Annotated in this window: 50 protein-coding genes, 1 tRNA gene and 1 pseudogene (1 of these 52 running past the window's edge); 50 read left to right on the top strand and 2 right to left on the bottom strand. The window is 51.5% G+C overall.

Annotated elements, in window-relative coordinates:
* Window positions 1–79, top strand: partial view of a hypothetical protein gene (locus tag HPY52_09280; protein NPV80453.1) — the final stretch only. It extends 704 nt beyond the left edge of the window; the window shows 79 of its 783 coding nt (coding positions 705–783); its start codon lies beyond the left edge, outside the window; its stop codon occupies window positions 77–79.
* Window positions 80–104: 25 nt separating this feature from the next.
* Here HPY52_09280 and HPY52_09275 read toward each other — a convergent pair whose 3' ends face one another.
* Window positions 105–326 (bottom strand): hypothetical protein, encoded by a 222-nt coding sequence (locus tag HPY52_09275; GenBank protein NPV80452.1) that lies wholly within the window; start codon window positions 324–326, stop codon window positions 105–107.
* Between the two features lie 247 nt (window positions 327–573).
* Here HPY52_09275 and HPY52_09270 point away from each other — a divergent pair, with 247 nt between their 5' ends.
* The 27 genes and pseudogenes from HPY52_09270 to holA all read left to right on the top strand — a co-directional run bounded on the left by HPY52_09270 (window position 574) and on the right by holA (window position 32,637).
* Window positions 574–747 (top strand): hypothetical protein, encoded by a 174-nt coding sequence (locus HPY52_09270; protein NPV80451.1) that lies wholly within the window; start codon window positions 574–576, stop codon window positions 745–747.
* 235 nt (window positions 748–982) lie between these two features.
* Window positions 983–4,165 (top strand): annotated as a pseudogene (locus HPY52_09265) (isoleucine--tRNA ligase).
* Between the two features lie 534 nt (window positions 4,166–4,699).
* The gene (locus HPY52_09260; GenBank protein NPV80450.1) at window positions 4,700–5,689 is read left to right on the top strand and encodes an Ig-like domain-containing protein; all 990 of its coding nucleotides are present in this window, start codon (window positions 4,700–4,702) and stop codon (window positions 5,687–5,689) included.
* Between the two features lie 10 nt (window positions 5,690–5,699).
* A complete protein-coding gene (locus HPY52_09255) occupies window positions 5,700–7,067 on the top strand; it encodes an MFS transporter (GenBank protein NPV80449.1) in 1,368 nt (455 codons plus the stop codon).
* Complete coding sequence (locus HPY52_09250) at window positions 7,064–7,390, top strand: hypothetical protein (GenBank protein ID NPV80448.1); 327 nt, start codon at window positions 7,064–7,066, stop codon at window positions 7,388–7,390. The genes HPY52_09255 and HPY52_09250 overlap by 4 nt, the downstream gene beginning before the upstream one ends.
* Window positions 7,391–7,522: 132 nt before the next feature.
* Complete coding sequence (locus tag HPY52_09245) at window positions 7,523–9,166, top strand: spore germination protein (protein ID NPV80447.1); 1,644 nt, start codon at window positions 7,523–7,525, stop codon at window positions 9,164–9,166.
* The gene (locus HPY52_09240; GenBank protein ID NPV80446.1) at window positions 9,159–10,274 is read left to right on the top strand and encodes a GerAB/ArcD/ProY family transporter; all 1,116 of its coding nucleotides are present in this window, start codon (window positions 9,159–9,161) and stop codon (window positions 10,272–10,274) included. Before HPY52_09245 ends, HPY52_09240 begins: the two co-directional genes overlap by 8 nt.
* A complete protein-coding gene (locus HPY52_09235; protein NPV80445.1) occupies window positions 10,275–11,516 on the top strand; it encodes a Ger(x)C family spore germination protein in 1,242 nt (413 codons plus the stop codon).
* Window positions 11,517–11,577: 61 nt separating this feature from the next.
* A complete protein-coding gene (locus HPY52_09230) occupies window positions 11,578–12,558 on the top strand; it encodes a M23 family metallopeptidase (GenBank protein NPV80444.1) in 981 nt (326 codons plus the stop codon).
* 61 nt (window positions 12,559–12,619) lie between these two features.
* Window positions 12,620–13,489, top strand: coding sequence for a hypothetical protein (locus HPY52_09225; protein NPV80443.1), 870 nt, complete (start codon window positions 12,620–12,622; stop codon window positions 13,487–13,489).
* A 138-nt stretch (window positions 13,490–13,627) separates the two neighbouring features.
* Entirely contained in the window at window positions 13,628–15,499 is a 1,872-nt protein-coding gene (locus HPY52_09220) for a TIGR03960 family B12-binding radical SAM protein (GenBank protein ID NPV80442.1), read from the top strand.
* The gene (locus HPY52_09215) at window positions 15,500–16,204 is read left to right on the top strand and encodes a DUF2344 domain-containing protein (protein ID NPV80441.1); all 705 of its coding nucleotides are present in this window, start codon (window positions 15,500–15,502) and stop codon (window positions 16,202–16,204) included. It begins immediately after the preceding gene.
* An 87-nt stretch (window positions 16,205–16,291) separates the two neighbouring features.
* Window positions 16,292–18,028 carry an Rne/Rng family ribonuclease gene (locus HPY52_09210; protein NPV80440.1) on the top strand — a complete coding sequence of 579 codons (1,737 nt, stop codon included), beginning with the start codon at window positions 16,292–16,294 and terminating at the stop codon, window positions 18,026–18,028.
* Window positions 18,029–18,178: 150 nt separating this feature from the next.
* Window positions 18,179–18,547, top strand: coding sequence for a 50S ribosomal protein L21 (gene rplU, locus HPY52_09205; protein NPV80439.1), 369 nt, complete (start codon window positions 18,179–18,181; stop codon window positions 18,545–18,547).
* 41 nt (window positions 18,548–18,588) lie between these two features.
* The gene (rpmA, locus tag HPY52_09200) at window positions 18,589–18,861 is read left to right on the top strand and encodes a 50S ribosomal protein L27 (GenBank protein NPV80438.1); all 273 of its coding nucleotides are present in this window, start codon (window positions 18,589–18,591) and stop codon (window positions 18,859–18,861) included.
* Window positions 18,862–18,938: 77 nt separating this feature from the next.
* Window positions 18,939–19,949 carry a GTPase ObgE gene (gene obgE / locus HPY52_09195; protein NPV80437.1) on the top strand — a complete coding sequence of 337 codons (1,011 nt, stop codon included), beginning with the start codon at window positions 18,939–18,941 and terminating at the stop codon, window positions 19,947–19,949.
* Between the two features lie 16 nt (window positions 19,950–19,965).
* Window positions 19,966–20,616: a nicotinate-nucleotide adenylyltransferase gene (locus HPY52_09190; protein NPV80436.1), complete on the top strand. Its 651-nt coding sequence runs from the start codon at window positions 19,966–19,968 to the stop codon at window positions 20,614–20,616.
* A gap of 338 nt (window positions 20,617–20,954) precedes the next feature.
* Window positions 20,955–21,275: an RNA-binding protein gene (locus HPY52_09185; protein NPV80435.1), complete on the top strand. Its 321-nt coding sequence runs from the start codon at window positions 20,955–20,957 to the stop codon at window positions 21,273–21,275.
* Between the two features lie 110 nt (window positions 21,276–21,385).
* Complete coding sequence (locus HPY52_09180) at window positions 21,386–21,985, top strand: HD domain-containing protein (GenBank protein ID NPV80434.1); 600 nt, start codon at window positions 21,386–21,388, stop codon at window positions 21,983–21,985.
* On the top strand, window positions 21,985–22,341 hold the full coding sequence (rsfS, locus tag HPY52_09175) for a ribosome silencing factor (GenBank protein NPV80433.1): 357 nt from the start codon (window positions 21,985–21,987) through the stop codon (window positions 22,339–22,341). Before HPY52_09180 ends, rsfS begins: the two co-directional genes overlap by 1 nt.
* Before the next feature lie 166 nt (window positions 22,342–22,507).
* Window positions 22,508–23,203, top strand: coding sequence for a hypothetical protein (locus HPY52_09170; protein ID NPV80432.1), 696 nt, complete (start codon window positions 22,508–22,510; stop codon window positions 23,201–23,203).
* A gap of 334 nt (window positions 23,204–23,537) precedes the next feature.
* Window positions 23,538–24,920: a radical SAM protein gene (locus HPY52_09165; GenBank protein ID NPV80431.1), complete on the top strand. Its 1,383-nt coding sequence runs from the start codon at window positions 23,538–23,540 to the stop codon at window positions 24,918–24,920.
* 320 nt (window positions 24,921–25,240) lie between these two features.
* Window positions 25,241–25,316: transfer RNA gene (locus HPY52_09160), tRNA-Ala, on the top strand.
* On the top strand, window positions 25,272–27,953 hold the full coding sequence (locus tag HPY52_09155) for a leucine--tRNA ligase (GenBank protein ID NPV80430.1): 2,682 nt from the start codon (window positions 25,272–25,274) through the stop codon (window positions 27,951–27,953). The genes HPY52_09160 and HPY52_09155 overlap by 45 nt, the downstream gene beginning before the upstream one ends.
* 156 nt (window positions 27,954–28,109) lie before the next feature.
* The gene (locus tag HPY52_09150) at window positions 28,110–29,030 is read left to right on the top strand and encodes a hypothetical protein (protein NPV80429.1); all 921 of its coding nucleotides are present in this window, start codon (window positions 28,110–28,112) and stop codon (window positions 29,028–29,030) included.
* A 3-nt stretch (window positions 29,031–29,033) separates the two neighbouring features.
* Window positions 29,034–31,643 carry a DUF4131 domain-containing protein gene (locus tag HPY52_09145; protein NPV80428.1) on the top strand — a complete coding sequence of 870 codons (2,610 nt, stop codon included), beginning with the start codon at window positions 29,034–29,036 and terminating at the stop codon, window positions 31,641–31,643.
* A complete protein-coding gene (gene holA / locus HPY52_09140) occupies window positions 31,618–32,637 on the top strand; it encodes a DNA polymerase III subunit delta (protein ID NPV80427.1) in 1,020 nt (339 codons plus the stop codon). Before HPY52_09145 ends, holA begins: the two co-directional genes overlap by 26 nt.
* A 16-nt stretch (window positions 32,638–32,653) precedes the next feature.
* Here holA and HPY52_09135 read toward each other — a convergent pair whose 3' ends face one another.
* Window positions 32,654–32,953 (bottom strand): 30S ribosomal protein S20, encoded by a 300-nt coding sequence (locus HPY52_09135; GenBank protein ID NPV80426.1) that lies wholly within the window; start codon window positions 32,951–32,953, stop codon window positions 32,654–32,656.
* Between the two features lie 139 nt (window positions 32,954–33,092).
* Between HPY52_09135 and HPY52_09130 the strand changes: the two genes are divergently transcribed.
* The 22 genes from HPY52_09130 (at window position 33,093) to HPY52_09025 (ending at window position 57,426) form a co-directional block, all read left to right on the top strand.
* Window positions 33,093–34,142, top strand: coding sequence for a GPR endopeptidase (locus tag HPY52_09130; protein NPV80425.1), 1,050 nt, complete (start codon window positions 33,093–33,095; stop codon window positions 34,140–34,142).
* Window positions 34,143–34,439: 297 nt separating this feature from the next.
* Window positions 34,440–35,579 carry a stage II sporulation protein P gene (locus HPY52_09125; protein ID NPV80424.1) on the top strand — a complete coding sequence of 380 codons (1,140 nt, stop codon included), beginning with the start codon at window positions 34,440–34,442 and terminating at the stop codon, window positions 35,577–35,579.
* Between the two features lie 380 nt (window positions 35,580–35,959).
* Window positions 35,960–36,391, top strand: coding sequence for a hypothetical protein (locus HPY52_09120; GenBank protein NPV80423.1), 432 nt, complete (start codon window positions 35,960–35,962; stop codon window positions 36,389–36,391).
* 139 nt (window positions 36,392–36,530) lie between these two features.
* The gene (gene lepA, locus HPY52_09115) at window positions 36,531–38,336 is read left to right on the top strand and encodes an elongation factor 4 (GenBank protein NPV80422.1); all 1,806 of its coding nucleotides are present in this window, start codon (window positions 36,531–36,533) and stop codon (window positions 38,334–38,336) included.
* 107 nt (window positions 38,337–38,443) lie between these two features.
* Window positions 38,444–39,505 (top strand): radical SAM family heme chaperone HemW, encoded by a 1,062-nt coding sequence (gene hemW, locus HPY52_09110; protein NPV80421.1) that lies wholly within the window; start codon window positions 38,444–38,446, stop codon window positions 39,503–39,505.
* A gap of 122 nt (window positions 39,506–39,627) precedes the next feature.
* Window positions 39,628–40,656, top strand: coding sequence for a heat-inducible transcription repressor HrcA (gene hrcA, locus HPY52_09105; protein NPV80420.1), 1,029 nt, complete (start codon window positions 39,628–39,630; stop codon window positions 40,654–40,656).
* An 89-nt stretch (window positions 40,657–40,745) separates the two neighbouring features.
* Window positions 40,746–42,290, top strand: coding sequence for a chaperonin (locus HPY52_09100; protein ID NPV80419.1), 1,545 nt, complete (start codon window positions 40,746–40,748; stop codon window positions 42,288–42,290).
* Window positions 42,291–42,306: 16 nt separating this feature from the next.
* Window positions 42,307–42,984, top strand: a complete 678-nt coding sequence (locus HPY52_09095) for a nucleotide exchange factor GrpE (protein NPV80418.1) — start codon at window positions 42,307–42,309, stop codon at window positions 42,982–42,984.
* 65 nt (window positions 42,985–43,049) lie between these two features.
* A complete protein-coding gene (gene dnaK, locus HPY52_09090) occupies window positions 43,050–44,912 on the top strand; it encodes a molecular chaperone DnaK (GenBank protein ID NPV80417.1) in 1,863 nt (620 codons plus the stop codon).
* Window positions 44,913–44,984: 72 nt separating this feature from the next.
* Complete coding sequence (gene dnaJ / locus HPY52_09085) at window positions 44,985–46,142, top strand: molecular chaperone DnaJ (GenBank protein NPV80416.1); 1,158 nt, start codon at window positions 44,985–44,987, stop codon at window positions 46,140–46,142.
* Complete coding sequence (locus tag HPY52_09080) at window positions 46,139–46,924, top strand: 16S rRNA (uracil(1498)-N(3))-methyltransferase (GenBank protein ID NPV80415.1); 786 nt, start codon at window positions 46,139–46,141, stop codon at window positions 46,922–46,924. The genes dnaJ and HPY52_09080 overlap by 4 nt, the downstream gene beginning before the upstream one ends.
* 9 nt (window positions 46,925–46,933) lie before the next feature.
* Window positions 46,934–48,295 (top strand): tRNA (N(6)-L-threonylcarbamoyladenosine(37)-C(2))-methylthiotransferase MtaB, encoded by a 1,362-nt coding sequence (gene mtaB, locus HPY52_09075; GenBank protein NPV80414.1) that lies wholly within the window; start codon window positions 46,934–46,936, stop codon window positions 48,293–48,295.
* A gap of 74 nt (window positions 48,296–48,369) precedes the next feature.
* Complete coding sequence (locus HPY52_09070; GenBank protein ID NPV80413.1) at window positions 48,370–48,546, top strand: 30S ribosomal protein S21; 177 nt, start codon at window positions 48,370–48,372, stop codon at window positions 48,544–48,546.
* A gap of 104 nt (window positions 48,547–48,650) precedes the next feature.
* Window positions 48,651–50,021 (top strand): nodulation protein NfeD, encoded by a 1,371-nt coding sequence (locus HPY52_09065; protein ID NPV80412.1) that lies wholly within the window; start codon window positions 48,651–48,653, stop codon window positions 50,019–50,021.
* A complete protein-coding gene (floA, locus tag HPY52_09060) occupies window positions 49,972–51,063 on the top strand; it encodes a flotillin-like protein FloA (protein NPV80411.1) in 1,092 nt (363 codons plus the stop codon). Before HPY52_09065 ends, floA begins: the two co-directional genes overlap by 50 nt.
* Before the next feature lie 11 nt (window positions 51,064–51,074).
* Entirely contained in the window at window positions 51,075–51,647 is a 573-nt protein-coding gene (locus HPY52_09055) for a hypothetical protein (protein ID NPV80410.1), read from the top strand.
* Window positions 51,648–51,739: 92 nt separating this feature from the next.
* Window positions 51,740–52,072, top strand: a complete 333-nt coding sequence (yqfC, locus tag HPY52_09050) for a sporulation protein YqfC (GenBank protein ID NPV80409.1) — start codon at window positions 51,740–51,742, stop codon at window positions 52,070–52,072.
* Window positions 52,073–52,076: 4 nt separating this feature from the next.
* Window positions 52,077–53,372 carry a sporulation protein YqfD gene (gene yqfD / locus HPY52_09045; GenBank protein NPV80408.1) on the top strand — a complete coding sequence of 432 codons (1,296 nt, stop codon included), beginning with the start codon at window positions 52,077–52,079 and terminating at the stop codon, window positions 53,370–53,372.
* Window positions 53,356–54,381 carry a PhoH family protein gene (locus tag HPY52_09040; GenBank protein NPV80407.1) on the top strand — a complete coding sequence of 342 codons (1,026 nt, stop codon included), beginning with the start codon at window positions 53,356–53,358 and terminating at the stop codon, window positions 54,379–54,381. The genes yqfD and HPY52_09040 overlap by 17 nt, the downstream gene beginning before the upstream one ends.
* Window positions 54,381–56,579, top strand: coding sequence for an HDIG domain-containing protein (locus HPY52_09035; GenBank protein NPV80406.1), 2,199 nt, complete (start codon window positions 54,381–54,383; stop codon window positions 56,577–56,579). Before HPY52_09040 ends, HPY52_09035 begins: the two co-directional genes overlap by 1 nt.
* A 3-nt stretch (window positions 56,580–56,582) precedes the next feature.
* Window positions 56,583–57,074, top strand: a complete 492-nt coding sequence (gene ybeY, locus HPY52_09030) for an rRNA maturation RNase YbeY (protein ID NPV80405.1) — start codon at window positions 56,583–56,585, stop codon at window positions 57,072–57,074.
* Entirely contained in the window at window positions 57,049–57,426 is a 378-nt protein-coding gene (locus HPY52_09025) for a diacylglycerol kinase (protein ID NPV80404.1), read from the top strand. Before ybeY ends, HPY52_09025 begins: the two co-directional genes overlap by 26 nt.
* Window positions 57,427–57,671 lie beyond the last annotated feature (245 nt).

The raw sequence follows: 57,671 nt of genomic DNA, 5'->3' as shown, positions 1-57,671 counted from the left end.
GTTGACGGAGGCCGGCAATAATGGAGACGAAAATGTCAAAGTCATAACAATGATCCAAGTGGACCTTATAGGATCCTGAGTGTATACATCCACTATGTTGCAATCTATATTACAACCGCGACGGAAAAGCTTGCGGGCTCAGTCTCATTACGGGAGATGACAATATTTTTGATATATTGAGGGCTGATGACTTCATGGACCTTCGCAATGAGCGCCTCTTTAGGGATGCACGGTTCATTGCCGAGGCTGGCTTCACGTCCTGCCTCACCCTCAGGTGACGGGACCATAGTAAAGAGCAAAACGCCTTTTATGTCCTGCAATTCCACAGTACCGCCTCCTTTTCGATTTGGGTAGTATACATAGTTCTATGAATAATAGTGAAATCCTTCTATTGCGAGCTAAATCTGCAAATGACTCATATACTGCTTGTGAGGGAATATTTGGACGTGGATTGAGACCTTTTAGAATACGAAGGAATTTTGTAATGTTATGACGAATTGCTATAAATGGGGATTCCAGATATCTGTTCCCATTCTGGGCCCATTAAAATAAACGGTGCGAGGAGGTGCAACCATGGCTATCAAATGCCCGGATTGCGGTGCCTATAACTTGAGTTCGGCTGAGACGTGCAAGAAATGCGGCGCTTCACTCGGACCATCACTTGTGCAAAAGACAGAGGCCGCGCCGCAAAAGACTCCTTTTATCAAAAGGATCATTCCGCGATTTGGCTCAACCAAGAAGAGTTGACTCCAGAATTACCCTGTGTTAGACTTACTGTATAATCCAATATTATGGCTGGAATTGTCTGATAATTCTACGTGCAGGTCGCGAGGTACGAGATAGCTGCAGTCATTGTGTGAGGTCTCAGTAGGCGGACGTGTGGTGCGGGCTTTGCAGATTCTGCGGGGAACTGAATGGCGCCGCGATGAAAAACTCTCGTCCCGACGGACGAGAGTTTTCTTATAGACAGGAGGAAACAGGGTTGTTCAGGAAGATTCCTTCAGATGTGAGTTTTCCAGATATGGAGGAACGTATAGGGGCCTTTTGGAAAGAGAATGGAATATTTGAAAAGAGTATGAAGCTCAGGTGCGACCGGGGGCGTTTCGTGTTTTTTGAAGGCCCTCCCACCGCTAATGGCATGCCGCATCCCGGCCATGCTCTCACACGGGCCATCAAGGATGTCTTTCTCAGATATAAAGTCATGAAGGGCTTTTATGTGGAGAGAAAGGGCGGATGGGATACCCACGGATTGCCTGTGGAGCTGGAGGTAGAGAGGGAATTAGGGATAAGCGGCAAGCCAGACATAGAGAAGTATGGCGTTGGTCGTTTCGTTGAGAAATGCAAGGAGAGTGTATTCAAATACAAGCGCGAATGGGAAAAGATGACGGAGAGGCTCGGGTTTTGGATCGATCTGGACAACGCTTATGTTACTTATACTGATGACTATATTGAATCCGTATGGTGGGCATTGAGGCAGATCTGGGAAAAAGGGCTTCTCTACCAGGGCTATAAGGTGGTCCCATATTGTCCCAGATGTGGCACTGCTCTCTCAAGCCATGAAGTGGCGCAAGGATATGAGGATGTCACCGACCCTTCAGTATATGTGAAATTCCGGGTGGAAGGGAAGGAAGACACGTATTTTCTCGTATGGACCACCACTCCCTGGACATTGCCATCAAATGTAGCCCTTGCTGTATCCAGGCAATTTGACTATGCGGAGGTCAAGCTCAAGGGCACCGGAGAGAGGTTTATTCTGGCAAAAGCCCTCCTTGATTCAGCGTTGAAAGATGATTATGAGATCCTCGATGAGTTCCCGGGCCGGTCTTTGCAGGGCATGCGATATGAGCCGCTCTTCCCGTTCGCGAAGCCTGACAAGAAAGCCTACTATGTGGTCACCGGCGATTTTGTGACACTGGAGGAAGGCACCGGGATCGTGCATATTGCTCCTGCCTTTGGTGAAGATGACATGAAAATGGCTTTGGAATATGATCTCCCAGTGGTTCAGCTGGTGGATGTGGAGGGGAAATTCACAAGCGAGGTAACCCCGTGGAAAGGGATGTTCGTGAAAGAGGCAGACCCCCTCATCATCCAGCAGATGAAGAAAGACGGCACGCTTTACAGGGTTGAAGATTATCTCCATACCTATCCGTTCTGCTGGCGCTGCGATACGCCACTCCTTTATTATGCCAGGTCTTCCTGGTTCATAAAGACAACAGCTGTCAAGGATGAATTGATAAAGAACAATAGATCCATCAACTGGCAACCGGATTATATCAAGGATGGTCGTATGGGGAATTTTCTGGAAAATGTGGTGGACTGGGCTGTGAGCCGTGAGCGTTACTGGGGTACGCCCTTGAATATCTGGATTTGCAATAGCTGCGGCCATCAACATTGCGTGGGGAGCATAGATGAATTGAAGCGCATGGCAAAATCTCTTCCCGACCATCTTGAGCTCCACCGGCCATATATAGATCAGGTCGTATTAAGGTGTCCTGAATGTGGTGGAGATGCTCATCGTGTGAAAGAAGTCATCGACGCCTGGTTCGACTCCGGGTCGATGCCTTACGCCCAGTGGCATTATCCCTTTGAGAGACAAGAGACCTTCAAGGATAGGTTTCCCGCTGATTTCATAACAGAGGCCATTGATCAGACACGGGGTTGGTTTTATACATTACTTGTGAATTCTACGCTCCTTTTCGGGCAGGCTCCCTACAAAAATGTGGTGGTCCTGGGCCATATCCTGGATAAGGAAGGCCTGAAGATGAGTAAACATAAGGGAAATGTGGTAGATACCTGGAGCATCTTCAATCAATATGGGGCAGATGCGATGAGATGGTATCTTTATACTGTGAATGCCCCATGGACACCGACTCGTTTTTATCCAGAGGCCATCGGCGAGGCTTCGAGAAGATTCTTGGGGACCTTGTGGAATGTATATTCCTTCTTTGTTCTCTATGCCAATATCGACGGTTTCGATCCGAGAGCCCATAATATCCCTGCCGGGGAAAGGAGTATCATGGATAGGTGGATCCTCTCCAGGCTCAATAGGACCATCCTCGAGGTCCAAGAGGGAATGGACGAGTATGATGTATCTTTCGCAGCGAGAAAGATAGAGGCCTTCTTGGATGATCTCAGCAATTGGTATGTGAGGAGATCCAGGCAGCGGTATTGGGGGCCTGAGATGACCACTGACAAGGCTGCCGCATACCTTACGCTGTATGAGTCCTTGACAGCTTTATGCAAGCTTGCGGCACCTTTTGTCCCTTTCATCAGCGAGGAGATCTATCAAAACCTGGTTCTCTCCCACCCGCAGCCCGGAACTCCTGAGAGCGTCCACCTATGTGACTATCCGGAGGCAGATGGGGCATTGATCTCGGATGAGCTAGAGGAGGAGATGGAGCTCGCCCGCAAGGTGGTCTACCTTGGCCGTGCAGCGAGGAGTAAGGTGAATATCAAGAACCGGCAACCTCTTGCATGCCTCACCGTGGTCGCTAAAGGCGAAAATATTGCCAAGATCGAGAGGACCAGAGACATCATCCTCGGCGAGCTCAATGTCAAGGCACTGGAGTTTGCGGATGACATTTCGGCATTTGTATCATTTGAAGTCAAACCTAGATTTGATGTCCTCGGTCCACGGCTTGGAAAGCTGATGCCCCGCGTGCAGGCTGCCTTGAGGGAGATCCCCGGGGCATCCCTGGTGCAGGAACTCAAGACAAAAGGGATAGTGAATGTTGACCTCCAGGGTGGAGAAAGGGTGCAGCTTATGCAGGATGACCTTGTCATATCAACGAAGGAGAAAGAGGGCTATGTATCGGTAGAGGAAGGCGGCATCGCTGTCATCCTGGACACCAGGATTTCTCCGGAGCTTCTGAAGGAGGGCCTTGCCAGAGAAATGATCAATAAGATCCAGGCTATGCGCAAGGAAGCTGATTTCAATATCGAAGACCGGATCGCTGTGCAATATTGGTCAAGCGACCTGGTCCGGGAGTCGGTGGATGCATACAGGGATTATATAATGGGCGAGACTTTATCAGAGTTTCTGGAGTATGCAGGGATATATCCAGTTCATTCAAAGTCTTCTGACGGACAGGGGGTAAGCCCAGACGGAATCCTGACAAGGGAATGGAATCTGAATGGGGAACCGGTTCTGTTAGCAGTCCGCAGACTCGGCCCATCACCGCGGCGACATGAAATCAGCGCAGGGGGAGTAGTGCTTCGCGGCAATGAGGTCCTTATCTTGAAGAACCACAGAAATGAATGGGTCTTGCCAAAGGGGCATGTGGAAGAGGGCGAAAGCCTCGAAATGGCTGCGTTGCGAGAAGTGGAGGAAGAGGCTGGGGTCAAGTGCGAGATCATGGGGCCCGCTGGCATCACCAAATACTCCTTTATCTCGGAATCTGATGGTAGCTGGGTATCAAAGGAGGTTCATTGGTTCATTATGACCCCCCTTGACGATGAGGGTCCACGGTTCAATAGCAATGAAGGTTTTTCCGTCGCGAAATTCGTACCAATAGATGAGGCCGAAAGGGTCTTGACCTTTGATGGAGGTCTGGCGCGGGATGTATGGCAAAGATTCTATGCAGGAAAATGTAGATCTTAGGCGAAAGATCTATTAGGCGGGTTCTGTCTTCACTTTGCTGTGTGGGGTGTGGGGCGGGAAAACAGGCTCTATGCCTGCAGTAGCGCGGGGGGTTCGAAAATGAAAAATCGACAGAGATTATCTTTAATGGTCATCTTGACGGTAGTTATGGGAATCTTCGTAGCCAATTTGTCCCTTAATTCCCAGGTTGCATGCTCTGAAGGCGCTACACCTAAGGCCGGCCCTCCCCGGGTGGTGCAGGTCTATCCTTCACAGGACATGAAATATGTGCCTGTTGACAGCGGAATCCATATCATGTTCAGCGAACCTGTGGATCGTTCAACTGTCGTCCAGTCGGTAACGGTTGTTCCTTCTCTGAACCTCATCTACCCCGACAGCTGGCAGTTTCTGAACAATGATTCAGTGGTGGTGCTGATACCGGCAAAGCCCCTACAGTATGGTACCACTTACACTATCATGTTAAAGAGAGGTGTCCGGGATAAGGACGGGGAAGAGATGGTCTCGGATTATGCCTGGACTTTCACCACCCAGTCAAAGCCAGCGGCACGTGGGGATGTCCCGGTAAATGGGGATTTTGAAAATCGGAGTCTCCTTGGCTCGTGGAAGGCTGGTTCGACAAGTGATCCCGGCGCTCCTGAACCAAAGTTCAGTATTGTCCAAGGTGATAAGGGGCTCGCCTTGACGATCTCGCGCGTGCCTCATCCATCTCTCGCTGCTGCCTGGGTGGAACAGGCCCTTGACATGGATGTGCCTTCGTATGGCCTTGTCTTTCTGTCATTGGACGTGAAGCTCGGGGACTACACCAGGCATATTTACACAGACAAGGAAATCTATCCAGCCAGGGTGGTGCTGGGCTACCTCGATCGCCTCGGGAAGGAACACGTTTTCGCGAGGGCCTATTATTATCACCTCCCAACTCAGGGAGGGTTGAACTCCTATGCTGAATTTCAGGAGCTCAATACTTGGACGACTTGGAGGTACAATCTCAGCATTCTGAATCCGCGTCCTGCTCGTCTCAAGTTCATTCGCCTGGAGAGCGCCGGTTTTGGCTGGGATTCGTCATTTGACAATGTCAGGATAGTGTTTTGATGCCGGGTAAATGGACTTTGAGGCGAATATGGGCGGCCAACAATCACCAGCATGCGGTAATCGAGAGTCGTCAGGAAAGGGCGGACAGCACTCCCCTGGCGTTGTAAGGTGGAATTTACGCGCCACCACAGGCGAAGGCATGGCTACCAACTTTGCCTTTGGCCTTGTAAATCCTTTTATCTCAGTATTTGCCATCGCGCTGGGGGCCGGCAGCCTGCTGATCAGTATGCTGAGCGCCCTTCCAGCGCTTGCGAACGTTGTCACGTTTATTGTGGGTCCTCCATATGTTGAGCGGCACAGACGCAAATTGCCATTTGTGTTCCATTGGGCAACGATTCATAGATTTTTCTACCTGGCATTTGTCACCATCATCTTTTTGCCAGCATTCAAGGGAGAAGCATTTGTGCTATTGTTCAGCCTCTCAGCCATTCCTGCGGCGTTATGTGGGCTGGCCTGGACGGACATGATGGGATATCTATTCCCTGAGCGGCAGAGGAGCGAGCTTTTTGCCAAAAGGAATGTCTTTGTCGGATTTGCGGGGATCATTGCCACGTTCATAGCGGGTTACGAGCTTGATCTGATCTGTTTCCCATATAACTATGTACTACTGTTTTGTTTTGCCTTTGTCATAAGCCTCGTGGGCCTGAAATACCTGAAAGAGACAATTGATCTTGGAAATGTGGCAAATAAGGGATTTACTCGCACCTTCCGGGATAGGGTGCGGGCGCTGACCGGCGATCCGGAATTTGGAGCGAAGTTTAAGTATTTTGCTTTGAGCTGCACGGCGCTTTGGAGTGGCTTTGGGTTTACTGCCGCGATGTGGCCGATCTATCACGTAAATGTGCTTCATCTACCCAACAAGATAATCGGCATGCTTGGGGTTGTGAGTGGCTTTGTGATGGTTCTTTCGTATCCCTATTGGGGTAGACTATCCAATGTCAAAGGTGAAAGATGGGTCCTGCTCATTTGCATGGGAGGTCTTACGGCCTTCACATCTCTTTATGTGATTTATCCTAATTATCTCTATCTTATGCTGCTTCAGGCGGCTGCAGGCGCTTTCACAGGCGGGTTGAACCTTGCGGTATTTAACCTGCTCCTGGCATATGCGAAGGCTGAAGAAAGAGCTAATGCGACGGGGGTATTCAACGCCATGCTCAACGGGGCCGCGTTCATCGCTCCCTTTATCGGAAATATGTGGTATGAAAGGTTCGGGCTTTATGCTACGTTTCACACATGCACAGCCATCCGGTTCATGTCGATGGTCTTGCTGTGGAGAATCATGGAAACCAAGCTCCCGGGCAAAAAGACATTACACGAGTTTGGACGGCGCGTCCTGAGGGGACCTAAAATAAAGATACGGGAGGTGGTACGCAGGTGAAACTCATAATCGCCATTGTGAAGGATAACGATAGTATCGTCCTGTTGGATTCTCTGGCGGAACGGCGGATTGGCGCCACAAAACTCGCCTCCACGGGAGGCTTTCTGAGGGAAGGCAATACCACACTGTTTATTGGGACAGGGGATGGCAAGGTCGATGAGGTAATTGATTTGATCAGGGAGACCTGTCCCAGAAGAACTCGTGTCGCGCCACAGTTTACCCCTGAACAGGGTCAGTTCATCGCTCCTACCATGCCGATAAATGTAGAGACGGGCGGCGCAATAATCTTCGTTCTTTCCGTGGAGCGCTTCGAACACATCTAACGGGAAAAGACCGCTGAATAGGGATGGCGGAGGGTCGGCAAGTATATATACTGCCGGTCCTCTTTTTTATTGGGAGAAAGGGGGCCGCGCAGCAGGGAATCTAGCATTGCGCTAAAAAAGGATGGATTGGGATTGGGTTTTGATCAGACCCCGGCTGAATTCCCCGAGAGATTTTCAACCAAGCTCGGTGAAAACCTTGAATTAATCAAAAAGACCATCGGCCGCAGTAGTGATGTTTTGATCCGTGAATTCAACGTCGCTGGTAGGAAAGATCTCCGGGCTGCTGCCGTTCTGGTCGACGGCATGATAGATAAAGTGCAGGTCGACCGGGATATCCTGGAGTCTTTGATGTACAGAGCCAGAAACGATTTGGTGAAGGCGAGGCCTGAGGATGTCCCTGAGGTGGTCTTAGATTATATACTTCAGGTGACTGAGGTCATGACCCTGGATAAGGTGGCCGATGTCCTTTCTGATATTCTCTCCGGCAACACCGCAATGTTTTTTGAGGGCCATGATAAGGTCCTCATGATAAATACCAAGGGATGGCCCCAGAGATCTGTCCAGCAACCCATATCTGAGCCAGCTGTCCGAGGCCCTCGCGATAGTTTCACGGAGAATATCAGGACAAATACGGCCATATTGAGAAGGCGGATAAATGACCCGGACTTGATCATAAAGGCATTCAAGGTAGGTACCCGGAACCAGACCCATGTTTCAATAGCGTATCTCGCTGGTGTTGCTGACGCGGATGTGGTTGCAAATCTCGAGGGGCGCATCAAAGCGATAAAGGCCGATCGGATCCTGGGAAGCGGGGCATTGGAGGAACTATTGTCTCAGCCTGCACTATCGCCTTTTCCAAAGGGGCTTTCTACTGAAAGGCCTGATAGGGTAGCCGGTGGGATCCTGCAGGGGCAGATAGCGGTTCTAACTGACAATACACCGTTTGTGCTGCTTGTCCCGGCAGTGTTACCAACCCTCATGCAAGCATCAGACGACTATTATCATAGATGGATTTCCGCGACTTTCATTCGGCTCATAAGAACCGTCGGCTTGGCGCTCGGGCTATTCTTGCCATCGCTTTATGTCGCTCTGGCGGCAGTGAACCCAGATATAATCCCTCTTGGCATGGCTTTGGCCATAGCCGCATCAAGGGAGGGTATCCCGTATCCGGCCATCGTGGAGGTTTTTCTCATGGACCTGGCTATGGAGCTGTTGAGCGAGGCTTCCAGCAGGCTGCCGACATATATAGGGGCATCCGCCACGGTAGTAGGTGGGCTGATTATAGGGACCGCGGCAGCTCAGGCAAGAATCATAAGCAACATAATGATAATAGTCGTGGCAGCTACAGCCATCGGTATATTTACCATGCCAAACTACGAGCTTGCCCTTGCGTGGCGGATGTCCAAATTCATACTTTCCTTCCTGGCAGCGTTCTTCGGCCTTTACGGGGTCACCCTTGGATTCATAATCCTGCTGGCCTATCTTGTAATGCAGGATTCCTTTGGCATACCATATCTGAGCCCGGTGGCTCCGGTCAGGGGAGGGGACCTGGCGAAGGATATGTTGTGGAGAGCCCCGTGGTGGAGGCTTGATAGGCGCCCCCGGACCTTTCAGGATGAAAGCGAAAAGCGTGGGCCAGGGGATCAGCCTGGGGCCGGTCATTCCGATGATCAGCGCATGCCGCCGGGTTCCTCCACCGGCTCTCCCGGGAAAAGGCGCAGGACCCGGAAACCCCTAAGGCTCCCATCGCGCAGGAAGGGGCCGGGAAATGCATAAGGGCAAGGTCTCTGATTGGCAGGTTTTCCTCCTGGTGTTCATTACGACAATCTCTACTCCCGTCTTCACACAGCCTTCAAAGGCATACTGGATCTTGGAATATGGCGGGTGGCAGCTCATACTCGTGGGGCTCATTGTGGCCACTGCGGGGATATTGATCTCATCGCTGCTGGCCAGACGATTTCCCGGGGAAACATATGCTCGCTACTCGCGGAGTTCCATGGGCGGAGTTCTGGGATTTATCTTCACTCTTTTGCTTGCCATCTGGTACCTTGTGGCCGGAGCACATGACAGTTTCCTGATGGCCCGGGCCGTGAGACTCGCGCTCCTTTACGAAACCCCGGTGCTTGCCATCTTTTTGGGCGGCGCTTTGAGCGTGGCCTACCTGGCCTGGGGCGGGCTCGAGAGGCTTTCTAGATTCACGGAGGCTGTGACACTGGTTCTCATTCCTCTCCTTGTGTTCATGCTGACTGCCCCATTACAGCATGCTGAATTCCGCAATCTCCTGCCTGTGTTTAAATTTCCGGCGCGTCAGTATGTGACCTTGAAGTTTTGGTTCGCTGCCTATATGTTCAGGGGGTTTGCCCTTTTATATATGATCCAACCTTATATGGCGAACCCTCATAGGGGGGGCATCATAGCATTTTGGGCGACGGTGGCTGCCGCGGCTTTCTTTGCACCGACATTCGCCTATCCGGTCATGGTATTTGGAATGCCTGTGGCCAAACTGATCCTATGGCCTTTTTGGATCGTTATCAGAATCACCAGGTTCAGTGGTTTTCCCGTGGAGAAACTCCTCTATTTTGCAACAGTGGCATGGCACATAATGGCTACAGTGAGTACCACAGTATTTCTCTACCTCAGCAGCGTCGCTATGGCGGAGCTTGCTGGCCTGAAGCACCATCGTCACATGATGTTCGCCTTACTGCTGCCATGGACCTTTATGAGTATGTTTCCAAGGAGTTATATGGAATTTCATACGTTTGACGATATTTATGTGGCCCTCGGATGGATCACGACTATAGTCTTGCCCCTGATCACGCTATTGGCGGCGCATCTTCGCGGGGGCAGCGTCAAAGCCAAGAATAAAGGCAAGGTTGGAGGATAAATGAATCTTGCTTCAACTTCTTATCGCATGCGTCTAATTGTGATGTTCATCTTTCTGGCGGGTGTAGCTCTCTTTTCATCCGGATGTTGGGACATCGCGGAGGTGGATCATAGAGCGTTCATTTCGGCCCTTGCGGTCGATATGGACAAAGGCGGAAAGTTCAAGTTGAAAGCAGTAATCCCGATCCCGAGAGGGGTAGCTGGCGGAGGAGCCGGGGGTGGGGGCGGGCCTGCGGGTCCGGCGGTGCAGATCATAAGCGCCTCGGCGGAGACCTTCGCTGATACCCTGGGGCTGCTGGGGGAGAAGACTGACAGGATTATCGACCTGGGACACTTGAGGTCAGTGATAATTGGGGAATCACTAGCCAGGAAAGGAATTGATGATAAGCTGGATGGGCTCTTCCGGCACCCGGCTATGGATGGTACCGCTGCCGTTTTGGTATCAGAGGGAGATGCAGCTGATGCCATCGAGGCAAGCCCTCCTGCTGAGCTTTTTCAGGTCATTTACTTGGAACGCTATTTTTACAAAGATGGTCTGGATACGCCTAGGTCTCTCAGAGTGGAACTCTGGAGGACATATATGCTTCTCAATACCCCATCAAGGCAGCTCTTCCTCCCCCGGATCAGGGCCATCCGGGCAAAGCCGGAAAAGGGCGGCGAAGGAAAGGGCAAGGACACAGCCGGGGGCGGACAGAAAGGCGTCTCCAAGGAAGAACAAGATCGGCTCGAGATCTCGGGGTTCGGCGTCTTCAAGGATGGACGGCTGGTTGGATGGCTCGAGGGCAAGGACGCCACCGCCTTTGGATGGCTCATGGGCAACCGCCGGGGAGCAAATATTGTGATAAGTGTTCCCATAGAGCATGACAAAAAGGTGGTTGTCCAGATTCTCGATTTGAAATCATACCGGAGTGTCAGGCGGGGCAAAACGGGATATGTGATCGCCCTTCACCTGTCCGCGACAGGCAATGTTTTGGAGGCGCAGGACATACATTTGCTTCCTGGTAAGGATAAGACCCATGCCCAGATCGTGGAAAAATGTAGACAAACCATGTCAAGCACAGTAAATGGCCTTGTCAGAAAGCTTCAGAAGGACCTCCGTGTCGATGCACTGGGCCTGGGCGAGGACGTCAGAAGGCAATTCCCCGACGAATTTGATCCAGAACAATGGAAAATGGAGTTTCCAAATGTCGAAATAAAGACAGAAGTGAGATTAAGGGTGAACCAGCTGGGCATATTCCACTAAATCTCATAATATGCTCTATATGGAGGCAACCTGAATCATATTTCTCGGGTTGGGGAGAGAAGTGTCCAAGAAGACTTTGCTCAGAAACTCCCTTGTTTCACTTTGTATTTTCGTAGTAGTCGGGGCAATAAGCGAGATAAATGCGCCATGGGCCAAGATGGCGCTTGATCAAATCTCACATATATTAAGTTTTGAACCAGACTATAGGGAATCAATAAGAGGGATTCAGAGTTATCTAGCTGCTGAGCTGGATAGTCTTTGGCCGGACTTAGCGGATGCAGGGATAATGCCCGGGGGCAATTCGGCGGCAAATCCTCCTCAGAATGAAGCCCCCGGAGATTTGGCAGGCAAGGCAATAGAAAAAGCATCGCCGGTGCCAGAGAAGCCGCCGGGTGCTATCGATCGTTCGCATAGCCTTCCCGATCGTGGTGGGCTGGTCGCTGACCGGCCCACTGAGGCCATGAGCCAGGCCATGAGCCAGGCACAGTCTGCCGAGGTGCCACAGCTACAGGCTGCCGCTAGATCTCCAGAGTCGGAGCATGCAATTCAAGAGGAACATGAAGAGCCCAAGCAATCTCAGATTCGCGTAACTCCGCCGAAATCGCCGGAGGCGGGGGACAAGGCCCGCGAACGTGGGGCAGAATTCATCGCGCCTGTCCAGGGTGAGATAACTGACGGATATGGATGGAGGATTCATCCAGTATATAGGAAGCGTTTGTTTCATGAAGGTATCGATGTGGCCGTGAAACCCGGCACTCCGGTCGTCGCGGCCTCTGCAGGACGTGTAACAAGGGCCGGGCTTGCAGGGTCGTATGGACTCCTGGTAGAGATCCAGCACGATGACGGTATAGCGACACTATATGCCCATTGTTCCAGGCTCATGGTGAGGCGAGGGGCCCGAGTGTTTGCCGGACAGAAAATCGCCGAGGTTGGCAGCAGCGGCCTATCTACTGGGCCACACTTGCATTTTGAAGTCAGGCGCAATGGGAAGGCGGTGAATCCTCTCGAGTTCATTGAGAGAGCCTCGTTCGAGAGGAGGTAGTCATTCCAGCCGAAAGATGTTAGCGCTTTTTTGATCCGCACCAGGAAGGGTGATTTGGGCAATGACGCTCGCAAAGATTCAAGGCGTGCGCATAGCCTTTGACAACCTCTTCCTGGTCCTTTTCATCGTTTATGCATGGGCCGGGCTTCTGTGGGAGATCGCCCTGATCTTTGGAATCGTCCTGATACATGAGGCAACTCACGTTATCGTCGCCTCTTGTTATGGCATGAAGGTTGATGAGATAGAGATCTTGCCATTTGGAGGGGTTGCCCGCCTTCAGGATCCCCTAGAGATAGACCCTGCAGCTGAGATAATGGTCGCGCTCTCCGGCCCCGTTGCCAATCTCCTTCTGGTGCTTGGCGGAATATGGTGCGCGTCAAATTTTAAAGTATTTGAAGGTATCTGGGATTTCATGATAGAATCCAATCTAGCATTGGCTACGTTCAATGCCCTTCCTATTTTGCCATTGGACGGGGGACGGGTTCTCCGGGCGGCGCTGGTCCCTCATATGGGCTTACGCGATGCCACCTTTGTCATGATCCGGGTGGGGTCTATTCTATCAATTCTGCTCGCTATTCTATCAATTGTGGGCTTTGCTCTTGGATGGCTGAATGTCACCGCTCCAATAGTTTCGATCTTTCTTCTCGGTGCCGTGACAAAGGAGAGACGTCAAGCAGGATTCACTCAGGCAAAGCAGTTGGTAAGGAAAATTGGAGCCCTGAACAGGGAGCGCGTGTTGAGCGTGGAGGCCCTGGCAGTCCGGGGATCCACGCATCTCATGGCTATAATCCGGCGTTTCGTACCCCACAAATATCATGTTATATTCGTTTTGGATGAGGTGGGCGGCGTAAAGGGGATCCTGTCGGAAGACGCGATAATCTCTGGGGCGACACGGTATGGCGTAGATATCTCTGTCGATCGTTTATTATAGAGATATCACCGCGGCATTATGGCCATATCCTTTATGGTATAATACAATATAATCGTCGACATCAATATAAGAGGCAGATATCATTAAGAAGGAGCAGGCAATGCAGTGGCAGACGGGGCTTCTCTATCAGCCGAAGATATTAGTAGGGTTCTCAATGATGATTTGCTCCTGAAGGTGAGCAAGCCAGGGCGTTATATCGGAAACGAGTGGGGGGTCATAAAGAAGAAGCACGAAGATTGCGATGTGACTTTTCTCCTGGCCTTCCCGGATATCTATGATGTAGGCATGTCTCACCTGGGGCTTAAAATACTCTATTATATTTTGAATCAACGGAGTGATACATGCGCGGAAAGGGTGTATGCGCCATGGCGGGATATGGAAGATGCCATGAGGGAGCATGGAATCCCGCTTTTCTCGCTTGAATCGCGGGTTCCCGCCCGTTCCTTCGACCTTGTGGGGTTCACCCTTCAGTATGAGTTGAGCTACACCGCTATCCTCAATATGCTTGATCTAGCTGGCATACCTCTTACTTCCGAGGCGCGTGGCGAGGATGATCCATTGGTCCTGGCAGGTGGTCCGGGAGCCTATAATCCTGAGCCGCTTTGGCCTTTTATCGACCTTTTCGTGATAGGGGAAGGGGAGGAAATTGTCGGCGAAATTGTGGACTGCTATAAGGAGCTGAAAAGGGGTGGGGCGCCCCGCCGTGAGAAAATCCGCAGGATGAGTCAGATTGATGGGGTCTACGTGCCGTCTTATTATAGACCGGTATATGATGATGGAGGTGAGCTGAAAGGGGTCGAGCCTACGATTTCAGGTATCCCCCAGGTTGTAAAAAAGAGGATTGTGAAGGATCTTGATAAGGCCGTCTTTCCAGATGAATTCGTGGTGCCATTCATGGAGGTGGTCCACGATCGCGCCATGCTGGAAGCTTTTAGAGGGTGTACAAGGGGATGCAGATTTTGCCAAGCCGGAATGATATATCGACCTGTTCGCGAACGCTCTCCAGAGAGCATCGTTGATCTGGCAGGCAGGATCTACAGGAATACGGGATATGATGAGATTTCATTATCTGCGCTCAGCATCCTGGATTATTCATGTGCAGCCCAGGTGCTGCACGATCTTGTAGAGCGGTATACCCCTCATGGGGTAACCATTTCTCTCCCATCTATTCGTGTAGACTCTTTTTCCGTTGACCTGGCCCGTGAAGTAGAGAAAAGCAGGAAGACAGGCCTTACCTTTGCTCCTGAAGCAGGTTCTCAGAGATTACGAAATGTTATAAATAAGGGCGTTAAAGAAGAAGACCTGATGGAGGCCGCCAGAGCGGCTTTCGACGGGGGCTGGGACCTCATAAAACTCTACTTTATGATCGGGCTTCCTACGGAGACAGATGAAGACCTAGAAGGAATAGTTCGTCTGACAAAGGCCGTACATGAGCTTGGAATGAACTCTCGAAAAAAGGGATCCAGTGAAGCCAGGAGATCTCCCAGGGTCACGGCAAGCGTCGCGTCATTTGTTCCAAAGCCCCATACTCCATTTCAATGGTGCGGTCAGGTCCCGATCGAAGAACTCCGCAGGAAACAGGGATTTCTGAAGAGACGCCTGACTGGAAAGGGGATCAGTCTTAATTGGCATGACGCGGGAATGAGCCTTGTGGAGGCGGCCATTTCAAGGGGAGATAGAAATGTGTCCAAGGCCTTGATGCGGGCCTGGGAGCTTGGGAGCCGTCTCGATGCATGGGGTGAGGAATTCAGCCTCGACAGATGGCGGTCAGCCTTCAATGATGTGGGGCTCTCCATTGATTTTTATGCAACGAGAGCAATTGGGCTAGATGAAGTTCTTCCCTGGGATCATATAAGCGCTGGCGTAAGTAAAGATTATCTGAAGGAAGAGTATGGACGAGCTTTACGCGGTGAGATCACTCACGATTGCCGATATGATCGTTGTACTGGTTGCGATGTTTGCCCAACTCTCAGGACAAGTCCCAAGCTATATACTGGGGGCAAGGTATAGATGTCCATGAGGATACGTGCCAGAATGGCGAAACAGGGGGACGCAAGGTTCACTTCTCATCTTGATTTTATGCGCACTATCGGGCGTGCCGCCAGGAGGGCTGGTATAGCAGTGGCCCTCACCAGGGGATTTCACCCACATCAGAAGATCTCCCTTGGGCCGGCGCTCGGCCTCGGGATATCTAGTACCTCGGAATTTGCCGACTTTGAGCTTGACCAGTCGATCGCCGAAGAGGAATTTCGCAGGAGAATGAACGAATCTCTTCCATCCGGGATGCGCGTATTGGATGCGCGGATCATTCCATGGCATTGGAAACCCCTTTCTGCTGTGATCGACGTGGCCAAGTACACTGCGCAGATAGTAGCGCCCGAGGAAGCATATCCGGGGCTTGCCGGATTTGTGGAAAAGAGCATTTCCTCGATGATGAGCGAAAGGGAGTTTTTCGTCACTCGCGCCAAAGACACAATAGAGGAGAAAATAAACATAAGGCCCAGGATCATCGGCCTCAGTTTTTCATTGACGGATGAATGTCCATCTATCAAGATGCTTGTTACTACGGGTAATCGGGGGAGCGTGCGGCCTGACGAAGTCTTAGATGCCATATTTACTGGTCCTTTCAGGCCCCTCGGCTATTCGATCGAAAGGACCGGTCTTTTCATGGAAAGACAGGGACACCTGATCTCTCCGATGGAAGCGGGTGAATGAGATTCTTGAATGAGGTGCTCATGAAACAAGAATTAGCGCCCCAACCTTCAGGTTTCCCAAAGGGAAGTTTTTAGGGGGCACGAATGAATGCCAAAGGAGATATTGGTAAATGTTGAAGCCGCTGAGACTAGGGCGGCTGTAATTGAAGATGGAGTTTTAGTGGATTTCTTGGTTGAAAGGGCCGGACACCAGCGACATGTTGGCAACATCTATAAAGGCCGCGTGGAAAATGTGCTGCCGGGGATGGAAGCAGCTTTTATAGACATAGGTCTTGAAAAGAATGCATTTTTATATGCCGGAGATGTCATAGTGAGTCCCGATGAACGCGAATTTGACGATATGCCCCATGAAAAAGCGAGATCGATCAGAGATCTAGTTCGAGAGGGTCAGGAGATCATAGTGCAGGTCGCCAAAGAACCCATAGGGACAAAGGGTCCCAGGGTAGTCACGCATATAACTCTGCCAGGGAAATACGTGGTCTTGATGCCGACTGTTGATTATATAGGGGTATCGAGGCGCATACCTGACGAAGAAGAAAGAGCGCGTCTCAAGGCAATTGCGCATTCCATCAAACCCAAGAGAATGGGGCTGATCGTCCGAACGGCGGCCGAATCAAGGGACGAGAAGGATCTTATACAGGAACTCCATTTCCTCATCAAATTGTGGAGGAGGATCCAGAGCCGCAGCAGGCGGGCCAAGGCGCCATGCCTGCTGCATCAAGATTATGACCTGATATATAGGATCATAAGGGATCTCTTTTCTGAGAATGCCGACACCTTGATAATAGATAATGCAGCTGAATATGGGAAGGCCATTGAACTGCTCAGAATCCTATCCCCTCATCGCGCGGGCAGGGTAAAGCTCTATCATAATGATGGGATTTCGCTCTTCGAGGCTTATGGTATTGAAAATGAAGTTGATAAGGCCTTAAGACGCAAGGTATGGCTGGATTGCGGCGGGTACCTCATCTTTGACCAGACCGAGGCCCTCCTCAGCATAGATGTAAATACTGGTCGATATATCGGGAGCAGCAACCTGGCAGATACAGTCTTGAAGACGAATCTTGAGGCTGCCACGGAGATCGCCCACCAGCTAAGGCTCAGAAATGCAGGTGGCATTATCATCATAGATTTCATCGACATGGATTCTGAGGAGGATAGAAAAAAGGTCCTGCAAAGGCTTGAGGATGCGCTGAGGGCTGATAAGACCAAGACCAGCATCCTGGGTTTTACGCAGCTTGGACTCATTGAAATGACCAGGAAGAAGACACGCCCCAGCCTCCAGGATATACTCGAGAGAGCCTGTCCATATTGTGACGGAAGAGGGCGGGTACTCTCAGAGGAGACCATTGCCCTTAGGGCTGAGCGTGAAATAAAACGGGTGGCTCGCAGCACGAAGAAGCCTGCGATGCTGATAGAAGTGCATCCTACAGTGGCATCATTGCTCATAGGCACAGGTGGCGCTAACCTGGCCAGGGTGGAGCAGGAGACAGGCAAGTTCATCTATGTCAAGGGATCTATAGACATGCATGTGGAGGACATAGACATAGCATTTGTAGGCACCAAGGAAGAGGTTGAGGCCAGGGCTATCCCTGTCAAGGCGGGTGATGTCATAGATGTGGAAATCGAAGAGCCCCACGCTTCAAACCCGAGGGATGGGATCTGCAGGCTGGAGGGCTACATCGTGGATGTTGAGGGGGGAGGAGCGCTTGTCGGCTCGACGGCGCGTGTCGAGATAACAAGAGTTTTCAGGACCTATGCCCGGGCCAGGCTCATTGACAGCGCCATCGGATCCGGTTCAGACGCAAATGGCGTCTATGCTTGACATCATTTTGTACGCCGTGCTAAAATATGCTGGTGCCATGCTTTAATTGGCATGGTTGGTTTGCGTACCATGCCATAGCCGCATATGGAGGGCTGCAAAACGCGAGTCGCGTGCCCTACCGTAGCGAGATTTCATCAGGGGTTGAGATCAATGTATGCGATTCTTAAGACAGGCGGGAAACAGTACAGAGTGCAGGAAGGCGATGTTATAAAGGTCGAGAAACTCGGCGTGCAAAAGGGGGACACTGTTGAGCTAGGTGAGGTGCTCTTATTGAGAACCGATGATGGCGTCAATGTAGGGCACCCGGTAGTGCCGGGCGTAAGTGTCGTGGCTCGTGTCTTAGATCAGGGCAAATCCAAAAAGATCTTAGTGTTCAAGTATAAGCCAAAGAAGAACTACAGGCGCCGTTATGGGCATCGTCAGCCATTCTCGGTGCTCAAGATAGAGAAAATCAAAACCTCGGATTCAGAGGCCGATAAAGATGTAGTAGAGACGGTCCCGGAGGAAGCGCAAAGTTAGTGCTTTTTGCGATGGACGGAGACAAACGGGGGTGATTCCGTATGGCACACAAAAAAGGTGTAGGAAGTTCGAGGAACGGGCGTGACAGCGCAGCTCAACGACTAGGAGTTAAAAGACATGATGGCCAATTCGTTACAGCAGGAAGCATAATAGTCAGGCAAAGGGGTACCAGGATCAAGCCTGGGATCAATGTTGGCCTTGGCAAGGACGATACCATATTTGCCACGACTGATGGTTTCGTTGCTTTTGAAAGGGCAGGTAGGAATGGCAAGAGGGTCAGCGTTCGTCCGGCTCCTGTCGTAGCTGCCGAATAATCAGCGCTTGTTCTTTTTTGACCCCGGGGATGCTCCCACGGGGTCGTATAGTCTGAAGCGGGTAGGAGTGAGGTCTCCTGTTTATTGATACCGTCGAGATCTCTGTAAAAGCGGGAGATGGCGGAGACGGGTGTGTAAGCTTCCGACATGAGAAATATGTGCCGAGAGGCGGTCCTGATGGCGGTGACGGCGGCAGGGGCGGTAGCGTCATATTGGAGGTGGATCCGACTCTCTCTACCCTGATGGATTTCAGATACAAAAAGCACTACAAGGCCGAACGCGGAGAAAATGGCGCCGGGGCCCGAAAACATGGCAGGGACGGTGTCGATCTTGTCCTGAAGGTCCCCCCTGGCACACTCGTCAAAGACGCTGATACTGGCGAAATTCTCTACGACTTGGTCAACCCTCACGAGAGGGTGGTTATTGCGCGTGGGGGCCGAGGCGGAAGGGGAAATCCTCACTTTGCCACGCCCACTAACCGGGCGCCAAGGATAGCGGATGAAGGCGCTCCTGGTGAGGAGAAGAGGATAATACTTGAGCTAAAGTTGATAGCCGACGTAGGACTGGTGGGTATGCCAAACGCCGGGAAGTCCACTCTTATAGCCAGCATTTCCCGCGCTAGGCCGAAAATCGCCAATTACCCTTTCACCACTCTTGTTCCGAACCTCGGAGTTGTGACCAATGAAGATGGAACTAGCTTCGTTGTGGCAGACATCCCAGGCCTTCTAGAAGGGGCCCATAGAGGGGTCGGGCTAGGTCACGATTTCCTGAGGCATATAGAAAGGACCAGGATTCTCGTTCATGTCATAGATATGGCGCGCTCTGACATGAACGAGGTTTTGCGGGACTTCGATGTGGTCATGGATGAACTTTCTCAATATAGTGAATCTCTGGCAAAAAAGCCCATGATCATTGCCGCAAACAAGATCGATATGCCGCAGGGTCGCGCAAATCTGGACTCTGTGAGCCAAATGTTGGCTCATGATAGGGGATTTGAGCTTTATGCGATCTCCGCGCTTACAGGAGAAGGGGTCCCGGCATTAGTGGAGGCTATGCGCAAAAAGCTGCAAGTCGTGGACAATCGCTAAAGGGAGCTTTTGAGGGGTGGAGCCGGTGGGCCGTCTGGGTATCATGGGTGGGACTTTTGACCCCATTCATTATGGACATCTCGTTACTGCCGAGGCAGCTAGGGTCGAATTTGACCTGGATGTCGTGGTTTTTGTTCCATCCGGATGTCCGCCTCATAAAAAGGCCTATGAGGTTTCACCGGCTGAGGATCGATACCTTATGACGGTGCTAGCGACAGCCACGAATCCATACTTTCGTGTATCCCGTATGGAGATTGATCGCCCCGGGCCTTCTTACACAGTAGACACTGTGAGGGAATTTCAGAGAAGATGTGGTCCACACGTCAAACTCTTCTTCATAACCGGAGCCGATGCGACCCTTGAGATAGTCACTTGGAAAGATTCGGATGAACTTCTCCAACAGTGTAGCTTTATCGCCGCTACAAGGCCAGGATATCAGATCGAAAAGATTGAGGAGGAAGTCTCCAGGATAAGGCAGCGATGCCCGAATGGCATTCATGTCCTGGAGGTGCCAGCCTTGGCAATATCTTCAACTGATATACGAAGGAGAGTCAGGGAAGGTAAACCGATAAAATACCTGGTACCTGAGAGCGTCGAAAGCCATATCTTCAAGGCAGGCCTATATAGAGCTATTAACCCGGAACAGGCATGCATGAATCAGGTATGAGTATCCAGATCCTGCGGGTTTCGGTCAGATACTATAAATTTCAACTCCGTCTCCTTATTTACTGTCGTCCGAAGGTATGATATAGTAATCTTGAAAGGGGCCGGAAGGTAGGTACCTGAAAGTGGTCGCGTTTGATTTCATGGTCTGAGATCACGATGTGACCTATAACGAGGCCTGCAGATACGACAGCGACCGGTAAAGATTTTTCCTCTCCGTGGTTGGTCCAGGTCCAATATCCATCCCAAGGTACCTGATTTCGATTGTGTCGCATATGTTTCTTCTTTCCAAACCAGATAATAACATATCTATCCTGGGTAGACTACAGACGAGGCTAATTTTTGGGAAAAACCGAGGTTCCTTCGGAACCTTGGTCTTTTTATTTCAATAATGGTAAGGAGGAGACGGTATTGACGACATTGTACGTTGGGAATCTTCCCTGGTCAACCACAGATGAGGATCTGGAAAAGATCTTCTCGGCGCATGGGACGGTCAAGAGCACACGTGTAATTCTGGATAGGGAGACTGGTAGGTCTCGTGGGTTTGGTTTCGTTGAGGTTGAGGACGCAGATGCCAAGCATGTCATGGAAGCCCTCAACGGGGCTGATGTCAACGGCAGGCAGATAATCGTGAATGAGGCAAGGCCCCGTCAGGGCAGGTAGAGATAATCTTCATAAGTACCTAGTGTAATGTAATTCGGGATTTTTGCGGGGAGTTGGCATGCGGGGGGGGGGGTATGCTTTCGGCATTGCCCCCCATATAGTGAGGTGAGATGGGACTGACAGAGGCAGAATTGGCGGAGAGACTTGGGAAACTTGTAACGGCGCACCGATATCGTCATTCCATCGGGGTCATGAATATGGCCGTGCAGCTTGCCGAGAGATATGGGGTCGATATGGATAAGGCCAGGATTGCGGGGCTTCTTCATGACTGCGCTAGAGATCTCCCGCAGGATGTAGTTCTCAAGTTGGCGGAGCAATGGCATGTGGTATTCGATGAAATAGAAAGGGCCGAGCCTAAGTTGATTCATGGGCCGCTTGGCGCGGAATATGCCAGGCGCCAGTTTGAGATAGAAGACCCTGAGATATTGGATGCCATCAGATTTCATGTTACGGGCCGGGAGCATATGACTCCTCTTGAGAAGATAGTGTATGTCGCAGACTGTATTGAGCTCGGGCGGGCGTACAAGGGAGTCAGTGACATTCGACGGGCGGTGAAGTCTAATCTGGATGTCGCCCTTACCATGGCTCAGAATCAGAAATTGGGGTATCTTATAAAGAGAAGTGGGTTGATTCACCCGCGGGCAGTGGTTGCAAGGAATAGTGTTCTCCTCAGCCTCAGGGGCACAGAAAAAGGAAAGGATGTGGAGTGATGGAAGAGCTTTCAAGCATGAAAGCTCGCGAGATTTCAAATGCTGCTGCGGAGAAAAAGGCTATTGGCGTGACGATACTGGATTTGCGGGAGCTGTCAACGATAGCGGATTATTTTGTCATTGCAAGTGGCACTTCAAGGCCGCATCTTTCGGCTATCATTGAGGCTATTCGTGATACGCTCAAGAAACAGGGGTTCCTGCCTTATCATCAAGAGGGCGATGATGGAAGCGGGTGGGTATTATTGGATTATGGTGATGTCATAGTGCATGTTCTAGGCGAGTCGGAAAGACAATATTATGATCTTGAGCGGCTCTGGAGAGGGGCTAAAGTTATATCTATATCGCAATCCCAATGACCTTGTGCATTTTTTCGTTTGTATAATTTATTTTTGGTTTTTTTGGGTATAGTCCGGTCTGTAGATTTTAGCTGGCGAAAGGAAGACAGCCGCAGTCCTGCGCGCTATACTACCATATGTCCATCTATGAGTAATTGGGTATTTGCCCGCGCTGCGGCGAGAGATTATGAGGATCACAGAGAGAAGCAAGGATTTTTTGAGAGAGCTTCGTAGACTCTATAAAAGTAAACAGGAGCCGGTTCATTATGAGGAAATCGCAAGAAGCCTCGGCGTAAGCAAATGGACGGCCTATGATATGTTGAAGAAATTGGTGAGCAACGGGCTGGCTCGTTCTGAATATGTGGTTAATGGGGAGGCACGAGCCGTGGGGCGGTCATTGGTTGTCTTCGTTCCTCGGGATGAGAAGATCGTATCACAACAATCGTCCCTAGCTGCTGAAAGTGGGGAAGGTTGGACTGAATTCAAGACGAGGCTCTCGGCCCTTTTGAAGGAATTTGACTCTTCCGGCAACTGGAGTATGCTTAAACCCTTGGTGGATCAACTGAGTCGGATTGAAAAGCCCTTCACTTATTGTTCATATACAGTGGTGTTGCTGCTCGCATGCGCGAGGCTCATTGGAACAGAAGGATTGAGAGCTATTTCAGGTATTATATCTACTGTAGGGGAGCCGGGTATCGCGCTTACTCTACTGGCGGGAGGCGTGCTCGGCGTCCTGCTGGCACAGACCAAGAGATATGTAGATGCCTCGGCTCTGATAACCTCATGCATAGAAAAGTATCAACAATATGTGAACCGCATCAGCGATGAAGATCGGAGGCTGCTGTTCGATTTTGTAAAGGAGATGGTATCCCAGCATGTATGATCAGCACCTGTGTCCGGTTCTCGCTCTCGCGTCATGATGATCGGGATCCCTGTAGCGGAAATGGGGTTTTCAATAGCCGTCATATTCGGAATCGGGCTCCTGTTTTCAATTTATAGGTCGGGGCGGCTATAGCCATGGAACCTTTCCAGTTTATAGGCCAAGGGGATCAAAAGGGTAGATCTTTTTCATGTAGCATTTTTGGGTTTTTTGGGAGGTGATTTTGGTCGGAATCCTTACCTCTGGATTAATACTTATTGAATTATTGTCTCTGGCTCATGGAATCTGTTCCGGTCAAGTCTGATGGCGATATCTTGAAAAACAGGAGGAGAGCCTAATGAAGACCTATGATCTCATGAAGAAGTATCTGGCAAGTCAGGTGGTCGACCAGACCTTGGCGATCTTGGCCAAGAACCCCGAACGCAATCTTGCCACCCTGGCCCGGATCATTGAGCTCATAGCTCCGACCCAGAGACATAAAGAGCAGGTCAGGTTGGCGAGGCAGAACTTCGAGAATAAGGATCATGTCTGGACTAGATACGCTGTGCGTGGTTTTAGACAGATGCACCCGAATTTCCGTACTAAGGGCATGGTCGGTCTTTTCGTCAATGAGATATATCTTGGATTTCAAGAGCGGGAAAGGTACGCAAAGAAGAATGGAATGCATGTGCCATCACTTATTGTCATGAGCCCTACGATGAGGTGCAACCTTAGATGCACGGGGTGCTATGCCGGGAGATACACAAAACAATCAGAGTTGGAATTCGAGATTCTCGACCGCGTGGTGAGCGAGGCAAAGGAGATGGGGATTCACTTCATAGTCATCTCCGGGGGCGAGCCTTTCGTGCGGGAGGATCTCCTCGATCTCTATGCAAAACATGATGATGTTGTTTTCATGGTATACACCAATGGCACCATGATTGACAAGGAAATGGCGAAGAGGCTTACGGATCTAGGAAATATATCACCCGCCATTAGCCTGGAGGGATTTGAGAAGGAGACTGATGCGCGGCGTGGCCCGGGGACATTCAAGAGGGTAATGGAAGCCATGGATAACCTGCGGGAGGCCGGAGCCGTCTTTGGATTCTCTGCTACCTATACCCGCAACAATACTGATATAGTAGGCAGCGATAAATTCATTGATATGTTGATCGATAAGGGAGCCCTTTATGGGTGGTTTTTCACGTTTGTTCCCGTGGGGAAGGATGCGGATATGAGCCTTATGTGTACGCCGGAGCAAAGAGATTATATGCGCGAGCGGGTGCTCTATTTCCGGACGAATAAGCCCATCTTTGTGGCGGATTTCTGGAATGATGGGCCGCTGGTGTCAGGATGCATAGCCGGAGGACGCTCATATCTCCATATAAACGCTCATGGAGACATAGAGCCTTGCGTGTTTGTGCATTTTGCTGTAGACAATATCAGAAATACTACCTTGAAGGATGTCTTGAGGTCCCCGTTCTTTACGGAAATCAGGAAGCGCATGCCATTTAATGAAAATCACTTGCGGCCGTGCATGATCATTGATAATCCGCACATTTTACGCGAGGTCGTTTCCCTCTGCGGCGCGCACCCTACCCATGAAGGCGCTGACTGTGTGACCACGGATTTGGCCGGTGAACTCGATGAATATGCGCGGGAATATGGCAAGATCGCTGATCGCGCATGGGCACGGAATTACAGAAAAGTCGAGGATGCCCAAGGGGTGGCAGGGAGTTAGCCGAGGCGCCCCGTGATTCGGGGGGCGCCCCGTGGCTCGAGGGGCATCCCATGCCTCGAGGGGCGTCCCATGCCTCCCTTTCTCCCCTGAGCTCAATTACACCAGCGACTCAGCGACTCCAGCACCCCAGCGACTGCGTGGTATTGACATCAGGAATATTCTCGGCTATAATACGAATCGCTGGTCATTGAAATCTTTATATGCCTGCTGTGCGATGAAGAGGATACTCGCCTCAGAGCTTCGCGATGAATGGGGCATGGGATGCTTCGAGTAGTCGTTGGCGTGACGCGCGTTAAAGCGTAAGAGTGAGCATGATAGATGGGGACGTAGCTCAGTTGGGAGAGCGCTTGAATGGCATTCAAGAGGTCGTGGGTTCGACTCCCATCGTCTCCACCAATTCCTATCTTGCTAATCAGGGTGGTACCGCGAGAGTTTGACCTTTCGTCCCTGGCATATGCCGGGCGAAAGGTTTTGTTTTTTAAGATCGTCTATCAGGCATCGCGCATCCTATTCTTTGAAACGAAAGGAGAGAAGCCACGATTGGAGGAACACTATCCCTTTGCAGAAATCGAAAAGAAATGGCAAGAAAAATGGGCCAGGGATGGCATCTACAGGACAGAGAAGAATGATACCAGGCCCAAGTTCTATTGCCTTGAGATGTTCCCATACCCTTCAGGCCGCCTTCACATGGGGCATGTAAGGAATTATTCCCTGGGCGATGTGGTGGCTCGTTTCCATACGATGAACGGTTATAATGTGCTTCATCCAATGGGATGGGACGCTTTTGGATTGCCTGCGGAAAATGCCGCGCTCAAGCATGGTATTCACCCTGCGGACTGGACCTATGATAACATAGCCTTTATGCGAAACCAGCTAAAGCGTCTTGGGGTAAGCTATGACTGGGACCGCGAGGTGGCGACATGCAACGAAGATTATTACCGCTGGACCCAGTGGCTGTTCTTGCTCTTCTATGAGCGAGGTTTGGCATACAAAGCATCGAGCAAAGTGAATTGGTGCCCCGGCTGTCAGACAGTGCTTGCCAATGAACAGGTGGTTGACGGGGAATGCTGGCGCTGTCACAGTCAGGTCGAGGAAAAGGAACTTGAGCAATGGTTCCTCAAGATCACCCAATATTCAGATAGCCTGCTGAAAGATCTTGAGAATCTTCCGGGCTGGCCGGAACGGGTCAAGATTATGCAGCAGAACTGGATTGGAAAGAGTGAAGGCGCCAGGCTCTTTTTCCCAATTGAGGGTCTTGATGAAAATATAACAGTATTCACCACAAGGCCTGATACATTGTTCGGAGTGACATTCATGGTCCTCGCTCCTGAGCATCCACTGGTTGAGAAGTTGGTGCAGGGAAGGCCGGAGGCCAGAGAGTGCCAGGCTCTGGCAGAGGCGAGGATGCCCCGGACTGAACGTGAGCGCATGATAGCAGAGAAGACCGGAGCGCCTACTGGTAGATATGCCATAAACCCGGTGAATGGGGAGAGAATTCCCATATGGGTTGCCAACTATGTCCTAATGGAATATGGCACCGGAGCTGTTATGGGTGTGCCTGCCCACGATCAGAGGGATTTCGAATTTGCTCGAAAATACGGTCTTCCTATCAAAGTAGTCATACAACCCGGCAAAGGGGTCGACTTGCATCCGGATACGATGGATGTCGCTTACTCTGATCCTGGTGTGATGGTGGGCTCTGGGCCTTTTACCGGATTGCCCAGCGAAGAAGGCAAGGATAAGATCATAGAATGGCTGGAGGAGCGTGGAATTGGAAAGAGGGAAGTCCAATACAGATTGAGAGATTGGCTCATTTCCCGTCAGCGATACTGGGGGGCTCCGATCCCTCTTGTGTATTGCGATCGGTGCGGAATTGTGCCTGTGCCCGCGGACCAATTGCCGGTGCTTCTTCCAAGAGATGTGGATTTCAGGCCCGGAGGACCTTCTCCCCTGGCTAGACATGAAGGATTCTTGAATACATCATGTCCCAGGTGTGGGGGGGCTGCCAGGCGCGAGACGGATACCATGGATACCTTTGTGGATTCGTCGTGGTATTTCCTTCGCTATGCTTCGCCTCACGCAACCAGCGGGCCATTTGTCAAAGATGAGGTTGATTACTGGCTTCCCGTGGACCAATACATCGGAGGAATAGAGCATGCAGTGATGCACCTTCTGTATTCCAGGTTCTTTACAAAGGTGCTTCATGATGCCGGACTCGTAGAGTTTACAGAGCCCTTCAATGCGCTATTCACTCAGGGCATGGTTACGCTCGGCGGGTCGGCCATGTCAAAATCCAAAGGCAACATCGTGGATCCCGATGACATAATGAACAATTACGGGGCTGATACGGCTCGAGTCTTCATTCTTTTCGCAGCTCCTCCTGAGCGCGACCTGGAATGGAGCGAGCGCGGTGTCGAGGGGGCCTTTAGATTCCTGAACAGAGTATGGCGCCTTGTGAATGAGTTCATAGATAGCTCTTCAGGTTCTGACGGCATGAGCATAGATCCAGCTAAGCTCACAAAAAGAGAGCGGCTCCTGAGGCTTAAAGCGCACTCCACGATCAAAAAGGTGACCGAGGATATCAGGGATCGCTTCAGCCTCAATACGGCGATAAGCGCCATAATGGAATTAGTGAACGCGATCTATGATTTCCGCGCTGAAGCAGCCTCGAACGGGGTCTCTGACCTGAGTGACGCGGTCCTACGTGAGGCTATCGAGACAGTTGTATTACTTCTTGCTCCTTTTGCCCCACATTTGACTGAAGAGCTTTGGGAACGCCTGGGGAAAGCGGGAAGCGTTCATCGGCAAAGATGGCCTCAATACAGTCAAGAGGCGTTGAAGGCAGAAGAAATGACCATCGTGATCCAGGTGAACGGAAAGGTGCGAGATAGGATAACGGTCCCTCGAGGTATTGAGGAAGATGATCTTCGCAACCTGGCTCTAGCTCAGGAAAAGGTGCGTCGTTTCATAGGAAATAAACCCGTCAAAGGCGTCTTTGTAGTACCTGAGCGTCTAGTGAACATAGTCATATAATCCCTTCTTAGCGGGGTCAAAGGATCTTTTCATGCCGGGAATCACCCAAAAGGATTAGCCGGGGGATGAAGGAAGGGATTCTCTCAGCGAGAATAACCCCCATGGAGCCTGACAAATTGGCGCAGGAAATCGGATTGGGCTCCATGGGGGTTTGCTATGCATTTCCTCTTTAGACCGGAAAGGAAGGTCCTGTTGATCCTTTCCATAGTAGCTTTTATGGGACTTGGTCTGCTTGGTTATCGGGCCGTATATGCAACCGGGGATGGGGTTACAGTCGTGGCGCATTCAAATGGCCGGGGGGAAAACCGCGCTACCGGAACGAAGGAAGTTTCCGGAGCGGGTAAATCCACCGGAAGGCGTGAACCCCCCGGAATGGATGAGTCCGCCGGGATGGGGGAATTCGCCGGGACGGGTGAGACTACCGGGACAGGTGAGACTACGAAAATCGTCGTCCATGTGTGCGGCGAAGTCAAAAGGCCAGGGGTATATAGCCTGGCCAGTTCTGCCAGAGTCAATGATGCAGTGAATGCAGCGGGCGGAGCAACTGATTCTGCATGTCTTGATGCTGTAAACCTTGCCTTGCCTATATCCGATGGCCAGCAGGTCTATATTCCGCCAAAACCTAAACCGCAAAGATCGCAGAGCTTTTCTAGCGCCGCTATAGGCAAGCCTTCAGGCAGCGAAAAGACTGGTTCGTTCACTGCCGTTGGGAGCCCCAAGGCGACTGATGGTGGCGTCGACGCCGTTCCCCGATTAGGTGGCGCCGCGTCCCAGCCGGATGGCCACATTGCCCAATCAGGCGACGTCGTTGGAGCGAGGCCGTCAGAGCAGGGTGCTGTCGCCGATAGCCTGCAGCTGGCTGACCCCTTGCATGGGGCATCGACTATCATAAACATCAACACTTCAAATAAGGTAGAATTGATGAAGCTTAAAGGCGTAGGTTCGGTGCTAGCTGAGAGGATAATTGAATATCGCACACGCAATGGGAGATTCTCTGCTATCGAGGATCTGTTGGATGTGCCCGGCATCGGGCCGAAGAAACTTGAAGCCATGAGGCAGTATATTACGGTTTACTAATCCATGAGCTTCAGGTTGTCTTATATGCGTCATCCCCTGTTCATAGCGGGCGCCCTCTTTTCGGCGGGAATTGTTCTAGGTTGGGGGGCCCTATATAGGGTCTCCTGGTCTGCAGATTTACTATTAGCCTATTCACTGGCGCTTTCGGGGGTTGCATGTGCGGTAGCTGGAGTCCTTTGTATATCGCCGGGTCGTCTATACTCGGCATCCCCTGAACATCTTTTTGGGCTGGTGATGGTCTTCCTTGGCATTGCGCGTCTCACGCTAGCGGAGGCAAATCTGGCAGGGCAAGATATGGCGCTTCCCTTTGATCTAATGATGACCGCTGAAGCAAGGCTGCTAGCTGAGGAAAGCGCCTCTGGAAAGTATCGGCAGGCTCCTGCCATGATCCGTTGGGGGTCTTACAGATTTAAAGCGCTCATTCGCTGGCGCAATCAAGATCATGAACATGCTCATGGACGCAAGGCCGAGACGGCCTCCCGAGCCGGCAGTCCTGGACGAAATGGCGGGCCGAACCCGGTTGATGATGCGAGGTGGAAGATCGCTCATGGCCCAATCCTCGGCTATGGTGATGAGGTAAGGGTGACAGGCAGGCTCGTTCGCCCGCTGCCCGCCAGAAACCCCGGGGGATTCGATATGAGGTCATATCTCAAATGCCAGGGCATTACAAGAGTTATGTACCTCAATGAGAGTCCGATTCCACTTCCCTCTTCACAGCCTGGATCTCTTCACATCGCGGGGAAATGGCGTCAGGAGATGAACAAAGGGCGTGGCGTGAAGAAGTATGTCGATTCCATAATAAAGGCAGTATATGGGATTCGCCAGAAGATCCTCATATGCGCCACCCGCGGGGTTGATTCTCCCCAGAGGGAAATGCTCTCTGCCATCTTATTTGGCAGGGGGATGACAGCGGCAGGAAACGAGGCTGGGTTGTCGGGAGAAATGGCAGAAGCCTTTAGAGCCGCTGGTGTAACCCATATTTTTTCAGTGTCCGGTCTTCATGTGAGTCTCGTGGTTTCGGCAGTTTCATCTGCCATATCGCCTTTGGGCTTTAAAGGCGTGTTGCGTGCCACCGTATTGTTGATGGTATGCCTGGGCTATTGCATCATGTCGGGCATGAGCGCATCTTGCATCAGGGCGGCAATCATGGCATTTGGGGGGGTCCTAGGTGGCCAGGGGAACGGGAACTCAATCAATCTTCTGGGTCTAGCGGCATTACTGATTCTTGCCGGTAACCCTCTTCTACTATTTGATGTGGGATTTCAGCTGTCTTTCGTAACGACCGCGGCTATCATCACTATGTCGGGACCGATATGTAGATATATAAGGTCATCTTTTCCTGGCCCCTTTAAGGGATTATCATCTCCGATCGCGGTAAGCATTGCTTCTCAGCTAGGATCATGGCCTATTATATCCAGGTACTTTCATCAAGTGAGCATTGCAGGGATCTTTTCAAACCTACTTATCCTGCCCCTTGTGGAGGCAGTGCTCATAAGTGGGATGGTGTCCGGAGTCATCGGCGCCTTTGCCCCACACCTAAGTCTCATATTGAATTTGGGCAATAGTCTCATTTTGAAGGCTATAACGCTCATCATTATGGGGCCCTTTGATTGGATGGGATGGGGCCTGGTGCGCTGGACCATCCCTCCGGCGCTTCTTATAACCCACTATGTCGGGCTGATTACGATCACCATCAGCTACGGGACTGTGAAATATAGAGTGTACCGGTTTGCGTTAAATGCGCGGTTGCGTAAGATATGTCTCGCTGTGCTGGCTTTTGGAATCATTGCGGCCATCATATGGCATCTTGCATTCTATGATAGGCTGAGGGTGATCTTCATTTCAGTGGGGCAAGGCGATTCGGCTCTGATCATGGCGCCCGGTCGGAGAACCATGTTGATAGATGGCGGAAATCCAGAGGGAGAAGCTGTGCTGTCAGTCCTTCGTGAATACAGCATAAGCCAGTTGGATGTCGTTGTTTTGACGCATCCTCATGAGGATCATGTAGGGGGGCTGCCTGCTGTCTTGAGAGAAGTAGGGGCCGATTATATCATTGATGTCGGACTTCCCGGCGACTCCCCGTCTTATGAAGAATTCCTCAGGGAGGCAAGAGAAACCGGGGCAAAATATATGAGGGCCAGGAAAGGGACCCGGATAAAGCTGGGGCCCCGGGTTGAAGTCGATGTGCTGCACCCTCCGGAAAGAATTCCCCCGCATGTTTCCCTAAATGATGGTTCAATGGTGCTGAGACTAATGCATGGTAAAAATTCCTTCCTTTTTGCCGCCGACATCGAGGAAGAAGGACAGCGCCGTCTGATTTCTGAAGCCTCTGATGAGCAGATGCTCAGGTCGACGGTGCTAAAGGTCGCCCATCACGGGGGATTCAGCGCGACAAATCCGGAGTTCTTTCGGGCGGTCATGCCCACTCATTCCATCATTTCCGTGGGATCAAATCCCTTTGGGCACCCATCGAAGTGGACAATCCGGGCATTGGAGGATATTAAATCAAGAATCTATCGCACAGACATATCAGGAGCAGTTATAATAGAATCAGATGGACAAAAGATCAGGGAGGTCCGGTGGAGCTTTGGTGATATCAGACTCAGGCATTGATATAGTCCAGGAGATAAGCAAGGGAAGATCTAGCGGGGTATACCTCCTCTATGGCGAGGAACCTTTTTTGCGAGATGAGACATCTTCTAAGCTCGCCGACTCGCTTTTGGAGGCCTCCATACGGGAATTTAATCTGGCCATCATCGATGGCGCATCGGCATCTCTGCAAGATATGATAAACGCTGTCATGGCATTGCCGGTTTTCTCAGAACGGCGTGTCACTATAATAAAGGAATTTGACAAGCTAGGCGCGACAGATGCCGAAAGGCTCCTGAAGGCGGCTTCGCATATGTCTAGCGCCAATATATTGCTTTTATTGGCCGGGCCTGGGCCCATCCGCGAAGGGACGCGTAAGGCCGTCTCAAAAATAGGTCGTGTCATAGAATTCAAGAAACTCTACGAGGGCGAAGCAACCAGCTGGCTCGTCCGCAGGGCAGGGAGCCTCGGACTCAAGCTTCCTTACCCTTTGGCGCATAAAATGGTTGACAGTCTAGGCTGCGATCTTAGACTTCTGGCCACAGAGCTCGATAAGCTGGCCACTTATCTCGGAAAGCTTTCTACCAGGAGAGTCATTACCTCTGAAGAGATCGAGGCCATCGTGGCGAAGTCTATCGGGACGACGGTATTCGACCTGGTGGACGCTATTGGAAAGCGTGATAGTGTGCAGGCGCTGGAAAGACTTAGGTCTTTGATAAGCATGAAAGAAGAGCCAATAAAGATCCTTGGGGGGATAGTATGGCAGATGCGGTCGGTGCTTCAAGCCAAGTTGCTCCAGCAAAAGAAGATGCCTGTTCAGAAGATGGCCGCCGCCATGGGGAAGTCCCTTTTCGCCACCCGGAAGTGCTTGGCGCAGGCGCAAAATTTCATGCCGATAGAACTCGAGAATGCCATCCATGCGGCCTTTCACTGCGACCTTGAGATAAAGACAGGCAGCATACCTCCTCAGATGGCGTTGGAGAAGCTGGTGATCGCCCTATGCTCGCGTTCAAAGTGAGGAAAAGGGCCCGAAATCAGGCCCCTGCCTCTGTCTCTTGTTTTTCTGCAGCGGAGAACGCGTCGTTGAATCGCCGCATCAGTCTTGCCTTATAGCGTGCTGCGACATTCGCATGGATTACACCCTTGGCCGCGGCCTGGTCTGCCGTCTTTACCGCCTGCTTCAACAATTCCGCTGCCCTGGCCTGATCTTTGTCTACCAATGCTCCAAGGAATTTCCTGATACTGGTCTTTACTTTGGACTTGATTGCGCTATTTCTGAGCGTGCGTTTTATGGTCTGCCTTGCCCGCTTCTCTGCGGATCTTTTGTTTGCCACCCCATCTTCACCTCTTACAGCATCAATGACGACCCTTTGATTTTAGCATGATGTCTCCATTCTTGCAAGTGAATAGGCGGACCTGTGCCGGGCAACCTAAAGGATGGCGGAGGTGTTTTCATTGGATCGTGACAATTCCATGGAAATCGATTTTGAAAATCCACGGACCGACCTGGCCATCGAGGCAAGGGACCTAGCATACACGCGGATGGGAACGCGGGAGATTCCGGGTGTGATCTCGGAAGAGGAGGAAACAGAGCATACAGCAGTAACTCGCGTGAGAATCCTAAATGAGCAGGGCGAGCGCGCCATGGGAAAACTTCGGGGCAATTATGTCACCATCGAGTCCCAGGAGTTGCGTTCCCAAAGCAGGGATATCCAGCAGGAGATAGCCCAAGTATTTGCGCGCGAGTTGAATCGATTGGCTAACATTCCACCTGATGCCACTGTGATGTGCTGCGGATTAGGGAATTGGCAGGCTACGCCGGATGCTCTGGGACCAAGGGTCATAGAGAAACTACTTGTCACCAGGCATCTCTATGGAATGACCCCGAAAGAGCTTCGGGGTGGAATGCGACCCGTATGCGCCATAGCTCCCGGGGTGTTAGGCATCACAGGCATGGAGACCGGCGAGGTGATCCGGGGGATCGTGAATACTATTAGGCCGAATGTGGTAATAGTGATAGATGCTTTGGCTGCCCGTTCAACCAGTCGAGTTGGGACGACCATCCAGATGGGGGATACTGGGATTCAGCCTGGTTCAGGCGTGGGAAACAAACGGCTTGGAATCACCCATGAGTCTCTTGGAGTCCCGGTCATTGCCATAGGAATACCTACGGTGGTTGATGCGATAACTATCGTATCTGATGCTATGGACCTTCTGGCAGAGATTCAGCCGGGGGCGCCGCGCGCAGACTATGTATATGGGCAGACGCCGGCTGCGATGGGTTCTAGAGTCGGGCCCGCGGGGGGGCCTCAGCAATCTCCTGGCATGATACAATCCGTCACCCCAGATCAGAAGAAGCACCTGATGAGGCAACTCCTTCAGCCATATATGGGTGCCCTGATGGTGACACCCAAGGAGATAGACGATATTATCGAGGAAATAGCGAGAGTTGTTGCATCTGGACTCAATGCTGCACTTCACCCGCAGATGGATTGGGACAGGGTGCTTGAATACCTGAGTTGATTCAAGACAGCCTTTGGCTCCGCTAGCGGGTATCATCCCCATGAAGGGCATATTCTGGCTCCGGTGGGCATAGACATTTTAATGTGCATTCTGTCTGCCTACTGGGGGAATTCATAGGTGTGTGCCATTGGATATAATCGTCGGTGGCGGAATCGTCACATTCGATATTGGCGGAGGAATATCTCCAGAAACTGGAATGCTCGCAGGGGTTGGCGCCTTCGTCAGACATCACGCCCCTCGATTCCGAGTGTGTTGGCCCTTTTCTTTTTTGTCTTGATTCTGGGAACTTCGACATTATTGACCTCTATATCGGGACGGTCATTTACAGAACTTATAGTGCCCGGGGAAAAGAAGGGTTCCATCTTTCCAGATCTCGAAACGGGTAGACAATCCGCCGGAAATCCAGCAGGGAAGATCAAGGGTCTTGATCAATTCCTCCAGGAGAGGCTCGCAGTTCTCCGCCGGGTGACCTTTCCATCAAATGGGGATCCCGCCAGGGCCGGGGATGGGACGAACCTCAAAATTTGGACCTTGAAGTTCCTATCCGGGATCATGGGAGTGAAGACATCAGACCTCAAGACCTTCCTCTCTTTACCTGGTGGCGGACTTCCCAAGGATGTTAAGGTCCTTCCTGTCGCTGGCTCCAGGCTTGCCCACGGTCCTGGGCCGGGGGATAAGGTCGCCAAAGAAGGTATCCTCACGCCGCCTTCACCTCCGTCGCCGGACGTTCCTGAGCCTTCCCCTGAAGGCTCTAGGCCACCGGGGCATGAACCCGGTTTTGACATTCTTCGGCCGTTTAGGAGATCCCAGGGACCGCCTACCGTGCTCATCTATCACAGCCATAGTTCTGAGGCCTATCGCCCCACGTCTGGGGCAAACTATGTATGGGGAAAAGATGAGGGCGTCATCAAAGTAGGAGATCGCCTTGCCCAGGTACTCACCGAACGCTACGGAATCGGGGTGATTCACTCTCGAAAGATTCATGATTACCCCGTCTGGCGTGATGCATATGCCAATTCCAGCAAGACAGTGGCGGAGTATTTGAAGCAAAATCAATCTATAGAGATAGTGCTGGACTTGCACCGGGATTCCTCTCCAGGTTTGACTCCTGAGGTTACTACCGCTGAGATCAAAGGCAAGAAGGTGGCCCGGGTGTTTATCGTAGTAACTACCGATGCTTTCGGCCTGCCTCACCCCAACTGGCAGGAAAACTTCGCCTTCGCAAGATATTTGCAGGGCAAGATGGAGGAGATGTATCCCGGCCTTTCCCGTGGCATAGATCTGAGGCAGGATGGACGGTGGAATCAACACCTTCATCCACGCTCTATCATCCTTGAAATAGGATCTGTAGACAATAGTAGAGAAGAAGCTGAGAGATCGGCTGAACTGGTTGCGGATGTTTTGAGCCAGGTTATGAAGGACCTCGAGATAAGATGATGAGAGAATTTGATAGGGTGATACTGGTTTGAAAGACTCCCACCCGGAAAAATGGACAAGAATGATGGTCATCATAGGATTCGGCATTTGGACAGCATTTCTAACCATCAGCTTGAGGGTAGCAGAACACGGCATCAGGGATCTACGTCCTTTACCAGGACCTGCGCCTGTCACCGGCGTCATTTTTGATCCCCCGGATAGTCTCGGGGTCATCCTTTTTGGACGCGCCTATGACGCTGGCATATATCTGGATGTCGGCCGCTCGGACAAGCTAAAGGAACTCATAGCGAATTTGTCGAATAGAATAAGACAAGGTGTTGTCTCCTCAATGAGGGCATTTCGCAGCATTTTCATGGAGAGAGGGCGGGAGGGCCGGGGAGTTGTACGCAACTACGCATTTCATCATTGGCGCCACGGCTGGCCTGATAACTCAGGATCCGGTCGTGGCATTCCTTGGCGGATGTGCCAGCCATGCGTTGGCAGATATGGTGCCTCATCATGATTATCAAGAGACTAAATGGGGAGTCCTCGATGTCGCGGCGGCTGTAGCAATAGGCTTCCTCCTTGTCTCACTGGGATACGGGGTTTCAGTGCTGGCAGGCGGAATCGGCGGCATGAGCCCTGATATCGAAGTTGTATGGGCCCATTTTCACCCCGAGGACTATCTTCCCCCGAATCCGCGCAGGAGGCTGCTTTTCCCATCCCACAGTGGGCTTTTGCCTCATGGCAAGCTTGATTTTCCGTGGGGGTTCATACTCCAGTTGGGGATGGTCGCGGCTTTACTCACGCTGTTCGTGAAGGAGGCATCATGAACGTCAGCTGCTGATTTACTGCTATCTGTGCGTAATGCTATAATATGAATATGTGCGCGGAATCATCGGCGCCCGTGTTGCGCTGGCTTCGCTCCAGCTCAGGGCGCCGTAATATTTGCTTCCTGGAGGTGCGTAGCGGGTGGCTTCTCCGCAGCAAGAAAACACTCGAAACTTCTGCATAATCGCTCATATCGATCATGGTAAATCGACGCTGGCTGATAGGATTCTCGAGCTTACCGGCGCCATACCAGAACGTCAGATGATGGATCAAGTCCTCGATAGTATGGATCTCGAGCGCGAGAGAGGCATCACCATCAAAGCGAAGGCTGTGCGTATTCCATATGTTTCTCGAGATGGCGTCCAATATGAGCTCAACCTTATTGACACTCCAGGACATGTAGATTTCAACTATGAGGTTTCCAGGAGCCTCGCGGCATGTGAAGGTGCTTTGCTTGTGGTGGATGCATCCCAGGGGGTAGAGGCTCAGACCATCGCCAATTTGTACCTGGCAGTCGAGAATGATCTCGCCATCATTCCTGTGATAAATAAGATCGACCTGCCGAATGCGGACCCTGTCAGGGTTCAACGCGAGCTGCAGGATGTGGCGGGCATAAGGCCCGAAGAATGCATAATGGTCTCAGCCAAGACAGGAGAAGGCATATCTGAGGTTCTTGAGGCGATCGTGCGCAGGATACCCGCTCCCTCAGGGAATCCAGGCGCGCCACTCAGGGCGTTGGTATTCGACTCGCATTTTGATTCTTACAGAGGCGTGATAGCATATATACGGGTCATGGAGGGAACCCTGCGTGCAGGCATGGGTATTAAGTTGATGGCTACCGGCAGGGAATCAGAGGTCTTTGAAATCGGGGTTTTCAAGCCAGATATGACTCCTGTAGACTCATTATCAGCCGGGGAAGTGGGATATGTAGCATCCGGAATCAAGGATGTGGCGGACCTTCACGTGGGTGATACCATGACTCAGGTCGATAGGCCCGCCTCTGACCCATTGCCTGGATACCGCCAGGCACGGCCCATGGTGTTTTGTGGGCTCTACCCTGCAGACACAGAGAGATACGAAGACCTTAGGGACGCACTTGCAAAGCTCAAGTTAAATGATGCCTCCCTTTCATATGAACCGGAAACATCTGTGGCCCTTGGGTTTGGCTTTCGGTGCGGATTTTTGGGGTTGCTGCATGCGGATATAGTCAAGGAGCGCCTGGAGAGAGAATTTGGCCTAGAGCTTATAACTACAGCGCCTGGTGTTGTATACAAGGTGGTCAAGACGAACGGCGAAGTGGTCATGGTGGACAACCCTTCCAGGCTGCCCCCTGCAGGTGAAATTGAATCCATCTCAGAGCCTTATGTACTGGCTACGATAGTAGCCCCAAAGGACTATATCGGGCCAGTGATGGAGCTGTGTCAGGAACGGCGGAGAATCTATAAGGGCATGGAGTATATCAGCGAAAGCCGGGTCACTTTGACCTACCGTCTGCCGCTTTCCGAGATCCTAGTGGATTTCTTTGATAGGCTGAAATCAAAGACCAGAGGGTATGCTTCTTTAGATTATCAGTATGAGGGCCATTATGAGTCAGATCTCGTCAAACTGGATATTCTTCTCAATGGCAGGCCTGTGGACGCCTTGTCATGTATCATATTCAAGGGAAAGGCACAAGAGCGCGGACGTAAACTTGTTGAGACGCTAAGGAGGATCATCCCCCGTCAACTTTTTGAAGTCCCTATCCAGGCTGCCATAGGATCAAGTGTGATAGCACGGGAGACTGTGCCAGCTCTCAGAAAAAATGTGTTGCAGAAATGCTATGGGGGAGATGTGACACGAAAGAGGAAGCTGCTGGAAAAACAAAAGGAAGGGAAAAAGCGAATGAAGCGATTGGGAACGGTGGAGGTGCCACAGGAGGCTTTTATGGCCGTCCTCAAAGTAGACTAAAGGTTGGTCTCTATGTTCATATCCCGTTTTGCATAAAGAAATGTGATTATTGTGATTTCAATTCCTATCCTCTTGAAAGAGAAAATCCTGACAAATATCTCGACGCCTTGGGTCGGGAAATAGATTACCAGACTGCAGAATTGAATCGAACCGGACGCCGCGTGGGGACGGTATATGTAGGCGGTGGCACTCCTACATGTCTCAGTGTATCGGAATTGTGTCAGGTGCTTGAGAAGATAAGACTCGCTTTCCTGGAACACGCTGGCGGTGATGGGAAAGATCATGGAAATGGGGAAATAGAGTTTACCGTCGAGGCCAACCCTGGTACAGTTGATAAGGTAAAATTAAGGGAGATGAGGGCGCTCGGGGTCAACAGACTGAGCTTCGGCGTCCAGGCATTTCAAGACCGGTTGCTTGTCGGGATCGGTAGGATTCATGATGCTTCCCAGATATATGAGGGGATCCGGCTCGCCAGGAGAGAAGAATTCGCCAACATCAGCATAGACCTGATGTACGCTCTTCCGGGACAGACCATGGCTGATTGGAAAGAAACCTTGAAGAGGGCAATAGATCTTGATGTGGAGCATATCTCTATATATGGGCTAATGCTCGAGGAAGGCACCGGGTTATATCATAGAGTAAAGGCTGGTGAGGCAAAGCTGGCGGACGAGGATCTCGAGGTAGATATGTACTATACGGCAAAGGATTTGCTCGAATCCGCGGGATTCGAGCATTATGAGCTATCGAATTTCGCGCAACCGGGGCGAAGGTGCCAGCATAATCTGATATACTGGCGAGTCGATCCGTATCTGGGCATTGGAGCAGGAGCCCATTCATATATGGATCAAAAAAGGTTTAATAATGCGTATAACCTCGAGGAGTATCATAGACTCATTCTTCAAAAGGGTGAGGCTGTCACGGAATGCAGGCACATCTCACGGCAAGAAGAAATGTCAGATGTGATGATCCTGGGGCTCAGGATGCTAGATGGGGTTGATGATAGCGCCTTCAATGAGCGATTCGGCACAGGGATCATGAATGTCTTTGGGGGTGCTGTATCCAGATGTGTCGAATCTGGACTGGCGAGGTGGGACGGAAAGGTACTATCTCTCACACGACGGGGTTTGATGCTCTCCAATGAAGCCATGCGCGAGTTTGTCCTCCCTTGACAATATATAGGGAGGGTGCTATGTTGTAATAGGAGTGTTAGCACTCCGCATGTGAGAGTGCTAACGTGGGGTGAGAGAAATTGGGACGCAGTGATTTGGGTCGAGCAAAGCCTGTTCGTCAAATGAATGAGAGGAAAAAGCTCATACTTCAGGCGGTTGTCGACGATTATATATCAACAGCCGATCCTGTGGGCTCGAGGAGTATTGCCAGGAAGTACAATCTTGGTATAAGTCCAGCCACCATAAGGAATGAGATGGCCGATCTGGAGGAAGAGGGCTATCTTTGCCAGGTCCACACCTCCAGTGGACGTATCCCTTCTGACACGGGTTACAGGTTTTATGTGGACGTCATAATGGAGGCAAAACCGCTCTCACCTGACGAGAGACGAAAAGTCTTGCAGGAGCTCGCTCATAGACAGGGGCAGATTGAGGCCACTGTCCAGCATACTGCAAGGATTCTGGCGAGTCTCACCAATCAGGCTGTGGTGGTCATCTCGCCGAGATTCGGAGAGAGCGTCATAAGGCGCATAGATCTCATTCCCATGTCTGAAGATAGCCTCCTGGTGATCATGATAACGGAGCCGGGATTTGTGAATACGCGGATAGTTCAGCTGTCTGGAACCATCTCTCCCCAGGAGATCGTCGGCATAACTCATTATCTCAATGAACGGCTCAATGGTAAGGCTGTAAAGGATTTGAGGTCCACTTTACTTAACGAGATCGAATGGGAACTGAGAAGATATAAATACCTGGCGCAGGAGGCCATCGAGCTCTTGCTCAAGGCCCTTGATGACAAGGGAACAGAGCGAGTCTTCCGGGAAGGCACTGTAAATATGCTGGCGCAGCCAGAATTTCAGGATATATCCAAGGTAAAGGGATTGCTTAGCATCCTTGAGGAAGATGATCTCATGTTCGACATATTAACGGGAATCAACCCGTCTGGTGGGGTTGAGATCCTGATCGGACATGAGAATGCTATAGAAGAGCTTCATGAATGCTCCATCGTGAGTGCTTCCTATGAAGTAGGGGGCCATATGGCCGGCATCATTGGAATTCTCGGACCAACCAGAATGGATTACTCCAGGATCGTGAACCTTGTAGGATTCGTAGCTGATAGTCTGAGTGGCGCGCTGGCAAAGTCACGCCGGTGAACTGGTCTGCGAATCGTGGATCTAGCTGCAGGGGTTAAGTTTTCGCTTAGCTCTTTAGCATTATCAGAACCACCTGCGGAGGATGAGACATGGCCTCAAAGGAACCTAGAGAAGAATCACAAGTCGATGACCGCATGGCGGCACTCATTACGAACTCTGCCGCTGTAAGAGCTGTAGTAGCTAGTGTCGAAGGGACCATCGGGCCCAAAGGGCTTGATACGATGCTGGTGGATAAGTTCGGAGACGTTGTGATCACAAATGATGGCTGTACCATACTGAGCCGGATGGAGGCCAATCATCCTGCCGCGCGAATGCTTATAAATGTGGCTGAGGCCCAGCAGGACGAGGTCGGGGACGGCACCACCACTGCTAGTATTTTGGCTGGAGCTCTGATCTCCAACGGAGTCGAACAGATCTCGAGAGGGGTTCCGGTAGCCCGCGTCATCGAGGGAATACGCCAGGGGGTTGATTCTGCAATCGAGATGATAAAGAGGAGCTCCAGGCAAGTCCGCGGGCTTGATGACCATGTGCTACGACAGGTGGCACTCACATCGGCTAGAGGATGCCAGGACCTGGCTGACCTTGCGCTGCAGGCAGCGCGTCTCGTGGGAGAGGAAAAACTGAGGGATCCGGCCTTCAGGCTTCGGGATATAATAATGGCCCAGGAGGGAGCCGCAAGCGAGGCCTTCCTGGGGGTCGTGATCGATAAGGGCCGCATGAACAAGGCTATGCCCAGGAGCAAAAAGGATGTCTGGATCCTGATCCTGGATGATGCCATGGAGCCGGAGCCAATTGAGAGCGAGGCCCTTTCCACCGAAGCTGGATTCAGAAGATATCTACAGCTACAGGAAAGTTTCAAAGAAAACCTGCAGAAGATAATTGATCTGGACATCGGATTGGTCGTGACATGCCGGGGGATCTCGGAGGTCGCAGAGGAGGCGCTGGTCGATGCCGGGATCATGGCCATAGAACGGGTATCATCCCGGGAGATGCGAGCTCTTGCGGAGCATACAGGTGCCCGGCCTATAAAGCGCAGGTCTCTCTCAAGATCCAAGGAGGAGATCCGGAGCTATCTCGGGCACGCCGAGAGCGTATCAGAGGATGAAAGATTCTCCTATATCAAGATACTTGGAGGAGCAGGCCAGCCTATGGCTACCATTTTGGTGGGCGCGGCGACCGATGAGGTAGTCGGAGAACGGGAACGTATTGCCCAAGATGCTGCATCTTCTGTGCAGGCTGCTCTAATACATGGCATTGTGCCAGGGGGAGGATCTATAGAGATTGCTGCGGCCCGGGCCCTTCAAAAACTGAGGCATACTGTGTGCGGCATGGTTGGCTATGGTCTGGATTGCGTGATTGATGCTTTAAAGCGCCCTCTCTCCCAAATAGTGACAAATGCCGGCTTTAATGCCCTAGAAAAGGTGGAGCAGGCGGTATCTTCCCAGGAAAGACTTGGCAAAGATTCTATAGGGGTTGATTGTGATACAGGGGAAATAGTTGATATGGCCGAACTCGGCATATTCGACCCCACCTTGGTGAAATGCTATGCGCTCAAGGCAGCGGGCGAGGTTGCCGAAGCCATTTTACGTATAGACAAGATCATCAGGAAAAGAGAGGAACAACAATCTCAGTAGCCGGGAGGGTGGCCTTGTGGAGGATCAAGAAAGGACCGTGTCATCGGGTGAACCGGATAAAGAGTTGAATGGTGGCGAAGGAGGGGAAGCGGCCGGCGAGTGCGAGACGAAAGAGGTCCCTGCCAGTAAGGTTGATTCGATTGAGGCACGGATTGCTTCCCTTGAGGCGCGGCTTGCAGAGGAAACAAAACAAAAGGAATATTATCTGGCCGGCTGGCAGCGCACACAAGCTGATTTTGAGAACTATAAGAAGAGGATTGCGCAGGAACGGAAAGAGTTTGAGAGAGGCGTTACTGATAGTGTTTTGAGGAGCTTTTTGCCCCTTTTGGACAACCTCGATGCCGCCTTTGCCTTCGTTAAGGAAGATAAAAGCGATGATCCGGTTTTTCAAGGGATCGGGATCATAAAGAAACAGGTGGCCCAGTTTCTCGAAAGGGAAGGCATGACCCCGATCGAAGCCCTGGGGAAACCCTATGATCCAAAGGTTCATGAGGCATTGCAGCAGGTTATCGATAATGAGGTCGAGGAAGGAACTGTCGTCCGGGAAGTTCGCAAAGGGTACATGTACGGTGATAGGGTTCTGAGGCCGTCCCTGGTCATCGTATCCAAGAAGTCTGAAGAAAATACGGGTGGAAAGGCGGCTAATGAGAATGAGGCCGACGCACCCAGTGAGAGTCAGGATAGACCTCAGTAATACTGGAATTGTCCACGCAATGCGATTCTTTTATATGAGGCAGGTTTTGAGGAGGAATCACAATTATGGGGAAAGTGGTTGGCATTGACCTTGGTACCACAAACTCTGTTATTGCCGTGATGGAAGGCGGGGAACCCCGCGTCATACCTAATGCTGAGGGTAGCCGACTCACCCCGTCGGTAGTGGCTTTTACAAAGACGGGTGAAAGAATGGTGGGGCAGCTTGCCAAGAGGCAGGCTATTACCAATCCAGAGCGTACGGTGATCTCCATAAAGAGAAGGATGGGAACAGATTACCGTGTCAAAATCGATGACAAGGAGTACACCCCCCAGGAGATCTCGGCGATGATCCTCAGGAAGCTCAAGGAAGACGCCGAGGCTTTTCTAGGAGAAAAAATCGAAAAGGCTGTGATTACATGCCCTGCCTACTTCACAGATAGCCAGAGGCAGGCCACCAAAGATGCCGGCAGGATCGCAGGGTTGGAGGTCTTGAGAATAATCAATGAGCCTACCGCGGCATCTCTTGCCTATGGGCTTGATAAATCTGGCGACCACACCATCCTGGTTTTCGATCTTGGCGGAGGCACCTTCGATGTTTCCATTCTGGAGATTGGCGATGGAGTTTTTCATGTTAAGGCTACAAACGGGAATAATCTTTTGGGAGGAGACGATTTCGACAGGAAGATAACGGAATACCTGTGTCAGGAATTCTACAAGCGTACAGGGGTTGATTTGAAGCGAGACAGGGTCGCCATGCAAAGGCTCACGGAAGCGGCTGAAAAGGCAAAAATAGAATTGTCTACGCTGTTTACCACTACGATTAACTTGCCATTTATCTCTGTGGACTCCTCGGGTCAGCCACTGCATCTAGATGAGACCCTTACGCGAGCGAAATTCGAGGAGCTTACTCGTGATCTAGTGGAGAAGACCATGGGTCCGACAAAGCAGGCCCTGGCCGATGCAGGCCTCGAGCCCAAGGATATTGACAAAGTCATACTTGTGGGAGGCTCGACTCGTATTCCTGCAGTCCAGGAGGCCATAAAGCGACTTATGGGCAAGGAGCCGCACAAGGGGGTCAATCCTGATGAATGCGTGGCCATTGGCGCTGCAATCCAGGCAGGTGTCCTGACAGGCGAGGTGCGGGATCTCTTGCTGCTAGACGTAACTCCCCTATCCCTTGGGATCGAGACCCTGGGCGGAGTATTCACGAAGATCATCGACCGGAATACAACGATCCCTGTTACCAAGAAACAGATCTTTTCTACTGCTGCCGATAACCAGACATCTGTGGAGATTCATGTCCTCCAGGGTGAGCGCCCGATGGCCGCAGATAATGTCACGCTCGGCAGGTTCCAGTTGACCGGGATACCGCCCGCTCCCAGGGGAGTCCCTCAAATCGAGGTGGCGTTCGATATCGACGCCAATGGCATTGTCAATGTATCGGCCAAGGACCTCGGAACCGGGAAAGAGCAAAAGATAACAATAAGCTCTCCGTCGGGGGTATCTAAAGAGGACATCGAGCGTATGGTCAAAGAAGCGGAAATGCATGCAGAGGAGGACAAGAAGCGCCGTGAGGAGGCGGAGCTCATAAATTCGGCAGATAGCCTGATCTATAGCGTTGATAAGACACTCAAGGATCTGGGCGATAAGATTCCTCAGGATCGGCGTGACAGGATACAGAAAGCTGAAGCCGATTTAAAGACGGCTCTACAAGAGAAGAATGCCGCCAGGATTCGCCAGAGAATGGAGGAACTCACCAAGGCTCTACACGAGGCTACCTCAGCCATATATGGGCAGGCGGCAGGCGGGCCCGGCGCCGGGACCGGAGGCCACGGGGCGCAGGATCAGGAGAAACGCTCTGCAAGCGGCTCTCGTGATGATGTGGTGGATGGAGATTACCGCGAAGTCAATGATGATAAGCGGTCGTAAATGATAGAGCATCGGAATTTTGAAGGGGCCCGCGAATTGTGCGGGCCCTATTGAAGATAGGCGGTGGACTCTTTGGCCAGCAGGGATTACTACGAAGTGCTCGGGGTGGATAGGAATGCAAGCCAGGATGAGATAAAAAAGGCTTATCGCAAGCTTGCAAGACAGTATCACCCTGATCTGAACCCGAATAATAAAGAGGCTGAAGAGAAGTTCAAAGAGATCAATGAAGCCTACGAAGTCCTAAGTGATCCTGAGAAGCGGGCCAAGTATGATCAATTTGGTCATGCTTTCAATCAGGCTGGCGCGGGCGGAGGCTTTGATTTTGGCCAAGGTGAATTCCGGGATTTCAGGGATTTTGATCCGTTTGGGGTCGGCAGCATCTTTGATATGTTCTTCGGCGGGGATATCCGCGGGGGCGCATCGGCAAGGCGGGGGCCCCAGCCCGGAAATGACCTGCAATATGACCTTGAGATAACACTGGAAGAAGCTGCAATCGGTGTGGAGAAGACGATAGAGGTGGATCGGCTCGATGGGTGTGGCAATTGCGGCGGCACCGGGGCCGCACCGGGAACAGAGCCATCGACTTGCCCGATATGTAATGGTCGGGGCCAGGTAGGCGAGACCAGGTCTATCCCATTTGGCAGTTTCACAAGCCTCCGCACCTGTCCTCGTTGTGGTGGGGAAGGAAAGATCATCACAAGCCCTTGTGGCGTCTGCAAGGGACGCGGAAGGATTCAGAAACGCCATAAGATCAAGGTGAAGGTTCCAGCCGGCGTTGATTCCGGCATCAAGGTGAGGATTGCAGGAGCAGGAGACGCCGGAATCAGGGGCGGGCCGCGCGGAGATCTGTATGTATATATTACTGTGGCTCCTCACGAGATCTTCCAAAGGTCAGGCAATGATGTGATATGTGAAGTTCCAATCCATTATTGGCAGGCCTGCCTGGGTGATGAGATCGAAGTTCCGACCCTGGATGGAACTGCCAAGCTCAAGATTCCTGAGGGCACCCAATCTGGATCTTCGTTCCGGTTGAAAGGGAAGGGCATCCCAAGTTTACGTGGATTTGGACGGGGAGATCAATTTGTAAAGGTGATGGTAGTTACACCAACGAAGTTGAGCCCGAGGGAGAAGGAGCTTTTACGTGAACTGGCTGCGCTTCATGGGAAGGATGCCCAGAGCAAGGGCTTCTTTCATAAAATGAGGGACGCCTGGGAGCGAAGAGCACAGTGAGGCGTTTTTTCGTCCCGAGGGATTCCATATCTGGCGATACCGCTGTCATCACTGGCGGTGATGTCAGGCATCTAAGAGATGTGTTGAGACTTGGTCCTGGCGACGAGATCTTGATTCTCGATGGATATGGTAACCAGTATGTTTCCCGGATTGCCCGGATTTCACAGGATGAAGTCTATTGTGCCATCATTTCGGCCAGCAGAAGGACAAGCGATCCCAGTGTCAATGTAATACTTGTTCAGGGCCTTCCAAAGAGTGATAAGATGGACATCATTGTCCGGGCTGGAACGGAGTTGGGCGTGTCCCATTTTCATCCGGTAATTACAGAGAGAACCGTGGCAAGGCCGGATGTGGAGGCCGCATCCAAAAAGGTCGCCCGTCTCAGCAGAATAGCTGTTGAGGCCTCCAAACAATCAGGCAGAGCCACGATTCCTGCTGTACATGATATATGCAATTTGAGTGAGGCTATTCGCGGGAAACATATACCGCCCGCCGCCGCGGATTGTATATGGATAGTACCCTGGGAGCTTGAGGAAAATGCGGGATTGAGACAAGGGCTCAGATTGCTTGAGTGTACAGGGGATCATACGACCCCTGAAGTGCCTGGTACAGTTGTATGTTTTATCGGCCCTGAAGGCGGACTTACAAGAGATGAGGTGCTGATGATAAGGGATGCGGGAGGGATCTCCGTAAGCCTGGGCCCGAGGATCCTGAGAACCGAAACAGCGGCCATCTCCGTGATTGCAGCTGTTCTTTATGAATTCGGCCAACTTGGTGGGTGATCTTCGCGAATGGAGGAAACAAGAACCTGCGCTTTTGCCACTCTCGGATGTAAGGTGAATCAATATGATACCGAGGCACTGATGGCCGCGTTTCGAAAGCGTGGGTATAAAATAGTAGATTTTGACTCAAGGGCGGACGTATATTGTATAAATACATGCACCGTTACCGTCACCAGCGATCATAAATCGCGGCAATTGGTGCGGCGGGCGCGAAAGCGTAACCCCGATGCCGTAGTAGTGGTTACCGGCTGTTATGCTCAGGTCGCGCCGGAGGAGATTTCGGAGATCCCGGGTGTCGATGTGATTGTGGGCACTCGCGGTAGATCTATGATACCAGATCTTGTTGAAAAGGTCCGCGAGGAGGGCGGCCCGCTGGTGGCAGTGGAGCCTGTGGGGGATCAAAGGGCATTTGAAGAGACTCCTATCGATATGGTGGCTAGGCGCACCAGGGTATATGTGAAGATCCAGGAGGGCTGCAATCAGTTCTGCGCATATTGCCGGGTACCCTTCGCGAGAGGCCCTCTCAGGAGTCGGAGACCGGGCGATGTGATTGCGGAGGTTGAAAGGCTGCTAGGGGTTGGTTACAAGGAGATAGTGCTAGTCGGAATTCATCTTGGGCTCTATGGGGTGGACCTTGGTACTGCCGATGAAAACTCCGGGGACGGAAAAAAAATCGATCTTGCCGCCATTGTCGAGAGATTACTGGCGCTCCCGGGAGAATGGCGGCTCAGGCTCAGTTCTATCGAGCCAATGGATCTTGACCAGACTCTTATAGAGGTTCTGGCTTCCTCTCCTAAGGCTGCGCGCCACCTTCACATACCTCTTCAAAGTGGTGATGCTGAAATCCTGAAACTCATGGGGCGACCTTATTCGCCCGAGGATTATGCTTCGCTTGTAGAACGAATACGCGCGAATATACCAGAATGCGCAATTACCACGGATCTCATGGTAGGTTTCCCTCAGGAGACCGAGGAGAGGTTCGAAAGAAGTCTCCAGTTTGTCAGGCAAATGGAATTCAGCCGCCTTCATGTATTCAGGTACTCGAAAAGGCCGGGGACCAGGGCAGCGACTTTCCAAGGACAGGTGGACGCCGCCGTCGCTGAAAGACGCAGCGAGCGAGCGCGGGAATTGGGCCGGGAACTCTCCCTGAAGTTTCATAAAAGCATGATAGGCAAGCAATATGGCATATTAATAGAGGAAGAAGGCCCGGGACAATTATTACAGGGTCTCACCGATACCTATGTGAGGGTTTATGTGCCACGTGGGGGCGAAGAGATTCGCGATTTCCTGCCTGTGGAGGTCATACGAGCGTCAAGTGAGTATGTAACAGGTCGTATCGCAAAATCTGACGCGTCCTCGGCTATCAATTGACACCCGGATTTCCGCTGGGGTATAATCTATTTGTAATGCAGCAAGGTATATAGCAACGGGGGGAGGGAGAGTCTATGGCAGAAGTTCGGGTCGGCAAGAACGAGTCCCTCGATAGTGCGTTGCGCAGATTCAGACGTCAGTGCCAGAGGTCAGGGATCCTGGCGGAATTCAGAAAACACGAGCATTACGAGAAGCCAAGCGTACGTCGAAAGAAGAAATCAGAGGCCGCCAGGAAGCGCAGATATCATTAGGGGCGGGAGGAAAAATGAGCTGCCTTGAACATGATGGCGAGGGAAAAGCAATGTTTCTCCCTTCCTCCGGAGAGGGCTTAGCAAGATCATATGCAGCAAACATTATGAGATATACAGGCAAGAAAAGTGCCCGGATCTTCCGGGCACTTTTTATGGCTGTATTCTTATCATGGTTTGCCTCTGGTCTCTCTCCTGCAGGATGGAGTTTCGCGGGATTGAACCCTGTGTGTGAGGGCGCGCCGGTGGCGAGCAAGGGGCCCATCTATGGCGTGTATATTCATGGCAATATAGAGGGCGGTCTGGCTGCCTATGCAGAGCGGGCTATACGGCAAGCCCGAGAGGCACATGCTAGAGCTATTGTCTTCTGCATTGATACCTTCGGCGGGAGAGTCGATGCAGCTACTGAGATACGTGACTTGATTCTTGGCCTTGATATTCCTACAGTGGCTTTCATCAAGGGGCGTGCCTGGTCTGCTGGAGCTTTGATTGCTCTTGCCTGTGAGAAAATTGTGATGTCCCCGGGGTCGAGTATCGGGGCGGCAGAGACAATACCCCGCGAAGAAAAGAATATATCCGCTTTGAGGGGGGAATTTGAAGCAACTGCGGAGTCTCGCAAGCGAGATCCAAAGGTCGCGTCTGCCATGGTAGACGCTGATGTAGAGATCAAAGGCCTTGTAGACAGAGGGAAGATATTGACGCTCTCGGCTGAAAAGGCCAAGAAGGTCGGGTTCATAGATGCTTTAGCTTCCTCTCCCGAAGAGGCGCTGAAGGCAGTCAATATTCCAGGCGGCGATATCATCTTTGTCCCGGTGAGAGTATCTGAGAAGATAGCTAGATTTGTAACGGACCCTGTTGTAAGTTCGCTCTTGCTGGCATTGGGATTTCTTGGACTTCTAGCCGAGATAACCACTCCGGGATGGGGCGTTCCCGGGACCTTGGGCACCTTGATGTTGGCATTGTTCTTTGGAGGCCGAGTGATTGCAGGCATAGCAGGGCTGTGGGCCGTGGCGATCTTCCTGATCGGGGTCATCCTTTTGCTGATCGAGCTCTTCGCAATACCCGGATTCGGAATTACTGGCATTGCCGGGATCTTGGCGATTCTGGCGAGCCTTTTCATGAGTTTCAATGACATGGCAGAAGCTGCGGGTACCATCAGCATCGCCTTTCTTATAACCATCACAGGAGGGGCATTCATCGTCACGAGGCTCGGAAGATCCCCTTTTTGGGGAAGGCTGGTGTTGAGCCACAGACAGGAGAAGTCTGAGGGGTATGTCTCCTCTGAGGAGCGGGCTTCATATCTAGGGGCTACGGGCAGGACACTGACAGTCCTGAGGCCCGCAGGGGTCATTCTCATAGGGGATAAAAAACTAGACGCTATTTCTGAAGGCGAATATATCCCTCGTGGTGTCGTCGTAACCGTCATCCATGCTGAAGGTGGCAAACTTATGGTGCGTCCACAGGAGGATAGTGAATAAGAGGCAGATAGGAGGGAGTGTCTTGGATATCCTTCTCGTTTTCCCGGTGATCGTCTTTCTAGCGATCATCTTTCTGATGATCCTGCTGAGTTTCATTCCGGTAGGGCTCTGGATTTCGGCTTTAGCTGCCGGCGTCCATGTGGGTATCATCAATCTCATAGGAATGAGACTCAGGCGCGTGCCTCCGGCAAGGATCATATTACCGCTTATAAAGGCTGTCAAGGCTGGACTAAATGTTAGCGCCGATAAACTTGAGGCCCATTATCTGGCAGGCGGGAATGTCGATAGGGTGGTCGATGCTCTGATAGCAGCTCATCGTGCGGGCATTTCCCTGACTTTCGAACGTGGGGCGGCCATTGATCTTGCGGGGCGAAATGTATTGGAAGCCGTCCAGATGAGTGTCAATCCAAAGGTCATCGAGACCCCGGTAGTTGCTGCGGTGGCAAAAGACGGCATAGAGCTGAAGGCCAAAGCCAGGGTTACTGTCAGGGCCAATATCGATCGTCTCGTAGGGGGGGCCGGTGAGGCTACCATCATAGCCCGCGTTGGTGAAGGCATCGTGACTACGGTGGGGTCTGCCGAAAGCCATAAGGAGGTCCTGGAAAATCCGGACAAGATCTCACGCACGGTGCTGAATAAGGGCCTTGATGCTGGTACTGCGTTCGAAATCCTTTCTATTGATATCGCTGATGTGGACGTGGGGCGTAATATAGGGGCCCGGCTGCAGATGGATCAGGCTGAGGCCGACAAGAATATAGCCCAGGCCAAGGCCGCGGAGAGACGGTTTGCTGCTCTTGCTCGTGAACAGGAAATGAAGGCTATGGTTCAGGAAATGAGGGCTCGAGTCGTAGAGGCCGAGGCGGAGGTGCCGAAGGCGATGGCTGATGCCTTGAGGCGCGGCAAATTGGGAGTGCTTGATTATTACAACCTCCAAAATCTCCTGGCTGATACGCAGATGAGGGAAGCCATCTCACGGCTGACACAAAAGCCGGAGCGTCCCGGCGAGGAACCGCCAAAGCTCAGCAAGGATAGCGGGGAGTGATATAGAAAAAGATGGTCAACATTGAAGGCCTTATCAGCCTCATAGCCATTGTTTACCTCGCGGTGGCTATAATCCTCCCTGTGATCAGGGGGATGCTCAAGAGACTTGCTGAGGCAGAACCTTTAGAGACCTCCATGCACCCCAATGAAGGCAATGGAGGCAGTATTTCTGCGGACAGTGGCGCCAGTCTTGCAGAAGCGGAAGAAGGTCTTGCCGATGCAGGAGAAGGCGCTGTAAGTGCAGAAAGTGGTGGTTTTATTCGCGATGACGGCGTCATCGGCAGACCAACAAGAGATATGGGGATAGGCGAGGCCTGGACCGGTGAGGGCGTATCTTCTGAGCTCGCCATCGATGAGGAATGGACTATTGATGTCTTCAAAGATGATACCTCGACCGCAGGATCATGGGCAGAATATGCCGTATCAGCGACAGAGCAGCCCCAAGCTATCCCACCGGGAATCGTAGACCTCCTGGGCCCTGCTGGGATTCCGTCGGCAGTTATATTAGGAGAGATCCTTTCTCCTCCAAGATCGAAGAGGGCAGCTCCTATGGGCTCAGGAAGACAAGCTTTTGGAGTCCGGTAATCATAAAGAGGGAAGAGGCATACCTTTTTTAGGAGACAATTTGGCGTCTCTTAAGGGGACGGTTTGTCGTCCGATGGGAGGTAGGATATGCCTTGACCTGGCTAGCTCGCAAGAAATTCGGCCTTGGCAGGAGCTTCGCAGAGGCGCTAGATATCCCTCATGATATTGTTCTTGATCTTCCCAGGCTTGTACTTTTCGGCAATTTAGAATTGCGCGTTGAGAATCATCGAGGCCTTATAGAGTATACCGAGGATACATTGAGGCTGGGCCTGCCCACTGGTGAACTTCGGGTTGACGGCCACGGACTTGCCCTGAGAAAGATCTCCGCAGATGAACTGATAATTGAGGGCGAGATCTCAGCACTCGCCTTCAACATGATTTCAGGCCACAGGATGTCGGACCGGCCCCGGCAAGAGGAGGGGTGAACAGATGCTGCTCGACAGATTGTGGCCTTATCTGAAAGGCTATGTTATAATCAAAATCAAAGGAAGGGCCCAGGAGAAATGTATAAACCTTGCTTGCTCCAGGGGAATAGATCTCTGGGACATCGAAAAAATAGGTGATAGATTTATCGTTGCAAAGATCGACGCAAGGGATCTGGCTGACATGGATCCGATTTTGGAGAGGGTAGGTTGTGAAGCTGAGATCATAAAGGAGGCCGGCCTGCCCTTTGTCTTGGGTCGGCTATGGTCACGCAAGGCTTTTGTCATGGGGGCTGTGATCTTTGGGATAGCCCTCAATGTGCTTTCGTCCTTTGTGTGGTTCATTGAGGTCAAAGGGGAAAAAGAAGTCCCTGAACAGAGGATCCTTCAGGTTGTGGCCAAAGAAGGGGTAATACCGGGGAAGCTCAAGAGAACCATAGACCTGCGCAGGATAGAGAAGTCCATACTTGCGCAGGTTCGTGAGGTCGCCTGGGCCGGGGCTCATCTCAGCGGCACTAAACTGGTTATAGAAATCGCCGAGAAAAAGCTGGTACCGCATGATAATATGCTTACGCACGTTGTTGCAAGACGTGACGGCCTTATTGAGACTATGATCACACTGGCTGGCATCCCGGTGGTCCGGCCCGGGGATACCGTGAAACGGGGCGATGTGCTTATCAAGGGTTGTGCCATGAGGCGGCTAGCGACTGGCCACAAGGATGGGGAAGATATTCAGATTGTTGATGGACACGGCATAGTTCGCGCGAGGGTTTGGTATGAAGGCACAAAGACTGTAAAACTGCGATGGGAGAGTCTCATTCCCACAGGGAGGAGGTCAGGTGGAGCTGTTGCGCTGTTTTTCGGACGCCCGATAGTATTGGGCCGTCCCCCAGCCGATTTCCGTGATTATAAAGAGGAACGAGAGCGCGTCAGATTTTCGTTTGGCCCCGGTGGTCTCAAGATACCTGTGGAGATCGAGAAGTTGACCTGGGTTGAAGTAAGGCGCACGAAAGAGGAAAAAAGCTATGAAGAAGCAGCGGCCGAAGCGCTTCATGGAGCCCTGGAGGCATTGAACAGGGAGATTCCTAAAGGTGTGACCACTGTATTTAAGCGTGAGCTGGTGAGTCAAGATTCAGATAAAGGGACTGTTACGGCCCGCATTGTGGCCGAAGTTATTGAAGATATAGGGAGCCCACGGAGGTTCTCTATTACAGAATCTGATTTCATCGTGGAACCGCAAGAATCGGGGGCAGATGAATCAAAGGAACAAGGAAAGGAGAGAGTTGATGGAGAGACTCTATAAGGCCGAGGTTTTGGAAGATTCCCGGAAGCCTGAGTCAGCAGTGGTTGTTCCTATAGAGAGTGTCAGGGAGGCCCAGACACTGTTTGGCAGGCAAGATGAGATATTGAAGGCACTGGAAAGCGCCTTTGATATAGAAGTTTATCCTTATTCTAATGGGGTGGAGGTTTCTGGCAAGAGGGAAGATGTGGACCTGGCTGTGCAGGTGATTGAAGATCTGAAGGCAGTAATCAGGTCTGGCAACTCCGTGAATGTAAGGGACGCCAGGTATGCTATTGAGCTTGTAAAAGGAGGAGACGCTACTTCTTTGCACGAGCTGCTTTCGGATGTCGTTCAGGTTACCGTCAGGGGAAGGCAAATCAAGCCCAAGACCCTCGGTCAAAAACGCTATATTGACGCGATGCACAGATCAAATCTTGTTTTTGCCATAGGGCCGGCAGGCACAGGGAAGACCTACCTGGCCATGGCAGTGGCCATAGCGTATCTTAAGGCAAAACAGGTGAGCCGGCTGGTCCTCACGAGGCCAGCTGTGGAAGCCGGCGAAAAGCTCGGATTTTTGCCCGGCGATCTTCAAGAGAAGGTCAACCCTTATCTTCGCCCCCTTTACGATGCAATTTTCGATATTTTGGGCATGGATGTCTTCCAAAAATATATGGAGCGGGGTATCATCGAGGTCGCTCCCCTAGCCTATATGCGCGGACGTACTCTGGATGATTCGTTTATCATCCTGGACGAGGCCCAGAATACAACACATGAACAGATGAAAATGTTTCTAACCCGTTTAGGTTTTAATTCCAGGGCGGTAGTTACCGGGGACCTCACCCAGATCGACCTGCCTAAGGGTCAGTTCAGTGGCCTTGCGGAAATCCAGGGCATATTGAAAGGCATTGAAGGAATTGAATTCGTCTATCTAACGGACCAGGACGTCATAAGGCATGAACTTGTGCAAAGGATCGTCAGGGCCTATGAGCGATATGAAGGTAATAAGTCCTCGAGTGAGGAAGGCGTTTGATGGTGAATCCTGAGCTAAACCCCGGTAAACCCAAAACTCAATATCCAGTGTTCATAACTAGGTGGAAGGACATAGTCTCCAATCCATGGCTTCAGATGTCTTTAACTGCCATATTGGTGGTGGGGTTGATCGTGGCCGTGCTTTCAATAAACCTTTTGCCGCGCAAAGTCGAGGTGGAAATCGGTCAACCTAGCAAAATTGATATCGAAGCTCAGAGAGATATCACAAATCGTCCCCGGACACTGGCGCTCCAGGAGAGCGCCGGAAAGCAGGCTATAAAGGATGCCACGGCTGCCCCACAAAACTATGATATCAGCCCTGCGGCCAGCATCAATGTAGAGGATACAATAGATAAGATATTTGACAAGATACTGGCCACACGGAAGCTGTATTCTAGTGTCAATACGCCCGGACCCCCTTCGCAAGGATCACAGCTGGGATATCCGGGCGACATACGGCGCATTGCCGCCGATCTTTCAGATGAGATACGAAAGGATACCGGCATCGAGGTGCCTGCGACCAGTCTCGTCGTGCTGCTCAGGGCGTCCCAGGCCGAACTGGAGTCGCTCCGGGCCACGAGCAGGCAGGTAGCAGGCTCCACAATGCGGGAGACTCGGATAAGCCGAGAGAATATCCCTGAAGCAAAGGCATCTGCAAGGAAAAGATTGGCTGACGCAGGAATATCGGGGGACTTATTGTCTGCAGCGCTAGCCATAGTGGAGCCGCAGATCGGGCCAAACCTAGTTTTGAACCCCACCAAGGTGGAAAAGGCGCGCCAAGACGCCATAGCGTCAGTGGAACCTGTCATGATCCTGAAAGGGCAAACTGTCGTCAGACGTGGGGAGATCGTGACGGCAGAACATATTGAGATTCTAAAGGACCTGGGGCTATTAGGTTCGAAGGTCAATTACCTGGGGATTATCGGTATCACAGCAGTCTCGTTTATATTCACAGGTATCATCGCCACTTATTTGTATCAGTTTCGAAGGGACATACTACTGGATATTCGTCTGTTTTCTCTCCTGGGCAGTCTCATTGTCATTGTAGTGGGGATAATCGCCATAATATCGTCAATTCCATGGTCTTACTCATCGATGTTGATTCCTACCGCCTTCGGGAGTATGCTGATCGCTGTCATCTTTGACCCCCGCCTTGCTATTATTACCAGTATTGTATTCGGGCTTATAGCCGGTATCCTAGGCGGCAATTACCTGGGATGCACTCTGGTTTCAACAATTACTGCCATTGCCGCGGCGTTCACCGTTAGCAAGGTGGGAGAACGCTCTGACCTGGTGCGGGCAGGGTTTATAGTGGGTGCCGTGAATAGCGTCGCTATCGCAGGGGTAGGGCTCATTTTTCAAAATCCTGACTGGGTGGCCCACAGCTACCTTGGCTTGGGCAATGGTGTTCTTTCTACTATCCTGGCCGTGGGTATCCTCCCTTTCTTTGAAAATTTGTTCCATATCACGACATCGATAAGGCTGCTCGAGCTGTCCAATCCCAATAGGCCTCTTCTCAAGCGTCTTCTTATCGAGGCCCCAGGGACATATCATCACAGTATCATAGTTGGGAATTTGGCGGAGGCTGCGGCAAGCGCAATCGGTGCTGATACCCTACTGGTCAGGGCAGGAGCTTATTATCATGACATCGGAAAGACCAAAAGGCCATATTTCTTTGTTGAAAATCAGCTGGTGCAGGATAACCCTCATGATAAGATCTCGCCAAGTCTCAGCGCCTTGGTGATCCTTTCTCATGTCAAGGACGGAGTTGAACTAGCGAGGTCTCATCGGTTGCCACAATCTCTCATTGATATCATCATGCAGCATCATGGTACCACCCTGGTGAAATACTTCTATCATAAGGCCCAGGAATCAAGTGAGGATGGGATGCCTGATGAAAGCGATTTTCGTTATCCCGGTCCCAGGCCGCAGACCAGAGAAGCGGCCATCGTCATGCTGGCTGATTGCGTGGAGGCGGGTGTAAGGTCTCTATCGCGTCCTACACCAGGTCGCATAGAAGGGTTCGTCAGGAAGATGATCAAGGATCTGCTTGCATCCGGGCAGTTGGATCAGTGTGATCTCACCTTCAGGGATCTGGATGAGGTGGCAAAAGCATTCGTGCGCATTCTTACCGGCATATTTCATCCGAGGATAGAGTATCCTTCATCTCCTACAGTAAAAGGAAGGGGCGAATCATAGTATATGCCTGTTTTGATATCGGATGAACAGCGGAAGGTAACCCTCACCCCTGAGCAGCTGGAAATCGTCAATTCAGTGGTGGAAAAGGGCCTCGAACAGGAGGGGTATGACCCCGAAAAGATAGAGGTGAGTATCGCATTCGTTGATAACGATAGGATCCGGCTATTGAACAGCGATTTTCGACAAGTGGACGCATCCACGGATGTCCTTTCGTTTCCGATGGATTCTCCTACCAGAGATGCCGATGATGAGGAGGTTCTATTGGGAGATATAGTGGTCTCCCTAGAGATGGCCAGGGCTCAGGGCGAGACCTTCGGACATGGGTTTGTCAGGGAACTGGCATATTTAATTGCCCATGGCCTTTTTCATTTACTTGGTTATGATCACGAGACAGAGGAGGAAAAGGCCGAAATGAGGGAGGCGGAAGAGCGCCTTCTCTCCCGGGTGCTACCAGACGGCAGAGCATCTTATTATGAGGGCGAGGAACATCATTGATAGTTTCCATTTTGCCATAAAGGGTCTAGTTTATGTCCTGAAGACCCAGCGCAACATGAGGGTGCATTTTATCGTTGCGTTGGGGGTCTTGTTATTATCTTCCCTGTTGGGCGTCCATAGGGCGGAACTCACCATGCTCCTTTTCGCAATTTCCCTCGTTATAACACTAGAAATCGTAAATACCGCCATAGAAACCCTCGTGGATATCCTATCTCCTGGGTATCACCATCTTGCCGAGATCACAAAAAATGTAGCCGCGGCAGCTGTTCTTGTCTCCGCTCTGAATGCCGTGGCCGTAGGTTATCTGATTTTGGGCGCCAGGATTTTTTCCTTTATATCAAGGCTGATTTGACCAAGATCGCAAAGAGCCGGCGCTCTTCTGCAGCCGAATGATTGAAGGGATTTTCATCCTTCGCGCGCGACTGCACATTGATCTCATCAGAACGGTAATTCCCATCCGATTTATTTGAAACCCATATTTCGCAGGTAGCGCCTTCCAGCTAGGTATTTTCCAACCCCGCCCCCTGTGCGGGCCTTTGCCGCACATATATGTCCGTACCGAAACCTGCAAGCCTGAGTAAACGAGGGAGGTCAAAT

It is taken from the genome of Bacillota bacterium (assembly GCA_013178415.1).
In the GTDB taxonomy this organism is placed as follows: Bacteria; Bacillota; SHA-98; order Ch115; family Ch115; genus Ch115.
Note: the sequence above shows the minus strand (reverse complement) of the source record. Positions and strands in the feature narration are given on the sequence as shown.

What these genes read in the sequence shown, in the direction of transcription:
- HPY52_09270 (NPV80451.1), top strand. Translation starts at nt 574, where the DNA reads ATGGCTATCAAATGCCCGGATTGCGGTGCCTATAACTTGAGTTCGGCT.
- HPY52_09260 (NPV80450.1), top strand. Translation starts at nt 4,700, where the DNA reads ATGAAAAATCGACAGAGATTATCTTTAATGGTCATCTTGACGGTAGTT.
- HPY52_09255 (NPV80449.1), top strand. Translation starts at nt 5,700, where the DNA reads ATGGACTTTGAGGCGAATATGGGCGGCCAACAATCACCAGCATGCGGT.
- HPY52_09240 (NPV80446.1), top strand. Translation starts at nt 9,159, where the DNA reads ATGCATAAGGGCAAGGTCTCTGATTGGCAGGTTTTCCTCCTGGTGTTC.
- HPY52_09235 (NPV80445.1), top strand. Translation starts at nt 10,275, where the DNA reads ATGAATCTTGCTTCAACTTCTTATCGCATGCGTCTAATTGTGATGTTC.
- HPY52_09225 (NPV80443.1), top strand. Translation starts at nt 12,620, where the DNA reads ATGACGCTCGCAAAGATTCAAGGCGTGCGCATAGCCTTTGACAACCTC.
- HPY52_09215 (NPV80441.1), top strand. Translation starts at nt 15,500, where the DNA reads ATGTCCATGAGGATACGTGCCAGAATGGCGAAACAGGGGGACGCAAGG.
- HPY52_09210 (NPV80440.1), top strand. Translation starts at nt 16,292, where the DNA reads ATGCCAAAGGAGATATTGGTAAATGTTGAAGCCGCTGAGACTAGGGCG.
- rplU (NPV80439.1), top strand. Translation starts at nt 18,179, where the DNA reads ATGTATGCGATTCTTAAGACAGGCGGGAAACAGTACAGAGTGCAGGAA.
- rpmA (NPV80438.1), top strand. Translation starts at nt 18,589, where the DNA reads ATGGCACACAAAAAAGGTGTAGGAAGTTCGAGGAACGGGCGTGACAGC.
- HPY52_09180 (NPV80434.1), top strand. Translation starts at nt 21,386, where the DNA reads ATGGGACTGACAGAGGCAGAATTGGCGGAGAGACTTGGGAAACTTGTA.
- rsfS (NPV80433.1), top strand. Translation starts at nt 21,985, where the DNA reads ATGGAAGAGCTTTCAAGCATGAAAGCTCGCGAGATTTCAAATGCTGCT.
- HPY52_09170 (NPV80432.1), top strand. Translation starts at nt 22,508, where the DNA reads ATGAGGATCACAGAGAGAAGCAAGGATTTTTTGAGAGAGCTTCGTAGA.
- HPY52_09165 (NPV80431.1), top strand. Translation starts at nt 23,538, where the DNA reads ATGAAGACCTATGATCTCATGAAGAAGTATCTGGCAAGTCAGGTGGTC.
- HPY52_09155 (NPV80430.1), top strand. Translation starts at nt 25,272, where the DNA reads ATGGCATTCAAGAGGTCGTGGGTTCGACTCCCATCGTCTCCACCAATT.
- HPY52_09150 (NPV80429.1), top strand. Translation starts at nt 28,110, where the DNA reads ATGCATTTCCTCTTTAGACCGGAAAGGAAGGTCCTGTTGATCCTTTCC.
- HPY52_09145 (NPV80428.1), top strand. Translation starts at nt 29,034, where the DNA reads ATGAGCTTCAGGTTGTCTTATATGCGTCATCCCCTGTTCATAGCGGGC.
- HPY52_09130 (NPV80425.1), top strand. Translation starts at nt 33,093, where the DNA reads ATGGAAATCGATTTTGAAAATCCACGGACCGACCTGGCCATCGAGGCA.
- hrcA (NPV80420.1), top strand. Translation starts at nt 39,628, where the DNA reads ATGAATGAGAGGAAAAAGCTCATACTTCAGGCGGTTGTCGACGATTAT.
- HPY52_09100 (NPV80419.1), top strand. Translation starts at nt 40,746, where the DNA reads ATGGCCTCAAAGGAACCTAGAGAAGAATCACAAGTCGATGACCGCATG.
- dnaK (NPV80417.1), top strand. Translation starts at nt 43,050, where the DNA reads ATGGGGAAAGTGGTTGGCATTGACCTTGGTACCACAAACTCTGTTATT.
- mtaB (NPV80414.1), top strand. Translation starts at nt 46,934, where the DNA reads ATGGAGGAAACAAGAACCTGCGCTTTTGCCACTCTCGGATGTAAGGTG.
- HPY52_09070 (NPV80413.1), top strand. Translation starts at nt 48,370, where the DNA reads ATGGCAGAAGTTCGGGTCGGCAAGAACGAGTCCCTCGATAGTGCGTTG.
- HPY52_09065 (NPV80412.1), top strand. Translation starts at nt 48,651, where the DNA reads ATGAGATATACAGGCAAGAAAAGTGCCCGGATCTTCCGGGCACTTTTT.
- floA (NPV80411.1), top strand. Translation starts at nt 49,972, where the DNA reads ATGCTGAAGGTGGCAAACTTATGGTGCGTCCACAGGAGGATAGTGAAT.
- HPY52_09055 (NPV80410.1), top strand. Translation starts at nt 51,075, where the DNA reads ATGGTCAACATTGAAGGCCTTATCAGCCTCATAGCCATTGTTTACCTC.
- yqfD (NPV80408.1), top strand. Translation starts at nt 52,077, where the DNA reads ATGCTGCTCGACAGATTGTGGCCTTATCTGAAAGGCTATGTTATAATC.
- HPY52_09040 (NPV80407.1), top strand. Translation starts at nt 53,356, where the DNA reads ATGGAGAGACTCTATAAGGCCGAGGTTTTGGAAGATTCCCGGAAGCCT.
- HPY52_09035 (NPV80406.1), top strand. Translation starts at nt 54,381, where the DNA reads ATGGTGAATCCTGAGCTAAACCCCGGTAAACCCAAAACTCAATATCCA.
- ybeY (NPV80405.1), top strand. Translation starts at nt 56,583, where the DNA reads ATGCCTGTTTTGATATCGGATGAACAGCGGAAGGTAACCCTCACCCCT.